The following is a 41738-nucleotide window of genomic DNA, read 5'->3' as shown; positions in this document are numbered from 1 at the left end:
GTCCCCGTTCGACGCCGACGGCGGGCGGGCTCCCCAACGACAGGAGTCCCCGGACACGCTGAAGTAACCCCCTCCAGCCCAGTCCCGCTCGATCGCCCCCCGCCGCCGCATCGGTCGCTGGCCATGCGCCCTTTCCCTGCAACGAGGTGAGTCAAGGATACAGGCGGTTTGGAGGATGAGGATAAACTCGGGTCGAGAAAGTTCAGGGCGTTGAAATCGCTGGGCTTCATCCGCTGAACGCCGAGCGTTGGCGCTTCTTGAACCCTCTCCCTCTGGGAGAGGGTTCGAAGACAGGCGCTCAGGCCTTCATCAACAACTCGGCGGGAGCCTCGTGGCGTCTCCCTTTGGGGCTGGGAGCATGCGACGCCGTGAGCGCTCTGAGGGATGAAACGGCCAGGCAAGGGCATGCCCGGCGCTCCCGCCACCTCCCCGGAGGGAGGATCTCGTGATCAGCCGCCGACCGCGCGCAGGGCCCTGGCCTGGTCGTCCGACAGCTTGGAGTGGACCTCGTCGCGGATATCCAGGCGGCAGGCCCTGGCCGAAAAGCGGTCGAGCCGCTCGGCGCGGGTGCGGGCCTTGCAGACCACCGCGGTGGCGGTGTCGATGCGGGCCTTCAGCAGGCGGGCGTCCTCGGGGCGGGACAGGTCCAGGTCGCCGACCGCGATCTTGGCCAGCACCACGGGTTTGCCAGACTTGAATTGGGCAGGCGCAGCCTGGGCGGCCTGGGCCAGGCCCAGCGCCGGCAGGGCCGCCAGGCCCAACACCGCGATCGTCGAAATCTTGGCGATGAGCCCGCTCATATCGATATCCCCTGTCCTGGTGACGCCGTCCGCGTCGCCTTCGAGGGGTAGAATGGCCAGACTTCTCTGCGAATACTCGTTACGTCTGCTTCATGACGCCGTATTCATAGAGTGAACGACTTGTAATATTTCGACGCCTAAATCAGCGTGCAGTAGAATTGAGCCGCGCTTCCTTGACCGGGGGCTTTTCAAGCGCCTGGTAGACGACCGTGCGGGTGGTGGCGTCCAGGCCCGAGCCCACGCCGCCCAGCCGCTGGATCATGCCGATGAAGAACAGGTCGTTGGCCGGGTCGATCCAGAACCAGGTGCCGGCGCTGCCGCCCCAGCTGATCGTCCCTGGACCCACCGGGGCCCCGGACAGGTGCGGGTCGACCGCCACGGCCACGTCCAGCCCGTAACCCATGCCCGCCCCGAACGGGAACGGCTTCTGGTCGGGCCGCAGCACGCCGGCCGTGCCGTTGGTGGTGACCTGGAAACTGGGCGGCAGGTGGTTCGAGCGCATCAGGGCCACGCTCTCGGGCGTCAGGACCCGCACCCCGTCCAGTTGGCCGCCGTTCAGGATCATCTGCGCGAAGCGTGCGAAGTCGCCGGCGGTGGACAGCAGCCCTCCCCCGCCCGACGGCGCGGCCGGCGGCTTGGACACGTCGCGCCACGGCCCCTCGACGGCCGGGATCAGCTTGCCGGTGGCCGGATCGCCGTCATAGAGGGCGGCCAGGCGCGGCAGCTTCTCGGGCGGCGCCCAGAAGGCGGTGTCGTTCATGCCCAGGGGCCGGAAGATCCGCTCTTCCATGAACACCGGCAGGGTCTTGCCCGAGAGGCGCTCGACGATCAGGCCCTGCAGGTCGGCGGCGACGCTGTAGCGCCACATCACGCCGGGCTGGGCGTACATCGGCAGCATGGCCACCTTGCGCACCAGATGGTCCAGGCTGTCGGACTGCAACACCCCGGCCCGGTAATAGGCCTGGTCGGCCAGGCTGGCCGGATCGTCGGCCAGGCCGTAGGCGAAGCCGGCCGTGTGGGTCATCAGCTCGCGCATGGTCGGCGGCCGGCTGAGCGGGGTCAGGATCGGCCGCCCTTCAGCGTCGACGCCAGAGGCCACCCGCAGATCGGCCAGTTCCGGCAGATATTCGGTGACCGGGTCGTCCAGCCGCCACCGGCCCTCCTGGTAGAGGATCAGCATCGCCACCCCGGTGACCGCCTTGGTCTCGGAGCGGATGCGGAAGATGGCGTCGGCGGGCATGGCCTCGCCGGTCTCCAGGCTGCGCTTGCCGAAGCTCTTCAGCGACACCACGCGGCCGTGGCGGCCCAGCAGGGTGACGCCGCCGGCGATCTGACCCTGGTCGACCAGGGTCTGCATCGTGTCGTCCAGCTTCTTGAGCCGCTCGACCGAAAAGCCAGTTGTCTCGGGTTTGGCCGCCGGCAACGGGGGCGCGGCCGCGACCGCGCCCGCCACCGTCAGGCCGAGCAGCGCCGCCAGGGCGCCCGCGGTCTTGCGCAGCAGGAGTCGGACCTGGATCACCCTATTTCGGCCGGAACCGCTTGGACGTCGGGAATCCCTTGGGCGACAGCTTGCCGGCCCCGGCCCGACGACCGATCCACTCCTTCCACTCGACCCAGTCGCGGCGACGGCCGGCCGTGTCGATCCAGAAGGCGCCGCCCTCGGTGTTGAACGAGATCGCGTCGCGCAGGCCGCCCTCGCGGTAGGCCTGCAGCTTGACGCCCTTGCCGCGCGGCATTTCCGGCAGCTCCTCCAGCGGGAAGATCAGGATCTTGCCGTTGTCGCCGATCACCGCGATCTGGTCGCCCGTCGCCTCCAGGCAGAAGGCCGCGCCGGCCGCGTCGACCGTCAGCACCTGCTTGCCCGCCTTGCGGTTGGCGATGGCCTCTTCTTCCGGCATCAGGAAGCCGTAGCCCTGTTTCGAGGCCAGGAAGCGTTTGCGACCGGCCTTGAACGGGAACATGTCGATGATCTTCACCTTGTCGTCGAGCTCGATCATCATCCGCACGGGCTCGCCATGACCACGCGCCGACGGCAGGTTGTTGCAGCTGATCGTGAAGAACCGGCCGTCGCTGGTGAACAGCAGCAGCTTGTCGGTGGTCTCGGCGGCGGCCAGGAAGCCCAGCTTGTCGCCTTCCTTGAACTTCAGCTCGGACGGGTCGTCGATCTTGCCCTTGGCGGCGCGGATCCAGCCGCGGTCCGACAGGATGACGGTGATCGGCTCGCGCACGATCATCGCCTCCAGGGCGGCCTCGGCGTCGACCACGGGGGCGTCCTCGAACACCGAGCGGCCGATCACGCCCGTCGGGCGCGGCTTGTCGTGCGGGTGCTTGATCTTGATCAGGGTGGCGCGCACCTGGCGCAGGCCCGTGCCGACCAGGTCCCACTGCTTCTTGTCGCTGGCCAGCATGGCCATGATGCCGTCGCGCTCTTCCACCAGTTCGGCGTGCTCGCGGCGGATCTCCATCTCCTCCAGCTTGGCCAGTTGGCGCAGGCGGGTGTTGAGGATGGCGTCGGCTTGGATGTCCGATAGCGCGAAGGCGGCCATCAGCTTCTGCTTGGGCTCGTCCTCATAACGGACGATGCGGATCACCTCGTCCAGATTGAGGTAGGCGATCAGCAGGCCGTCCAGGATGTGCAGGCGGGCTTCGATCTTGGCCAGGCGGTGGCGGGCCCGGCGGGTCAGCACGTCGCGGCGGTGGGCCAGGAAGGCGATCAGGCACTGCTTGATGCCCATCACGCCAGGCGTGCCGCGCGCGTCCAGCACGTTGATGTTGACCGGGAAGCGGCTTTCCAGCGCCGAGAGCTTGAACAGGCTCTCCATCAGCACTTCGGGCTCGACGTTCTTGGACTTGGGCTCGAGGACCAGACGGATGTCCTCGGCGCTCTCGTCGCGCACGTCGCCCAGCAGGGCGGCCTTCTTGCTGTCGATCAGGTCGGCCAGCTGCTCGACCAGATCGGACTTCTTCACCTGATACGGGATCTCGGTGACGACGATCTGGTAGGTGCCGCGACCGGTGTCTTCCTTCTCCCACTTGGCGCGGGTGCGCACGCCGCCGCGACCGGTCTCGTAGGTCTCCAGCAGGCTCTCGCGGGACTCGACGATCACGCCGCCGGTCGGGAAGTCCGGCCCCGGCACGCGCTCCAGGATCTCGGCCGTGGTCGCCTCGGGCTTGGACAGCAGCAGCAGGCAGGCGTCGATCAGTTCTGCCGGGTTGTGCGGCGGGATCGAGGTGGCCATGCCCACGGCGATGCCCGACGAGCCGTTGGCCAGCAGGTTCGGGAAGCCCGACGGCAGGACCACCGGCTCCTCGTCCTGGCCGTCGTAGGACGGCTTGAAGTCGACCGCGTCCTCGTCGATGCCGTCCAGCAGCAGCATGGCCGCGGCGGTCATCTTGCACTCGGTGTAGCGCATGGCGGCGGGGTTATCGCCGTCGATGTTGCCGAAGTTGCCCTGGCCGTCGACCAGCGGCACCCGCTGGGCGAAGTCCTGGGCCAGGCGGACCAGGGCGTCGTAGATCGACTGGTCGCCGTGCGGGTGGAAGTTACCCATCACCTCGCCGACCACCTTGGCGCACTTGCGCGCGGCGCCTTCGGGGTTGAGGCGCATGTTGTTCATCGCGTGCAGCACGCGACGGTGCACCGGCTTGAGGCCGTCGCGCACGTCGGGCAGCGCCCGCGAGCCGATCGTCGACAGCGCATAGGCCAGGTAACGCTTGGAAAGCGCCTCGCTCAGCGGCTCGTCGAGAATGCGATCGCCGTCGCCGGGACCGCCAGGGGGAAGGACTGGTTTGTTCATCTGGGAGATTCGTTACGCGTGAACGGCGACATTAGCCAATCCCGCGCGGCAAATCCTCCCTTCGATGCGACAAAAGGAGAACGCTGAGCGCGGCCGCAGTTTCGCATCTTTTAGAGGCCTCCCCCCTCACCGCCGCCTTCCCGGCGAAGGCCGGGACCCAGATTCAGCCTGAGCGGCTCGTGGGCTTCACCTGGACCCCGGCCTTCGCCGGGGAGAAGGAAGAGGTTCGCGTTCGATGACGCTCTACGCTTCCACCAACCTCGGATCGCCGGCTTCGATCGCCAGTTTCTTGCGCGTGGTCAGCACGCCGTCGCGGCGGGTGATGGCGTCCAGCACCTTGAACTCGGTGATCCAGCGCTTGTCGGTCACGTCGCAGATCGTGTAGCCGCGCTGGCTGTTGTTGAACTTCAGCTGCGGGTTGGCGGCCTGGATCGCGGCGAAGGCCGGGGTCTGGTCCACGCCGTCGCCGCCCGACGAGATCGAGGTGGTGACGAACTCGGTGGCGATCGGCCGAGCGTCCGGATGGGCGCCGTCCAGGAAGAGCTCGCCGGCGAAGTTCTGGTGCTCGTCGCCGGTCAGGACGACGGCGTTGGCGATCCTGCGGTCGCGGATCTGCCTGAGCAGGCGGTTGCGCGGCGTGCGATAGCCGGCCCAGCTGTCGGGATTGACCACCACGTCCGGACCGGGCGCGCGGTCCAGGTCCATCATCATCACCTGCTGGGCCAGGACGTTCCAGGTGGCCTTGGACGCGGTCAGGCCGTCGACCAGCCACTTCTCCTGGCGGAGCCCCATCACCTCGGCGTCGGGACGGTCGAGGGTGGAGCATACCACCTGCTTGTCGCCGCACGGCTGGTCGGTGCGGAACTGGCGGGTGTCCAGCAGGTTCAGCTCCAGCAGCCGGCCCCAGGCGGCGCGGCGATAGATCTGGATCGAGGTCCCGGCCGGGAACGACGAGGCCCGCAGCGGCATGTTCTCGTAATAGGCCTGGACCGCGGCTTCGCGGCGCAGGTTGAAGATCTTGGGATCGGTGCCGTCCTGGTCCAGGTCGCCGACCCAGTTGTTGTCGGTCTCGTGGTCGTCCCAGACCACGAACCACGGGGCGGCGGCGTGGGCGGCCTGCAGGTCGGTGTCCATCTTGTACTGGGCGTAGCGGCGGCGGTAGTCGTCCAGGGCGTAGATTTCGCCGCCGAAGTGCTGGCGGACGTTCTCGCGCGGGCCGTCGGGGCCGTTCGAGGTCCGATTGCCCCGCCCTTCGTAGATGTAGTCGCCGTAGTGGAAGACGAAGTCCGGCGCGTCCTGGGCCATCTTGCGATAGGCGGTGTAGTAGCCGGCCTCGTAGTGCTGGCAGCCGACGACGGCGAAGCGGGCGCGGTCCAGGGCGGCGCCGGTCGCCGGCGCCGTGCGGGCCCGGCCGGTCAGGCTGCGCTCCTTGCCGGCCATGAAGCGGTACCAATAGTCGCGGCCGGCCTCCAGGCCCGCGACCTCGACGTGGACGCTGTGGCCCAGCTCGGGCGTCGCCACGGCGGTCCCCTTGGCGACCACGGTCTTGAAGCCGCGATCGGCGGCCACTTCCCAGTCGACCGCGACCGGGGCAGTCGGCATGCCGTAGCCGATCTCGAACGGCTCGGGCGCCAGGCGGGTCCAGATCACGAAGCCGTCCGGCCACGGGTCGCCCGAAGCCACGCCCAGCTGGAACGGATACTGGGTGAACACCGCCTGGGCGAAGGCCTGGCCGGTGACCAACGGGATCGACAGGGCGGTGACGGCCGAAGCGCCGAAGGTCTTGAGCAGACGGCGGCGGTTCAGGGCGTAGCGATCGAGGACGACGGACATGGGCGGGACTCCAGACTTTGAGTCCCGATAGCCACGCTTTGTGACGGTTCGTCCGGCCTGCCCGCTAAAGCCGCCCCGCCTCGCCCAACCGGTCCAGCAGCCAGACACGGGCCGGCGGCAAGGGGCGGTTCAGCGGGCCGAACACGAACTGCTCGAGGAAGTGGCCGGTGATGTCCAGGCCTGCCCCCACGTCGCCCTCGGCCAGCCCGCCCTGGGCCGACAGCATGAAGGGCGGCAGGGGCAGCAGTTTGTCGTGATACGGCGCGCCCGCCTCGCGGCTGACCGCCCGACCGGTGCGGGGGCTGACATAGATCAGGTCGTCCAGCGAGCCGGTGGCGGCGCATTTCGACAGGTCAAGGCCGAAGCCCAGGTCCTGCAGCAGCCCGGCCTCGAACCGCACATAGACCGCCGGCCAGATCTCGGGGATGGCCAGGGCGGCGATCAGGGCTTCCAGGGCGTGGAAAGCGCCGGGATGGGCCTCGCGCTCCGGCAGGGCCCCGGCGGCGACGGCGGCGGCCGCCGACAGGCCCGAGAGCGCCAACGGCTCGTCGAACAGCGACGAAGGCCCCTCGCCCATCGGCTCCAGGGTCGCCGCGCCCAGTTGGTCGCTCATCCGGGCACGATAGCGGGCGATGACCTTGGCCCCGGCCTGCAGGAACGGCTTCATCCGCCGCGAGGCCGCGCCCGACACATGGGCGGCGAACTTGCCCCGGTCCTGGGTCAGCAGCTCGACGATCGCCCCGGTCTCGCCATGGACGCGCGCCGACAGCACGAAGGCCTCGTCTTCCCACTCCATCAGGCGGTCTTGGTCGCGGAACAAAACATGCACCTCCATACGACGTCGCGATCCCGGCGCCGAGCCGAAAGTCCGCGCCATCTCCGGATGCGCGAAGCCTGTTGCCTGCGCTGAGGTTGATCGCTAGCCAAGGACTCGCACAATCGGGGAGTGCATATCGTGAGCGAAGAGTCGCTGATCGCGTCGCGCGTCTACGGCCGCAAACTGGATAAGCCGCCGACCACCTGGCCGGCTCTCGTCGTGACCGTGCTGATCGGCATGGGCCTGGCCACCGCCTACAGCATCGGCCTGCAGGGCGTGGACGGCACGCGGTTCGACCTGTCGAACCTGATCAACACCCGCTTCCTGTTCAGCCTGGTGCCGTGCGGCCTGATCAGCCTGTTCCTGTGGACGCTGCTCTATTTCGGCTTCGTCCGCTGGCGCGACCCGACCATGGGCCCGATCTATTTCAACATCCTGGCGCCGTGCGTGTTCGCCGCCTCGCTGCTGTCGCCGGTCGTGCTGTACGGCGTGCACTCCGTCGAGCATCAGATCGACCTGCACAAGGCGCGCGAAGCCTGGGCCACCGTGCCGGGCCTGAAGACCGAGCTGGCGGCGATCGCGGCCAAGGACCGGGCCGGCGACGCCGCCGCCCTCGCCGTCCTGAACCCCCGGCTGAAAGACACCGACCGACACCTGGTGATCTCGCCGGTGACCGTCAGCTCGCCCGCCGACGTCCGCGCCCTGACCGCGCGCCTCAACGGGACCCTGGACGCGGTCGCCCAGTTCGAGACCGAGGACGCCGCCCGCTGGAAACAGACCCGAGCCGACATCGACGCGGCGTTGAAGCGTGCCAATCCGCCGCCCCTGGTCCGCGATTATGTCCTGGCCCAGCTGGACCAGGACACCAAGGTCGCCATCGCCCGCCACGGCGCCGAGGCCGACCTGCGGGACCGCACCTATGCCGAGACCCTGGCCGCCCTGGAGGTGTTCAGGAAGGCTGACGGCCTGTGGCGCTCGGACGGCGACAACCTGATGTTCGCCCGCCAGTCCGACGTCGACGCCATCCAGGAGCATCTGAACAACGCCGAGCGGCTGCGGCGGGGCCTGTTCGACTTCTCGCCGGAGCCCCTGCCCCGCCAGACCTGGTCGCGGCCGCCTCCCGGGGTCTAGGGCGCGGCCGCGCGCCCAGGCTCCACGAATTGGAATCCCTGAACCTTGACTTGAGCCTCGCTGCTGCGAGGGCGGCCGCGCGCCTGACCATCCAGAAATGCTGTGCGCGCCCCGGGGAAATTTGGAGTCCCGGCGGCCGGGCGGGCGGCTCGGCGCGCCCCTATGTCTGCGGCCCACAGTAGCTTTAGCCGCCCGAACGGGCGGCCGCCGGAGATCGCCATGGACGGCTCGACAATCGCCCGACCCGCGCAGGATGCTTCGAGCCCGATCGGCGAACCCGAGACACCGGCGGCCTGGACCGCGATCGGGGCCCTGGCCTTGGGCGTCTTCGCCCTGGTGACCTCCGAATTCCTGCCGGCCAGCGTGCTGACGCCCCTGGCGGCCGATCTCGGCGTCAGCGTCGGCGCGGCGGGGCAAGCGGTCACCGCCACGGCCGTGGTCGGAGCGATCGCCGCGCCGCTGACGCCGGTGCTGACCGGGCGCCTGGACCGGCGGCTGGTGATGCTGGGCCTGATGGCGCTGCTCTGCGCCTCGAACCTGCTGACGGTCTTCGCCGCCAATCTGCCGACCCTCCTGGTCGCCCGCATCCTGCTGGGCGCCAGCCTGGGGGGCTTCTGGTCGATGGCCGCGGCCCTGGCCATGCGCCTGGCGCCGGCCCGAGCACTCCCCAGGGCGATGTCGATCGTCTTCACGGGCGTGTCGGTGGCGACGGTCTCGGCCGCGCCGGTCGGCGCCTATGTCAGCGACACCCTGGGCTGGCGGGCGGCCTTCGTGATCGCCGGCGTGGTCGGGGGACTGGCGCTGCTGGCCCAGGCGCTGACCCTGCCGCGCCTGGCCCCGACCGCTCCGCCGCGCCTGCGCGGCCTGCTGGAGGTGGCGCGCCGGCCCAGCGTCGCGGTGGCGCTGATCGGCGTGCTGCTGGTGATTTCCGGCCACTTCGCGGGCTTCACCTATGTGCGGCCGGTGCTGGAGCAGGTCACGCACCTGGATGTCGGGGCGATCTCGCTGGTGCTGCTGGCCTTCGGCGTCGCCGGCTTCTTCGGCAACTTCGCCGGCGCCTTCCTGGCCGAGCGCGATCCTCGCCTGGCGGTGCTGGGCGGGGCCAGTCTGGTCGCCGTCTCGGCCCTCGCCGTCGTCACCCTGGGCGCCTGGCCGCTGGTCGTGGCGGCGGCCCTGACGGCCTGGGGCTTCGCCTTCGCCATGCTGCCCGTCGGCTTCCAGTCGTGGGCCACCTCGGAAGCCGCCGACCAGGCCGAGCTCGCGGGAGGCCTGCTGACCTCGACCTTCCAGGTGGCGATCGCCATGGGCGCGGTGTTCGGCGGCGTGTTGGTGGACGGACTGGGACCGGTCAGCGCCTCGGCCTATGCGGCCCTGACGGCCGCCTTGGGCGTGGGTCTGGTCCTGGCCGCGCGGCGCGAGCGCAAGGCTCCGATCGCCGCGCCGTGCGAGGCCTGTTCCTAGCCCGGCGTTCCCCAGGCCACGATCTTCTCGATCAGCGGCCGCCATTGCGGCTCGACCGGCAGACCGATCACGTCGCGCAGAGTGGTCTCCAGCTCGTCGGCCGACAGGTCGCGCTGCTCGACCAGGGCGCCGTCGGCGGCCCGATGGGTGAGGCGGTTGTTCTTCAGGGCGTAGCGGGCGTCGAGCGTCACGCGCCCCACCGTCAGGCTCCAGGTGAAGTGCGAGCTGGGGTGGGCGTAGGTGTAGAAGTTGGCCTGCTCGTAGTCCTGGTCGGCCCAGGCGCCCATCGCCACCTGATAGGTCGCCGCCCACTTGCCCGAGAGATTGGCCTGCACGCGGCGTTCGCCGCCCAGCTCGTCGATCGGCAGGATGCGGAAATCGCCGTTGGGTGTGGCCTGCGCCTCGTCGGAGAACAATCGCAGCGGCGCGGTCAGCACGCAGCCGCCGAAGCCGACGTCGGCCAGCCACACCGTGTCGTCGCCGGGGATGCGCACCCCCAGCACCATGTGCGACCGCGGACGCGGCGGCAGGTCGTCCGGGACCATCCACAGCACGCGCGCCATCAGGCCCGTGACCTCGAAGCCCAGCGCCGTCAGCACCCGCTTGAACAGGCCGTTCTGCTCGTAGCAATAGCCCCCTCGCCCGGCCGTGATCAGCTTGGCGTCGATGTCGGCCGGATCCAGGCTGATCGCCTTGCCCAGCAGCACGTCGACGTTTTCGAAGGCGATGGCGGCGGGGTGTTTCTGGTGGAGGGCCCGCAGCGCGTCGAGCGTCGGCTCGCGCGGGCCGTCATAGCCGATGCGGGCGAAATAGGCGTCAAGGTCGACCGAGGGGGAAGCCGCCTTTGCGGGCGCGATGTCGAGCTTGGTCATTCTCTACCTATCTTCCGTCTCCCCGGCGAAGACCGGGGCCCAGGTGAAGCCCACGAGCGGCTCCGGGTGAATCTGGGTCCCGGCCTTCGCCGGGAAAACGGGAGATAGGGATTGGCTTCCTTCGAAGCCAGTTCATTTCGTCCTAGACGTCGAAGTCCAGGCCCATGTCGTTGAACAGGCCGCGCTCCTCGGCCCAGTTCTCTTTCACCTTCACGTGCAGGAACAGGTGGATCTTGCGGTCCAGGATGTCTTCCAGCTCCTCGCGCGAGGACTTGCCGATCCACTTGATCACCTCGCCGCCCTTGCCCAGCACGATGGCGCGCTGGCCGTCGCGTTCGACATAGATGGTCTGCTCGATGCGGGCGCTGCCGTCCGGGCGTTCCTCGAAGGCGGTGGTCTCGACGGAGGCCGCGTAGGGCAGTTCCTCGTGGACGCGCAGGTAGATCTTCTCGCGGGTGATCTCGGCGGCCAGCAGGCGGGCCGGCAGGTCGGCGGTCTGGTCTTCCGGATACAGCCACGGGCCTTCCGGCATCAGCGAGGCCAGCTTGGCGGTCAGGTCGTCGACGCCCGCGCCGGTGCCGGCGCTGATCATGAAGACCTCGGAATAGACGCCGGTCTCAAACAGGTCGTGGGCGACGGCCAGCAGGGTCTCGCGCTTGACGCCGTCGATCTTGTTCAGCGCCAGGATCACCTGGCGATTGGCGGCCTTCAGGCCTTCGATGATGGTCTGGACGTCCTGCACCGAGCGGTGCTCGCCGGGCGAGGCGCGGCGCTCGCGCGAGGCCAGTTCGGCCTGGACGTCGACCAGGTGGACGACGACTTCACTGTCCTCGGCGCCGCTCCAGGCCGAGCGGACCATGGCGCGGTCCAGGCGACGGCGCGGGGTGAAGATGCCGGGGGTGTCGACGAGCACGATCTGGGTCTGGCCGATCATGGCCACGCCGCGCACGGGGAAGCGCGTCGTCTGGACCTTCTGGGTGACGATCGAGACCTTGGCCCCGACCATGCGGTTGACCAGGGTGGACTTGCCGGCGTTCGGGGCGCCGATGATGGCGGCGAAGCCGGCGCGGGTGTTTGGGGAGGTGTTTTCAGTCATTGCGGGTGCGTGTAGCACCGATGGGTCGAAAAAGCGTCCCCTTTGGGCAGCCCCAGAGTCGCTTGCTGATCGATCAAATCGACCTTTGTGCGGGGCGGCACAGATCTTCGTGCATTTTCAGGATCACGGTATGCCAGGCGCCGTCTGGGAAGCGCGCGTTTTGCTGCTTGAGCCGCACTTGCAGGGCGCTGTCGCCGCACATGTCGTAGTCTTCGTTCCATCGCATGGCCCGAAGGACCACCAAGGCGTCTCGATAGTCTAGCTCTCGCTCCGAACCCTCAACTTGGCTGACGACATAATCGGCCATGGGCTTGCCGCCACGGGCGAGAACCGCCGCCAGACCCGTTGTCGGCGGATGTATGCGCTGATTGCCGTACCGGAAGATTTCCCACTGCTGTGCCATGGGATATGTCGCCAGACGGTCGTTTCTGGTTGCGATCTCCCCACGGAAAAACAGCTCGCCTGGCCCTAACGTCGTGCATGCCGCTAGGCTTGCGAGGCTGAAAATCGCGGCCACACGCACCGCCAACGGTCGCCTCATCAACCCCCCGCCCCTTCCCGATCCAGCAGCGCCTTGGCCGCGGCCTTCTCGGCTTCCTGCCGCGAGCGGCCCTCGGCATACACCGGATCCAGGCCCACCACCGTCACCTGCACCGTGAACACCGGCGCGTGGTCGGGGCCCTTGCGGTCCTTGACGGCGTAGGTCGGAAGCGGCTTGCCCTTGCCTTGCGCCCATTCCTGCAGCGCGGTCTTGGGATCGCGCGGCTTGCCCTCGCCGGCCCGGTCGAACTCGTCGGCCCACAGGTCCAGGAACACCCGGCGCGCCGTTTCCAGCCCGCCGTCGCGGTAGAGGGCCGCCATCAGCGCCTCGGCGGCGCCGGCCAGGATCGAGTCGGTCTCGCGGCCGCCGATCTTGCTGGACGAGGCAGACAGGCGCAGGGCCGGGCCGACATTGGCGGCGCGGGAGACGCGGGCGCAGGTCTCGCGGCTGACCAGGGCGTTCAGGCGCGGGGCCAGCTCGCCTTCCTTGGCCTTGGGGAAGCGCTCGGCCAGGGCCTCGGCGGCCAGCAGGCCCAGCACGCGGTCGCCGATGAACTCCAGCACCTCGTTGTCGCCGGCCTTCTTGGCCCCGTCCCCGACGCTGGCGTGCGTCAGGGCCAGCTCCAGCAGCTGGCGATCCTGGAACGTGTGACCGATCCGGCGCTCCAGGTCGCCGACGGCGACGGCGCGCCTATCTGTAGTCATTTGGCCATTACTTGAGGACGCGGAAGAAGCGGCTGGGACGGGCGTCCAGGAACCAGGTCCACGGCTTGAACAGGTGGGCGTCTGCGTTCCAGGACAGCAGGATCAGCTGGGCGCGGCCCACCAGGTTCTCGGCCGGCACGAAGCCGACGCCTTCCTGCATGCCGATGTACTGGTCGTTGTTGTAGTCCCACTTGCACGAGCCCGAACCCGAGCCGGGCTTGAACGCCATGCCGGGGTCGAAGCGGCTGTCCAGCGAGTTGTCGCGGTTGTCGCCCATGAAGAAGTAGCAACCGGTCGGCACCACATAGACGCCGGTGTTGTCGGCCTCGCTGTCGGGGCCGTAGTCCTGGGTGGCGTACTTGCGGCCTTCGGGATTGGTCTCTTCGAAGCGGCCGGCGCGGATGGTGCCGTAGCCGGTGTCGACCAGGGCCGAGGGCATTTCCTGGCGGTCCAAGGCCTTGCCGTTGATGTAGACCACGCCGCCGCGCACCTGGACCTTGTCGCCGGGCAGGCCGATCAGGCGCTTGATGTAGTCGACGTTGGGGTCGCGCGGCAGCTTGAAGACGATGATGTCGCCGCGCTTGGGCGCGTGGCCCAGGATGCGGCCGTTGAACAGCGGCGGGCTGAACGGGATCGAGTGCTTGGACCAGCCGTAGCTGTACTTCGAAACGATGATGTAGTCGCCCTGGTAGAGATTGGGCTCCATCGAGGCCGACGGGATCGTGAACGGCTGGAACAGCAGCACCCGCAGCACCAGGGCGATGCCCAGGGCGTAGGCGACCGTCTTGACGATCTCGATGAACTCCTTGACCGCCCCGGCCTTGTCGTCGGGGGTTTCGGTGTCGGCGGCTTCGGTCATGCGCGGTTGGGCTCTCGACGGAATGGGCTGCGGGCGAACCCGACGCGCCTAGCTAGACGGGGTTTACGACGGGGGCAAGCGTGGCGCCCGTTAACTCGCCTTCATGGGGTGCGCCTGATCATGCCCACCCCCGCGCTAGCTTGACCGCGACATGCGGGCCTAAATTGTGGCGAAGATCACCAGCAACACCAGCGCGAAGAAGCTCCAGCCGACCAGCAGCCACGCGAACGGCTTCTGTTGCCAAGGCATCAGCTGACGCGCGCCCCGCGCCTTGGGCGCCGGTCTCGTCTCGATATCGCTCCAGATGGCCATGTTGTCCCCCGTCCCAGAACGGCGCCGTTCCGGGCGCTCTGGGATCAGAGGTGCAAGGCGGGGGCCGTGCTCTTAAGCCTTTCCCCTGTGGGGGAGGCGGCCGAAGGCCGGTGGGGGATATTGCTGACCGGGCGGATCACTCCCCCTCCGTCGGCTTCGCCGACACCTCCCCCACAGGGGGAGGATTAGACCGCCTCGATGATCACGAAGGCCTGGGCGTAGGGGTGGTCGTCGGTCAGGGACAGGTGGATGACCGGCGTCATGCCCTCGGGGACCATCCGGGCCAGGCGCTCAGCCGCGCCGCCGGTCAGGGCCATGGTCGGCTTGCCGGACGGCAGGTTCACGACCCCCATGCCAGAGAGATGCACGCCGCCCTTCAGCCCGGTGCCCAGGGCCTTGGAGCAGGCCTCCTTGGCGGCGAAGCGCTTGGCGTAGCTGGAGGCGCGGTCGGGCTTGCGCTCGGACCGCTTGCGCTCGATCTCGGTGAAGACCTTGTTGGTGAACCGCTCGCCGAAGCGCTCGAGGGACTTCTCGATCCGGCGGATGTCGCACAGGTCTGAGCCGATCCCGATGATCACGAGACTGTCTCCAGGCGCGCGGCGTCCATCAGGGCCCGCATGCGCTGCATGGCCTGAGGCAGGCCCACGAAGATCGCCTCGCCGATCAGGAAGTGGCCGATGTTGAGCTCGGCGACCTGCGGGATGGCGGCGATCGGCTTGACCGTGGCGTAGTCGATGCCGTGGCCGGCGTGGACCTCCAGGCCCAGGCCGGCGGCGAACGCCGCGCCGGTCTTCAGCCGCTCCAGGATGGCGGCGGCGCGGTCGGCGTGGCCCTCGCGGAAGGCGTCGCAATAGGCGCCGGTGTGCAGTTCCACCACCTGGGCGCCGGCGTCGACCGAAGCCTGGATCTGGGCGGGGTCGGCCTCGATGAACAACGAGACCCGCGCCCCGACCGTGCGCAGGCGGGCGACAGCCTCGGCGATACGGACCCTGCCGCGCACCACGTCCAGGCCGCCCTCGGTGGTGACCTCCTCGCGGCGCTCAGGCACCAGGCAGGCGGCGTGCGGCCGGGCCTGCAGGGCGATGCCGACCATCTCGTCGGTGACCGCCATCTCGAAGTTCAGCGGCTTGCCGCGCTTCAGGCACAGGTCGGTCAGCAGGGCGATGTCGGCGTCGCTGATGTGACGGCGGTCCTCGCGCAGGTGGGCGGTGATGCCGTCGGCGCCGGCCGCCAGGGCCAGCTCGGCGGCCCGCACCGGCTCCGGATAGCTGGACCCGCGCGCGTTGCGGATCGTGGCCACGTGGTCGATGTTGACGCCGAGCCGCAACATGCCGGTCAGCCCTTCAGACGCCGGCTGCCCGGATCCTCGATCGGGATCGCGGCCAGTTCGGGCGGCAGGGCGTCGGCTGGATAGGCCGGGACTTCCAGGCTGCACAGCGACACCAGCGGCACGCCGACATCGACCTTGCCGCCGGAGCGGTCGACGATGCAGGCCGCCGCGATCACGTCGCCGCCGGCCGCCTGGATCGCGGCGATGCATTCGCGCGACGACAGGCCGGTGGTGACGATGTCTTCCACCATCACGACCTTCTGGCCGGGCTCCAGGTGGAAGCCGCGACGGAACTTGAAGCCGCCGCCCTCGCGCTCGACATAGATCGAGGCGACGTTGAGGTGACGGGCGGTCTCGTAGCCCGGGATGATCCCGCCGACGGCGGGCGACACCGCCACGTCGGGCTGGCCGACGGTGGCGACGATCTTCTCGGCCAGGGCCTTGCAGAGTCGTTCGCAGCGCTCGGGCCGCATGAACACCAGGTTCTTCTGCAGGAAGACGGGGCTGTGCAGGCCGGAGGACAGCACGAAGTGGCCTTCGCGCAGGGCGCCGGCGGCGCGGAATTCGTCGAGGACGTCGTCGTTGGTCATGAGGGTTGGATATAGCGAACCCGCGCGAGTCTACAAACCGCCCAACAAACCGCGACGCGCCGGTTCACCCCAGAAGGGAACAACGGCGAAGCTCGCACGCTCTGACCTGGTCCCCGTGTGAGTGAGGCGGACACGAGCCGTCCCGGACCCAGGTCCGTGAGTCGCGGCGGCCACCGTCCAGAAAGGGCGCGTGCGCGAGCGCCGATGAAGAGCGGTCCGTATCCGGACACGACCCCAAGGGGCTCCCCATGACCCAGTACACCATCTCCACCTCGGCCAACCTCCTCCACAAGGCCGCCGAACTCGACCTGCTGGCCCTGGGCACGGACGATTCCGTCCACGCCGACGTCTATCAACGGGTCGCCGACATGAACCGCGTCGCGGCCGCCTTCGCCAAAATCACCGAGACCCTGGACTGGCGCGACGCGCAGGCCGGTGTAGGGAAGGGTCCATGGCCGATGAATCATCCCTTCCCCTCCGCCCCCGCATAGGCTGCGGCGCCGCCGTCCTCGACGATCAGGGCCGCATCCTGCTGGTCCAGCGCCGGCGCCAGCCCGAGGCCGGCTATTGGGGCCAGCCCGGCGGCAAGCTGGACTGGGGTGAGAGCGGCCGGACCTGCGCCGAGCGCGAGATTCTCGAGGAACTGGGCATCACCATCGTCGCCGGCCCGGTGCTGTGCGTCACCGACATGATCGCCGAAGACAGCCACTGGGTGGCGGTGACCTATCGCGCCGACGGCTGCGTGGGCGAACCGGCGATCCAGGAGCCGCAGGCCCTGGCCGACTGGGGGTGGTTCGCCCTGGACGCCCTGCCCTCGCCGCTGACCGCCGCCACCCTCGACGCGGTCGCCGCGCTTAGGGCATAAGCTCGCCACTGATTGCACCCGGCGCTCAACGCCGGCGACCGAGGAGCCCGCCGATGCCCGTCGTCACCCTGAAGCGCTGGAACCTGTCGATGGGCGCCGGCCAGCCGCTGGCCGTGATCGCCGGCCTGAACGTGCTGGAGAACCTCGACCTGGCCCTTGAGGTCGGGCGCGAGCTGAAGGCGATCACCGCCGAACTGGACCTGCCCTATGTGTTCAAGGCCAGCTTCGACAAGGCCAACCGCTCGTCGATCACCAGCTATCGCGGTCCGGGCCTGAAGGACGGCCTGGCCATGCTGGCCGAGATCAAGGCCAAGCTGGACGTGCCGATCGCCACCGACATCCACGAGGTCGACCAGGCCGAGCCGGTGGCCGCCGTCGCCGACCTGGTGCAGATCCCCGCCTTCCTGTGCCGCCAGACCGACCTGATCGTGGCGGCCTCGCGCGCCACGGTGGCCGCCGGCGGCTGGCTGCACGTCAAGAAGGCCCAGTTCATCGCCCCCTGGGACTGCAAGAACATCGTCCACAAGGCCCGCGAAGCCGCCCCCGACCTGCAGATCGTGCTGTGCGAGCGCGGGGCGTCGTTCGGCTACAACAACCTGGTGGTCGACATGCTGGGCATCCAGCAGATGCAGAGCCTGGGCGTGCCGGTGACCATCGACGCCACCCACGCCGTCCAGCTGCCGGGCGCCGACCCGCGCACGGCCGGCGGCTCGACCGGCGGTCGCCGCGAGGGCGTGCCGATCATCGCCAAGGCCGCCGTCGCCGCCGGCGCGGACGGGGTGTTCCTGGAGTTCCACCCCGAACCCGACAAGGCCCTGTGCGACGGCCCAAGCTGCCTGCCGCTCACCGACGCTGCGGGGCTGCTCAAGACCCTCAAGACCCTGCACGCGGCCGTGCGGGCCTAGGCCCGGGAGCCTTTTCAAAGAGGCTGCGTTCTAGCTGGGCTGTTCGTCTCGCCGCCGCTGGAAAATTCGTGAACGCCATGCCGCTCGACATGAGCCAGACGCTTGTCCAGGTCTTCCCGGGCGACAGCGATATGGCGCGCCGCATGCGGGAGACCGACTGGGCCGCGACGCCGCTGGGTCCGCCCGAGACCTGGCCGACCGGTCTGACGACGCCGCTGGCCATGATGCTGACCTCGCGCTTCGAGATGTGGCTCGGCTGGGGCCAGGATCTCCGCTTCTTCTACAACGACGCCTACGTTCCCACGCTGGGGATCAAGAACGCGACGGCCCTGGGCCGCCCGGTCCGCGAGGTCTGGCCCGAGATCTATGACGACGTCGAGCCGCTGTTCCGGTCGGTCATGCTGGAGGGGCCGTCCGACCTGGAACAAGGCCCTGCTGCTGCTGCTGGAACGCAACGGCTATCCCGAGGAGACCTACCACACCTTCTCCTATAGCCCGCTGCGCGATCAGGGCGATATCAAGGGCCTGATGTGCGTGGTCACCGAGGAGACCGAGCGGGTCATCAGCGAGCGGCGGCTGGAGACGGTGCGCCGGCTGGGCGAGTGCCTGATCGGCGCCGTGACCCAGGACGCCGTGCTGCAGGGCGTGTGCGACGCCCTGGCGGCCAACACCGAGGACTTCCCCTTCTCGCTGGCCTATGTCAGCGACCCCCTCGGCGGGCGGGTGGGCTGTTCGGCGACCGAGGAAGGCCGCGAGCTTCTGCAGCGGTCCTGGCCGCTGGACGCCGCGCACGCCGGGCTTCGCAAGCACGCCCTGCCGCGAGGAACCTATCCGACCGGGGCCTGGGCGATCCCGCCGACGGAGGGCCTGGTCATTCCCATTCCCGGGTTGCACGGCGATCCGGCGGCGATCCTGGTGCTGGGCCTCAATCCGCATCGACGCGACGACGAGGGATTGCTGGACCTGGCGACCCTGGTCGCCGACCGGGCGGCCGGCGCCTTCGCCCAGGCCCGCAGCGTGGAGGAGGAACGCCGCCGGTCGGACCGGATCTGGACCAACGCCCGCGACCTGATGGTGGTGGTCGACGCCGCCGGCGTCTTCCAGTCGGTGAGCCCGGCCTGGACCCGGATCCTTGGTCATCGTGTCGATGACGTGATCGGCCGCCGGATCGCGGATTTCGTCGTGCCCGAAGACGCGGCCGCCACCGACCGTGCGCTAGACGAGGTTTTCCCCGGCCCGCAGGTCACCGGCTTCGAGAACCGCTATCGGACGCTGGAGGGCGGCGCGCGCTGGATCTCGTGGAACACCGCCTTCGAGGACGGCCTGGTCTACGGCTACGGGCGCGACATCACCGAGGAAAAGCAGCAGGCGGAAGCCTTGAAACAGGCCGAGGAGGCTCTGCGCCAGGCCCAGAAGATGGAGGCCATCGGCCAGCTGACCGGCGGCGTGGCCCATGACTTCAACAACCTGCTGACGGTCATCCGCTCGTCGGCCGACCTGTTGCGCACCCGCGACCTGCCGGCCGACCGGCGGCGCCGCTATATCGACGCCATTTCCGACACGGCCGACCGCGCCGCCAAGCTGACCAGCCAGCTTCTGGCCTTCTCGCGCCGCCAGGCCCTGAAGCCCGAGCATTTCAACGTCGCCACCAAGGTCGAGACCCTGGGCGACATGCTGCGCTCGATCCTGGGCGCCCGCATCTGGCTGGACGTCTCGATCGCGTGCGAGGACTGCTTCGTCGAGTCCGACATCAACCAGTTCGAGACGGCCCTGATCAATCTGGCCGTCAACGCGCGCGACGCCATGGGCGGCGAAGGCGCGCTGACGGTCCGCATCGGCGCGGCCGACGCGATCCCGGCCATTCGCGGCCACGCCGCCAGCCAGGGCGACTTCGTCACCGTCGCCGTGGCCGACGACGGCGGCGGCATTTCGCAGGACGATCTGGCGCGGATCTTCGAGCCGTTCTTCACGACCAAGGAGGTCGGTCGCGGCACGGGTCTCGGTCTCAGCCAGGTCTACGGGTTCGCCAAGCAGTCCGGCGGCGACGTGGCGGTGGAAAGCCGGCTCGGCCACGGCTCGACCTTCACCCTCTACCTGCCCCGGACGCGGCGGATCGAGACCCAGGTCAAGCTTTCCCCCGCGCCCGCCCGCACCCGCCACGAAGGGCGCGTCCTGGTCGTCGAGGACAACGCGGCGATCGGCGAATTCGCCACCCAGCTGCTGCAGGACCTGGGTTACCGCACCGAGCTGGCGACCAACGCGGTCGAGGCCCTGGCGCGGCTCGAGACCACGACGCCGTTCGACATCGTGTTCAGCGACGTGGTCATGCCGGGGATCGGCGGCGTCGAGCTGGCCCGCATCATCAACGGGCGCTGGCCCGGCGTGCAGGTGGTGCTGACCAGCGGCTACAGCCACGTGCTGGCCACCGACGCCCACCACGGCTTCCCGCTGCTGCACAAGCCCTACTCGGTCGAGGAGCTGTCGCACATCCTGCGCCAGGCGGCGGTGGGCGAACCGGTTGAGGTCGGGGGACAGCTCTAAACCAGCACCCTCTCGATCCGCTCATCCCGGCGAAGGCCGGGACCCAGATGGAATGGCTTTGAGGCTGACGCCACGAGCGCTGAACGTTTCCAACCCACCACACCGCCATGGGATCTGGGTCCCGGCCTTCGCCGGGATGAGCGGAGTGGAAAGACCCCTAGCCCCGCGTCCGGTCCACGGTCTCGACGGTCGGGCAGGTGCGCAGCGCCGCCGAGATGTTGGTCAGGTGCTTGGCGTCGCGGACCTCCACGTCGATGTCGACGTCGAAGAAGTCGCTCTGCCGGTGGTGCATGCGCAGGTTGACGATGTTGCCGCCGGCCTCGCCGATGATCGTGCAGACCTGGCCCAGCACGCCCGGGGCGTTGCCGATGGTGGCGTGCAGGCGGGCCAGCGAGACGGTCTCGCGCTCGGCCTCGGGCGTCCAGTTCAGGTCGCGCCAGAGGTCTTCGCGATCCTCGTATTCGGCCAGCTTGGGGCAGTCGATGGTGTGGACGTCCAGGCCCCCATCTTCGTTTTTGGCCCCGTCCTCGCGCAGGATGCCGACGATGCGGTCGCCCGGCACCGGGCTGCAGCAGTGGGCGAAATGCAGCGACACGCCCGGGGTCAGGCCGCCGCCGCGCACATAGAGCCGCGCAGCCGTGCCGCCCTCGATCTTGCGTCGCGCCGKGGCCACGGCGACGTCGATGTCCTTCATGCCCGGAAAGGCCGTCTCCAGCACCTGGCTGGGCGAGACGCGGCCACGGCCGACGGCGTCGAACAGCGACTCCTCGGTCTCCAGGGCGTAGCGTTCCAAGATCGGCCGCAGCGAGACGTCCTTCAGCTTCTTGCCGGCCCGCTCGAACACCTGCTCCACCGAGGCCCGGCCCAGGCGCAGGAACTCTTCCTTCTCGGTCTGGCGGATGTGGCGGCGGATGGCCGAGCGCGCGCGGCCGGTCACCGTCAGCGAGCGCCAGTCCGGCGGCACCACGGGCTTGGAGCCCCGGACCACCTCGACCACGTCGCCGTTGTTGAGCAGGGTGCGCAGCGGCTTGAGCTCGCCGTTGATCTTCACGCCGATGCAGGTGTCGCCGACGCTGGTGTGGACCGCATAGGCGAAGTCCAGCGGCATCGCGCCCCGCGGCAGGCTGACCAGCTTGCCCTTGGGGGTGAACACGAACACCTGGTCCAGGAACATCTCGAGCTTGGCGTGCTCGACCAGTTCCTCGGCGTCGCCGCCGTGTTCCAGCACCTGGACCAGCTGGCGCAGGTTGGCCAGCGGATCGCGGCCGCCGGCCGCCTCCATGCCTTCCAGGTCCAGGCCGTACGAGGCGTCCTTGTAGCGGAAGTGGGCGGCCACGCCGTCCTCGTTGACCCGGTCCATGGCTTCGGTGCGGATCTGCATCTCGATGCGCATGCCGCGCGGCCCCACCACCGTGGTGTGCAGCGAGCGGTAGTTGTTGCGCTTGGGGGTCGAGATGAAGTCCTTGAAGCGGTCGGGCACGCTGGACCAGGCGCGATGCACGACGCCGAGGGCGCGGTAGCAGTCCTCCTCGCTGTCGACGATCACCCGGAAGGCATAGATGTCGGACATCTGCGAGAAGCCGATCGACTTGCGCTGCAGCTTGCGCCAGATCGAATAGGGCGACTTCTCGCGGCCGAAGACCCGGGCCGGCAGGCCGGAGTTCTCGAGGCGGGCCGAGATCTCCTGGCTGACCAGGGCCACCGCCCCGCCCTGCTCGGCGCGCAGGGTGTCGAGCCGGCGGATGATCGCGGTGCGGGCCACCGGATTGGTGTGCTCGAAGCTGAGCTCCTCCAGCTCCGTGCAGATGCGGTGGCAGCCGATGTTGCGGGCCAGGGGCGCGTAGATGTCGCGCGTCTCGCGGGCGATGCGCTCGCGCTTGGCCTGGCTCTTGATGAAATGCAGCGTCCGCATGTTGTGCAGACGGTCGGCCAGCTTGACCAGCAGGACGCGGACGTCCTTGGAGATGGCCAGGATGAACTTGCGCAGGTTCTCGGCCTGGCGGGCGTGCTCGGCCTGCAGCTCCAGCTTCGAGAGCTTTGTGACGCCCTCGACCAGCTCGGCGATCTCCTCGCCGAACAGCTTGGAGATCTCCTCCTTGGTGACCGGGGTGTCCTCGATCACGTCGTGCAGCAGCGCCGTGACGATGGTCGCGGTGTCCAGCCGGTATTCGGTCAGGATGCCAGCCACCTCGATCGGGTGGGCGTAGTAGGGGTCGCCGCTGGCCCGGGTCTGCGAGCCGTGCATGCGCATGGCGTAGACATAGGCCCGGTTCAGCAGGGCCTCGTCCGCCGTCGGATCGTAGGCGTGGACGCGCTCGATCAGCTCGTACTGGCGGAGGAACTTCTGGCGAGGTTTCGCGGCGGCGGCGGGGGCCGGAGCCGGCGCGGGATCGTTGGCCGGAGCCACAGACGAAGACGCGCCCGATTCTGCATCGGGCGCGCGTTCGGAAAGAGCGGCGGCGGGCGCCGCTTCGAGAATGAGAGGGTCTGCGCCGTCGGGGCTCAGTACCGCTCCTCCTGACCGCCGTCGCGGTCGCTCTGCAGGGCGCGAACCAGTTCGAGTTCGCTCATCTGCATGTGGGTGGGATCGGCCAGCAGGGCGAGGGTTTCGGCCTCTTCCTCGGCTTCGGTGTGCTCATCGACGCGTTGCAGCGTGGTGATCAGCTGTTCCTTAAGGCCCTCGTGATCGACCACGTCGTCGGCGATCTCGCGCAGGGCGACGACGGGGTTCTTGTCGTTGTCGCGATCGACGAGCAGCGAGGCGCCGGCCGAGATGCCGCGCGCCCGATGGGCGGACAGCAGGACCAGAGCGAAGCGGTTGGGAACCTTCTCGACGCAATCTTCGACGGTGACGCGGGCCATGAATTCCTCGGGCTAAGAGCCGTAGTTATCGCAAAATAGGGTCTTAGGCGGCGTTACACAACGCCGCATCGGTAGAGTCCCGGCTTTCGCGAGGGGGCGCTTATGCCGTGTCCGTTCGGAGAAGTCCAGCGGGACGGCGTCCAGACCGCCCTCTCCTACTTGTTCTTTTGCGGATGGACCGTCTCGCCGCGCTCCAGCATGGCCACGAAGGTCTCGATCTTCTTCTTCCGCCCGGCCTCGGTCTTCATGTTGTGGGTGCGGAAGGCCAGGGCGAAGCGGTTCTGGGCGGACAGCTTGGCCAGCATCGCCTTGGCCTTGGGGCTGGCGTCGATCGCCGCCTGCAGGTCGTCGGGGATCTTCATGCCCTTGCCGCTGCCATAGGCCTTGTCCCAGCGCCCGTCGGCCTTGGCCGCCTCGACCTCGCGCAGGCCGTGCTGGGTCATCCGCTTCTCGGCGATCAGGCGGGCGACGTTGTCGACGTTGATCTGGCTCCAGATGCTCTTCTTGCCGCGCGGCGTGTAGCGCTGCAGGAAGCTCTTGTCGTCGAAGCCCTTGCGCACCGCGTCGATCCAGCCCCAGCACAGCACCACATCGATCGCCTGCTTGGCGGTGATCGAGGGCAGGCCGGAGTCGACCTTGTGGATCTTGATCCAGACCTCGCTCTGCTTGTCGTGATGGCGCGACAGCCAGTCATGGAACGCGTCGGCGTCGACGAATTCGTGGACGTGGGCGGGATTGACCTCGATGGCGGCCATCAGCGGTTCTCGGGCAAGGGGTGTCCCGGGCGCGAGGCCCGGGACGAGGAAGACCTGCCTACCAGACCTTCACGCGCTTTTCTGGCGGCAGGTACAGCGCGTCGCCCGGCTTGATGCCGAACGCGTCGTACCAGGCGTCGAGGTTGCGCACGGTCAGGGCGCGGTAGCGGGCCGGGGCGTGGCCGTCGGTGATCAGCGCCTGGCGCAGCGAGGCGTCCCGCGCATAGCTCAGCCAGCTCTGGGCGTAGGCCAGGAAGAACCGCTGGTCGCCGGTCAGGCCGTCGATCACCGGGGCCGGCTTGCCGCCCAGCGAGGCGTGGTAGGCGTCCAGCGCCGCGGCCAGGCCGGCGACGTCGGCGATATTCTCGCTGAGGGTCTGCTTGCCGTTCACGCCCAGGTCGGGGAACGGCTTGTAGCCGTCGAACTGCAACGCCAGGGCCGAGCCCGCCTTCTGGAAGTGGTCGAAGTCGGTGGGGGTCCACCAGTTGCGCAGGCGCCCCTGGCTGTCGAACTGCGCGCCCTGGTCGTCGAAGCTGTGGCTGATCTCGTGGCCGATGGTGGCCCCGATCGCCCCGTAGTTGGCGGCGGCGTCATAGCTGGAGTCGAAGTTGGGGGCCTGGAGGATGGCGGCCGGGAAGTTCAGGCCATTCAGCATCGGCAGGTTCACGGCGTTGACGGTCTGGGGCGTCATCACCCACTCGCCGCGATCCACCGCCTTGCCCAGCTTGGCCTTGGCGGTCGCGTAGTCGAAGGCCTCGGAGCGCTGGAGATTGCCCAGGGCGTCGCCGCGCACGATCGTCAGGCCCGAATAGTCGCGCCAGGTGTCGGGATAGCCGACGCCGACCTTCAGCACCTCGACCTTGCGGTGGGCCTCGGCCTTGGTCGCCGGGGCCATCCAGTCGAGGCTGTCGATGCGCTTTTCGAAGGCGGCCTTCATGGTGTCGACCATGGCCGAGACCTCGGCCTTGGACTGGGCCGGGAAATACTTGTCGACATAGGCCTGGCCGACCGCCTCGCCGAGCACGGCGTTGGTCGAGTTGACGCCGCGCTTCCAGCGGACGGCCAGTTGCGGCGTGCCCTGCAGGCCCGCGCCGTAGAAGGCGAAGCGCTCGTCGACGAAGGCCTTGGGCAGCAGGTTCGAATAGTGATCCAGCAGGTGGAAGGTCAGGTAGTCCTTCCAGGTGTCCAGGCCCTCGTCGGCCGTCACCTGGCCCAGGCCCGTGACCATGGTCGGGTGCCAGACGATGAAGCGCGGCTGGTCGGCCAGGCCGGCGGCGGTGAAGAAGGTCTTCCAGTCCAGGCCCGGGGCCTTGGCCGCGAAGTCGGCCTGGGTCCAGCTGTTGTTGGCCTTCTGGACGTCGGCGCTGTCGGCGCGGCTGCCGGAGGCCTGGGCGAGCTTGGTCTCCAGGGCCATGATCCGGGCGGCCTTGGCGTCGGCGTCGGCGACGCCGCCCAGGGTCAGGATCTTGGCGATGTGGGCCACGTACTTGCCGCGCGCGTCCTTCATCGCGGCGCTGTCGCCGACATAATACTGGCGGTCGGGCATGCCCAGGCCGCCCTGCAGCAGGAACGGCGCGTACTTGCTGGTGTCGTCGAACGACGGCGAGACCCACAGGCCCAGCACGTTGTCGGTGTAGAAGTCGGTGGCGTTCAGGGCGTCGACGTCGGCGCGGACATTGCCGCCCAGCACCGCCGCCAGGGCCGTCTTGTCCTTGATCGCGGCGATGCGGGCCAGGTCGGCCTTCAGGGGCGTGATCCCCTTGGCCTCGATCGCCGCCTCGTCCATGTAGCTGGCGTAGTAGTCGCCGACCTTCTGGCCGTTGCCCGCGCCGCCCTGCTTGGCGGCTTCCTGGATCAGGTCGACGGTCCGCTTGGCGGCCTCCTCGACCATGATCGCGCTCTTGCCGTAGGTGCTGCGGTCGGCCGGGATCGGATGAGACTTGACCCACTCGCCGTTGGCGTAGGCCCAGAAGTCGCCGCCCGGGGTGACCGACTTGTCGAAGCTGGTCTGGTCTATCCCGCTCTTGTCACCGGCGAAGGCGCTGGAGGTGAAGACCGGCGCGGCGGACAGAAGCGCACAGGCGGCGGCGCAGGCGAGCAGCGAGCGAGTGAAGGTCATGCAGGAGGGTCCCCAAGAGGGCGCGAGCGCGACGGCGCTCAGCACGATTTGGCGCGGACTATCGAACCGGCTTGGCCAGGCGACGAATTAAAGTTTAGCAATGTGGGAGAGCGGCGTCGCGTCCGTCCCCACGCTCGCGCTCGCCGCCAGGTCCCGCGCCGTCCGTCCGCTCACCGGATGACGCCAGTCCGGCGCGATCCGCGCCAGCGGTCCCATCACGAACAGCCGCTCGTGGGCCCGGGGATGGGGCACGATCACCGCGCCGCCCAGCACGGCGCGGCCGTGGGCGATCAGGTCCAGGTCCAGGGTGCGCGGCGCGTTGGCCTCGGCCCTGACACGGCCGAAGCGAGCCTCGATGCGATGCAGGGCGGCCAGAACCTCGTCGGCCGACAGCCCCGTCTCGACCAGCGCGACGCCGTTGAGATAGGCTGGCGCGGCCGGGTCGGGCCAGGCGGCCGAGGTCCACCAGGAGGAACGCTCCGTCACCGCCAGACCTTCCGACGCCAGAGCCTCGAGCGCCGCGTCCAGCAACGCCTCGCGACTCGGGTATAATCCCGGCAGGCTGCAGCCCAAGGCGACCACCACCGCCTGATCCAGCCAATTTTGATCGTGCTGATTTTTCAAGGATTTCCGATCACGTGACCTTCTACCCGACCGAGCGCCTGGCGCTGTTCATCGACGGGGCCAATTTCTTTTCCGCGGCCAAGGCCCTGGGCTTCGACATCGACTATCGCAAGCTGCTGGACGAGTTCCGCAAGCGCGGCGTGCTGGTGCGCGCCTATTACTACACCGCCATCGCCGAGAACGAGGAGTATTCCCCGATCCGGCCGCTGGTCGACTGGCTCGACTACAACGGCTTCACCCTGGTGACCAAGCCGGCGCGCGAGTTCACCGACAGCCAGGGCCGCAAGCGGTGGCGCGGCGACATGGACATCGAGATCGCCGTCGACATGCTGGAGATGGCCGCCACGGTCGACCACCTGGTGCTGTTCTCGGGCGACGGCGACTTCCGCGCCCTGGTCGAGGCCGTGCAGCGCAAGGGCCGCCGGGTCACCGTGGTCTCGACGATGAAGAGCCAGCCTCCGATGACCAGCGACGACCTGCGCCGCCAGGCCGACAACTTCGTGGACCTGGCCGACCTGGGCAACATCATCGGCCGCCCGCAACGCGGCAATCCCCTGCCCCGCTTCGTCACCGATCCGGTGCGCGGCGCGGCCCCGGATGAGACCCGCGACGAGGACGACGAGGACTAGTCATGGGCCAGCATTCCAACATCCCCGGCGAGGTCGTGCCCTCGCCCGCCGAGCCGCCGCGCGACTGCCCGCTGTGCCCGCGCCTAGTGGCGTATCGCCGCGAGAACCAGGAGCTCTATCCGGACTGGTTCAACGGCCCGGCCCCGTCGTTCGGCGATCACCAGGCCCGCCTGCTGGTCGTGGGCCTGGCCCCGGGCCGCAAGGGCGCCAACCGCACCGGCCGGCCGTTCACCGGCGACTTTGCCGGGACCCTGCTCTACGACACCCTGATCAAGTACGGCTTCGCGACCGGCAAGTTCGAGGCCCGGCCCAACGACAGTCTGAAGCTGATCGGCGCCGCGGTGACCAACGCCGTGCGCTGCGCCCCGCCCGGCAACAAGCCCGAGACCTCTGAGGAGAACAACTGCCGGCCGTTCCTGACCGCGCGGCTGGAGATGTTCCCCAACCTCAAGGCCATCGTGACGCTGGGCGACGTCTCGCGCCGCAATCTGCTGAAGGCCCTGGGCCTGAAGGCCTCGGCGGGCCTGCCTGGCCACGGCACGGAGTTCCAGGCCGGGCCCTATCGGGTGTTCAACAGCTACCACTGCTCGCGGCTGAACACGAACACCGGGCGGCTGACGACGCCGATGTTCGAAGAGTTGTTCGCGCGGGTGAAGGCGTATCTGGACGTCAATCCGTAGCGCTGTGCGTCCTTCGAGGCCCGCTGCGCGGGCGCCTCAGGATGAGGAGCTTTGTTGCTCTGAATTCCTCATCCTGAGGTGCGAGCCGTAGGCGAGCCTCGAAGGACGCAAGGCATCACCACACCAACCCCGTCGTCTTCAGCCGCACCCGCGCCAGGGTGTGGTTCGAGGCCAGGAACAGGGTGCTCCCGTCCTCGCCGAACGCGCAGTTGGCGATGGCCGTGCCGGTCTCGATCACGCCGAGCAGTTCGGCGTCGGGCGTCAACACCAGCACCCCGCCTGGACCGGTGGCGTAGAGCCGCCCCTCGGTGTCCAGGCACATGCCGTCCGGCAGGCCCTGGCCGCCCGCCTGGCGTAGCGACATGGCGTCGAAGAACAGCGCCTTTGACGTCGGCAGGCCGTCCGGACCCAGGTCGTAGACCACCAGCTTGGGACCGTCAGGGTCCGAGACCGAGACGTAGAGCCGACGCTGGTCGGGCGACAGGGCGATCCCGTTCGGAAAGGTCAGGTCGGCGTCCAGCAGGTCCAGCGTCCCGTCCGGCCGCAGGCGGTAGACGCCGTTGAAGTCCAGCTCGCGCAACGGCGAGGCGTTGCGGCCCTTCAGGCCGTAGGTGGGGTCGGTGAAATAGATCGCGCCGGTCTTCGACACCGCCAGGTCGTTGGGGCTGTTGAACCGTTTGCCCTGATACCGGTCGAGGAAGAACGTCTTCTTGCGCGTCTTCAGGTCGATCCTGGCCAGGGCGCGGTTGCCGTGGTCGCAGGCCAGCAGGTCGCCGGCGGCGTCCAGCGCCATGCCGTTCTGGCCCGGCTCGGTGAAGGCGTCGGTCGGCGGGCCGGCATAGCCCGACGGATTCATGAACTCGCTGACCCCGTCCGCCTCGCTCCAGCGGTACATGACGTTGCCCGGCACGTCCGAGAACACCAGGTAGCCGCCGTCACGCACCCACACCGGCCCCTCGGCCCAGACGAAGCCCTCGGCCAGTTGCTGGATTCGGGCGTCGGGGGCGACGACGGCGTCGAGGGCGGGCGAATGGCGGTGGATCTGTCCGACGATGGGATAGGTCATGACGGACGCCTCGCTCACGAACGCACTCTCGGCAACGCATCCAGCCACCGCGCATAGGCCGCCTCGCGGGTCACCGTATCGAAGGTCGGCGTCAGCATCTCCGCCTCCGGCCGCGACTTCACCGCCTCTTCGACCGAGCCGTAGACCCCGGCCCCCACTCCGGCGAACAGGGCCGCGCCCAGGGCCGTGGTCTCCTGGTAGCTGGCGCGGTGCACGGGGATGCCGGTCAGGTCGGCCAGGCGCTGGCTGAACCAGGCGCTCTTGGCCATGCCGCCGTCGATGCGCAGGGCGGCGTCCTCGAAGGCCGAGGGGGCGTCGGCCCGCATGGCCTCGATCAGGTCGCGCCCCTGGAAGACGCAGGAGTCGAAGGTGGCCTGGGCGATCTCGGCCAGGCCGGCGTCGCGGGTCAGGCCGAAGATCCCGCCGCGCGCCTCGGCGTCCCACCAGGGCGCGCCCAGACCGGTGAAGGCCGGCACCACGACCACGCCGTGGCCGTCGCGCGCCGAGCGGGCCAGGGCCTCGGCCCCGCGCGGCCCGCCGGTCACGCCCATGCCCTCGTTCAGCCACTGGATCGCCGCCCCGGCCACGAAGATCGAGCCCTCCAGGGCGTAGGTCGTCCGACCGCCCACCCGCGCCGCCACCGTGGTCAGCAGGCGCGAGGCCGAATGCGGCCGGTCCTCGCCGGTGTTGACCAGCATGAAGCCGCCGGTGCCGTAGGTGACCTTCATCTCGCCGGGGTTGATGCAGCCCTGCCCCATCAGCGCCGCCTGCTGGTCGCCGGCCACGCCGCGGATCGGCAGCGGGCGGCCCAGGATGTCCGGCGTCACCTGCCCATAGTCGGCCGCGCAGTCCAGCACCGTCGGCAGCAGGGCGCGCGGCACGTCGAACAGGGCCAGCATTGGGTCCGACCAGGCCTGGGCCTGGATGTCGAACAGCAGGGTGCGCGAGGCGTTGGTGGCGTCGGTGACGTGGGCGCCCTTGCCGGTCAGCCGCCAGATGACCCAGGTGTCGATCGTGCCGCACAGCAGCTCACCCGCCTCGGCCCGCCGCCGGGCGCCGGGCACCTTGTCCAGGATCCAGGCGATCTTGGTGCCCGAGAAATAGGGGTCCAGCAGCAGGCCGGTGGCGGCGGTGACGGCCGGCTCGTGGCCCGCGTCGCGCAGTCGGTCGCAGACGTCGGCGGTGCGGCGATCCTGCCAGACGATGGCCGGATGGATCGGCCGGCCGGTGGCCTTGTCCCAGACCACCACCGTCTCGCGCTGGTTGGTGATCCCCAGGGCGACGATGTCGGCGCTGTCGCGATCGCATTTCTCGACCGTGTCGCGCAGCACGCCCACGCAGGCGGCGTAGATCTCGTCGGCGTCGTGCTCGACCCAGCCGTCGCGCGGATAGCTCTGGCGCAGCGGCCGGCCGGCGTCGCAGACCGGTTTGCCGTCGACCTGGAACAGGATCGCCCGGGTGCTGGTCGTGCCCTGATCGAGCGCGAGGATCAGAGGTTGGCCCATGCGTCTTGCGTCTCCCTGGCGACTTTTATGACGATCGTTTCCTGCGACATCGCGCCGCTTGTCTCATCGTTCCGTGGCTTGTCCTGTTTAAGCATGTTTTCATCTGACGCAGCCAAGGTCCGTCTTGGTTAAGCTTGGATTTCGAGGAGACCTGGTGAACCAGGCCGCCCAGACCGCGCAGCTGTTGTCCCTGGCCCGCAGCCGCGAGCCGGCCGATCGCGAACGCCTGCTCAACGGCATCGTCGAGATGTGCGACGCCAGCCAGGCCGCCGGCGGCCAGACCGCGCCCGAAGTCCAGATCCTGCTCGACTCGATCTTCATGACCCTGGTGGTCGAGGCCGAGCGCGACATCCGCGCCCGCCTGGCCCAGAGCCTGGCCGACGCAGCCTGGGCGCCGCCCGCCCTGGTCAACATCCTGGCCCTCGACGAGATCGAGATCGCCCGCCCGATCATCGCCCGCAGCCCGATCCTGCAGGACCACGACCTGATCCGCCTGCTGGTCCAGGCCACGCTGGAGCATCAGATCGAGATCGCCCGCCGGCCGCGACTGTCGCCCGCCGTGGTCGACGCCATCCTGGCCAAGGACGAGTCGGCGGTGCTGACCGCCCTGGCCTCCAACCCCACCGCCCAGATCTCGCCCGAGGGCCTGCGCCGGCTGGTCGAAAAGGCCCGTGACGTGGTCGCCCTGCGCTCGCCCCTGGCCCGACACCCCAACCTCTCCAGCGACCTGGCCAAGCAGCTGTACCTGTGGGTGGGCCGCGCCCTGCGCGATTCGCTGACCGGCCGCTTCCAGCTGGATCCCGACAAGATGGCCAAGGCCGTCGACGCCTCGCTGCGCGCCGCCCACGCCGGCGCGGCGATCGCCGACAAGCCCACCGTCGAACAGGCCGAGGATCGCGAGGAGATGGAAGCGGCCCTGGTCGAGAAGCTGGACGCCGCCGGCCAGCTGCGCCCCGGCTACCTGCTGCGGGTGCTGCGCGAGCGCCGCCTGCCGCTGTTCCTGTTCGCCCTGGCGCGCCTGGGCGGCTTCGACATCCGCCAGGTGCGGCGAGCGGTCGACAGCAACCGTCCTGAACTTCTGGCCCTGGCCTGCTCGGCCGTCGGCATCGACCGCAGCGTCTTCCCGACCATCCTGGCCCACGTGCGCGAGCTGAACGGCGGCCGCCCCGGCGGCGGCGCTGAAGCGGCCCGCAAGGCCAGCGGCGCCTTCGGCCCGTTCGCGCCCGACATCGCGGCCATGGCGTTCCGCCAGGCCGTCAGCGCGGCCTAGGCTCCGGCCTGTTCTTCGCGGCTGTGTCGACGATCGTCCGTGGCCGTCCATTTGTCAGGGTTATACCCCGCGAACCGAGCCGATCTTGCCGGCGACCTGGACGACCCGACCAACGCCTGAGCGCCGCGCGACCGGGCGTCGAGCGCCACATCGGTTTGACAACCCGACACCGATCCAGCCACTTGGCCGCATGTTCCAGCCCCTGCCCTTCGTGACCCGTCTGACCTTCAAGGCCAGTGACCGCCCCGAGGCCATCGAGGCCAGGGAACGGCTCATCGCCCGCTACGGCGACGTCGGCGACGAGAACGCCCAGGTGATCGTGGCGCTGGGCGGCGACGGCTTCATGCTGGAGACCCTGCACGACACGCTTCAGCGCCAGACGCCGATCTACGGGATGAACCGCGGCTCGGTCGGCTTCCTGATGAACGAGTACAGCGAGGACGACCTGCTGGCCCGGATCAACGCCGCCGAGCGGGCCGTGATCCACCCGCTGGCCATGGTCGCCATCGACGCCAACCGCAAGCAGCACCGGGCCTTGGCCATCAACGAGGTGTCGCTGCTGCGCCAGACCCGCCAGACCGCCAAGCTGCGCATCAGCATCGACGGCAAGGTGCGGATGGGCGAGCTGGTCTGCGACGGCGCCTTGCTGGCCACCCCGGCCGGCTCCACCGCCTACAACCTGTCCGCCCACGGTCCGATCATCCCGATCGGCGCCCAGGTGCTGGCCCTCACCCCGATCAGCGCCTTCCGTCCCCGGCGCTGGCGTGGCGCGCTTTTGCCGCAGACGGCCAGGGTGACGTTCGAGATCCTGGAATGCGATAAGAGGCCGGTAAGCGCCGTGGCCGACAACTTCGAGGTTCGCGACGTCGTCGAAGTCCATATCGCCGAGGACAGCAGCGCCAGCCTCTCCATGCTCTTCGACGCAGGTCGAAGCCTTGAGGAGCGGGTTCTGACAGAGCAGTTCTCGGCCTGACAACGTTGGACTTATTGGTCAGGGCGATCCTTGCCCATTGGTCAGGGTAGAAACGGGCGTCTCATCTAATGTTAACGCCTTGATCCTACATTCCAGACCAATGCCTAGGGGGAAGCGTCCGTGACCAACAAGTCCGCCGCGGAAGTGATTCAGGTGCCGAACATGCTCAAGCTCAAGGTAGGCGGTCGTGGCGGGATCGACATGGCGGCCATCGCCAAGGCCGAAGCCGCGCTGAAAAGCCTGTCGGGCAACTTCGCCCAATGGCTCAACGACGAGATCGTCAAGCTCGAGGCCGCCCGCCAGGACGTCCGCGCCCAGGGCCTGACCGCCGAGACGGTCGAGACCCTCTATCTGCGCGCCCACGACCTGAAGGGCCTGGGCGCCACCTACGAATTCCCGCTGATCACCCGCCTGGCCGCTTCGCTGTGCCGGCTGATCGACGAGCCGGCCACGCGCCTGTCGGCGCCGATGTTCCTGGTCGACGCCCACATCGACGCGATCAAGGCCTGCGTGCGCGACGACATCAAGGTTGACACCCACCCGGTCGGCAAGGTTCTGGCCGCCGAACTGGAAGGCCGCGTGGCCGAGTATCTGGCCGGCTGATCGGCTGGTGCACGGAGGCTGATCCGGCGCCACGTCCGGAACCTATGTCGTCAATGAGTGGTTTCCAGCAAGGCGGCGGCCATCCAAGGCCAAGCTCAATCTTGACGACACGAGTACTGCGCTCCTATATTCGAAGCCAACAGATGGAGATTTCCATGCGCGCTGAAGATATCCCGGGCGGTTAGCCGCGCTATCCCTCCGAAGACCAAACAGCCCCGTGAGGGGCTGTTTTGCTATATGGCGCACAGATTTGATCTCCCGATCCCCCGAAACCCGTCGCGCCATTCTCCGCGCAATCCACAACGGAGAAAATAGCGACGCGCTCGCGCGGTTCGAACTCTCGACGGTCGAGGAAGAACGATTTCGGCGTGCGGCAAGCGCGGCGGAAGGCAGGGCGGTTCGCCAGACAGCCAGTGTCTCAAGATACAGCAACCTGCGGATTTCGAGCCCCTTCACGCCCGTTCCGCTCCTGGTCATCGTCATCGCGCTGGGCTGCGCCACTGCCGTCGCCGCCTTGCTCGGCAAGGCGGATTTACAGGAGCCGAGCACCTATCCCCTATTCGCCGCCACGGCGACGATCGCGGCGATCGCCGTGGCGGCGATCGGATGGGGCGTCGCCGGCTGGGTGGCGCATCGCAACGCCCGGGTGCAACACACCATCAACATCGTGGCTACGAGGTTCGCCCAACCCGCCTTCGTCAACCACCTGAAGACTTTCAACATCCAGTTTGGCGACGGCCCCCACCCCCAAGTGACCAAGGCTGAAATCGACCGCCTGGTCAGATCGACCGATCCAAAGGACCACGATCCCGTCCAGGCTCTTCGCTACATCCTGAACTACTTCGAGTTCATATCGGCCGGCGTCGAACGCGGAGATCTGGACCTGGAGCTGATCGAGAAGAACCTGAAGGGAAACATGAGCTTCTATTACGACAAATGCTCACCCTACATTGCCTCTCTGAAACGGGATCGCCCGCTCGTGCTAGAGGCCTACACGCGCTTGCGCGACTACTTCCGCGACGTGTGAGCGACATCATCGACTTGGCCGAACCGCACGGATCAGGCGTCAAATCCCGAACAGGCCCTTCAGGTACGGGTTGAGCATCCGGCCGTCGGGATCCAGCGTCGCCCGCACCTTCAGGAAGTCGTTCCAGCGCGGATAGAGCCCGGCCAGCTGGTCGCCCGTCACGCTGTGCAGCTTGCCCCAGTGCGGCCGGCCGTCGTAGCGGCGGAAGATCGGCTCGATCAGGGTGTAGAGGAAGGCGAACTCGTCCTTGTAGTGGGCGTGCACCGCGATGGAGCCCCTGGGCTCGCCCTGAAAAGGCGACAACCAGGCGTCGTCAGGGGCGATGCGGCGACATTCGATCGGGAAGAACACGTCGGGACGCGCCTTCTCGATGGTCGCCACGACCTCGGCCAGGGCCTTCAGCTGCACGTTGACCGGCAGGTGGAACTCCATCTCGTTGAAGCGCACCGGGCGTTCGGTGGACAGCAGCTTCCAGCCTTCGTCGATCGCCTTCTCGGGCTTTGTCCCGCCCAGCAGGGCCTTGGCGGCGGCCTTGCGCAGCGGGGCCGAAAAGCCCAGCAGATTGCGCAGGCCCTTCAGGGCGTCGAGGAAGACGGTGTCCTGGTCGGGACCGCGCGGGATGGCCGGCGCGTCGGTCTCGTCGTGGCTGATGCAGGCGGCCAGGCCCGTGAACGGCACGGCGTAGAACTCGAAATTGCGGTGCCTGGCCCAGCGTTCCTCGGCCTTGGCCAGGGCGTCCTCGAACGGCTCCAGCCAGACGTTGCGTTCCAGCCGGCGGTTTGCCGTGGTCTTCAGCCGGACCTGGGTGATCACGCCCAGCGCGCCCAGCGAGACCTTGGCCGCCTGGAAGACGTCGGCGTTGCGGCGCTCGCCGCAGTCGATGACCTCGCCCTTGGGCGTGATCAGGCGCAGGGCCGTGACGTCGCCGTGCAGGGCCGTGATCGTCGCGCCCGTGCCGTGGGTGCCGGTGGCCAGGGCGCCGGCCAGGGCCTGCTTGTTGATGTCGGGCAGATTGGCCATGGCCCGGCCGTTGGCGGCCAGGGCCGGCCCCAGCGCGCCCAGCCGCGTGCCCGCCGCGACGATCGCCTCGTCGCCCTCCCAGGCGATGATCCCCGACAGCGAGTCCAGCGACACCAAGGTCCCGCCGGTCGGGACCAGGGCGGTGAACGAGTGGCCCGCGCCCACGGGCCGGATCGGCGCCAGGGCTGTCTTCAGAGCTTGGGCGACCTCATCCTCGGTCTTGGGCGCGACGCGGGCGGCGGGATAGGCGTGCTGCACGCCCGACCAGTTGCGCCACAGCAGATGGCCCTTCGCGTCGGTGGTCGGCGGGGACGGCGGTTCGGGCTTGTCGTGCGTGGCGACCGCATAGCCGCCGCCGACCGCCGCCGCGCCCAATCCGGCGCCCACGAGGAGCGCGCCTCGTCTCGATACCGTCATCCGTTCCGCCCCCGGCCTATGTCGCGGGATCTTCGCGCCCCGCCATGAAGCGTATCAGAGCGTTGAAATCGCTCGGGGTGCAAGCGGCGCATTGCCCGCCGGCCGGCATGGCCTGGAAGCCCTGGACGGCGTGGTCGAGCAGCACCGCCTCGCCCTGCTTCCAGCGCGGATCCCAGGCCTTGCGGTCGTGGACCAGCGGCGCGCCCGTGCCGGGGACGGCGTGGCAGGCCTTGCAGGACTCGCCGTACAGCGCGGCCAGATGGACATCGGCCGGAGCCAGCGCCAGAGCCTGCTCGGCCGTCGGGGCGGGCGGGACGGGCTTGGAACAGGCCGCCAGTGCCGCGAACGACACCAACGCGATTAGGCGTCTCTTCACTGACGACCGCCGGATTGGAGCGCCTTTATCTGGGCTTGCATCGCCGCGCGTTCAGCGGGCCAGGCGGCCTGGCGTTTCACCGCGCCCCCGCAGAACTCCTTCAGGTGCTCGGTCGGGTAATCGTAGACGGCGTTGTCCAAGGCTAGGGCCATGATCTCGTCGCTCTGCACGAAGACCTGGGCGGCGGTCAGGGCGTCCCCGGCCGACATGCGGATCGCGGCCATGGCCGACGAGGTCGGACCGTCGATTGGACCGGCACACCGCTGGTAGTCGTATTGCATCCTCACCTTGGCGAGACCGAAGAACTGCTTGGCCCGACCGGGATCGGTCGCGACTGTGCCGGATGCGGCGACATACAGGCAGACGGGCTGCAGCGCGGCCTTTTGCTTCCAGAGGTCGTCCCGCACCGCCTGGGATGCCCTGACCTCGTCGATCGACGGACATTGGGCAAGGCGCGCGGCCGGCTCGCCAGGTCGCGAAACCTGGGCCTCGGCCGCGCCGTCCTCCCCGCAACCGATCAGCAGAATGCAGCATAGCGCGCCCGCGAACATCGTCGCGGCGGCCCGGATTCTGGTCTTGAACATTGGCGTTCCCCCAAACGCTTGCACGACTTCTAGGCGATCCCGTTCAGGCGCTTGGCGGCGCTGACGGTGTTGGCCAGCAGCATGGCGATGGTCATTGGCCCCACCCCGCCCGGCACCGGGGTGATGGCCCCGGCGACTTCCTTGGCCTCGTCGAAGGCCACGTCGCCGACCAGCCGGGTCTTGCCGGCCGCCGCGGCGACCGGGTCGCGTGACGGGAAGCGGGTGATGCCGACGTCGATAACCGTGGCGCCCGGCTTGATCCAGTCGCCCCGGACCATCTCGGGCCGACCGACCGCCGCGACCAGGATGTCGGCCTCGCGGCAGATGCCCGGCAGGTCCTTGGAGCGCGAGTGGGCGATGGTCACCGTGCAGTCGGCGGCCAGCAGCAGCTGGGCCATCGGCTTGCCCATCAGGTTGGAGCGGCCGATCACCACCGCCCGCTTGCCGCTCAGGTCGCCGACCACGTCCTTGAGCAGCACCATGCAGCCGGCCGGGGTGCACGAGGTCAGGGCCGGCAGGCCGCTGGCCAGGCGCCCGGCGTTGGTCACGGTCAGGCCGTCGACATCCTTGTCGGGCGAGATCGCCGCGACGATGGCCGCCTGGCTCATGTGGTCGGGCACCGGGAACTGCACCAGGATGCCGTGGATGGCCGGATCGTCGTTCAGGCGCTCGACCAGCGACAGCAGCTCGGACTGAGACGTCTCCGCCGGCAGGCGGTGGGTCTCGGAATGCATGCCGGCGGCGGTGGTCTGCTCGCCCTTGCTGCGCACATAGACCTGGCTGGCGGGGTCCTCGCCGACCAGCACCACGGCCAGGCCCGGCGTCAGGCCGTGCTCGGCCTTCAGGACGGCGACCTCGGCGGCGACCTGTTCGCGAAGCTGGGCCGCGAAGGCCTTGCCGTCGATGATTCTGGCTTGCGACATCGCCGTCTCCTGTTTGCGCGTGCCTACCGTCTCCCCTGGTCGCGCGCAATATGCGCGGAGGCTCATCAGAAGTCGCTTGAGCGTCGCCCAATCATGCTAGAGCCGAAGCAATGGCATCCGCGTCCCCGACCCAGCGCGCCGACGTCGTCCTGGTGGGCGGCGGCCTGGCCAACGGCCTGATCGCCCTGCGGCTGAAGAGCCTGCGGCCCCGCCTGCGCGTGATCCTGCTGGAACAGGGCTCGACCATCGGCGGCGAACACACTTGGTGCCACTTCGCCACCGACGTCGACGCGGTCGAGGCCGGCTGGTTGCGGCCGCTGATCGTCCATCGCTGGTCGGGCTACGAGGTCCGCTTTCCGGGACACAGCCGCCAGCTGTCGACTGACTACCTGGCCATCACCTCCGAGCGCCTGCACAAGCTGCTGAGCGCCATCCTCGGCCAAGACGCCTGGCTGGGCGCCACGGTGTCCGACGTCAATCCGCACCAGGTGACCCTGGCCGACGGCCGGACCATCGCGGCGGGGGCGGTGATCGACGGTCGCGGCGCCCGCAAGAGCCGCAGCCTGGCCCTGGGCTACCAGAAGTTCGTCGGCCAAGGCGTGCGCCTGACCGCCCCCCACGGCCTGACCCGGCCGATCATCATGGACGCCACGGTCTCGCAGGAGGACGGCTACCGCTTCGTCTACGTCCTGCCGCTGGACGCCACGCGGCTGCTGATCGAGGACACCCGCTACAGCGACGGCCCGGCCCTGGACCGCCCCGCCCTGCGCGGCGCCATCGCCGCCTACGCCAAGGCCCAGGGCTGGACCATCGCCAAGGTCGAGCGCGAGGAGGAAGGCGTCCTGCCCATCGCCCTGGGCGGCGACATCGACGCCTACTGGCGCGAGGCGCGGCCGCACATCGCCGAGGTGGGCCTGCGCGCCGCCCTGTTCCAGCCGACCACCGGCTACTCCCTGCCCGACGCCGCGCGCCTGGCCGAGGCCGTGGCCGCCCTGCCCCGCATCACCAGCGCCAGCGTCCGCGCCTGCGTCGAGGCCCAGTCCAAGACCGTCTGGCGGAAGCGGCGCTTCCTGCGGCTGCTGAACCGCATGCTGTTCCGCGCCTGCGCGCCGGGGGATCGCTACAAGGTGCTGGAGCGCTTCTACCGGCTGTCGCCCGGCCTGATCCAACGCTTCTACGCCGCGCGCCTGACCAAGTGGGACAAGGCCCGGATCCTGATCGGCAAGCCGCCCGTGCCGATCTCGGCGGCCATCAAGTGCATCGGCGAAAGCTCGGTGTTCGGAGGACAAGACGCATGACGACTTCGAAGCCGCTGACCAAGCCCAAGGCCGCCGTGATCGGCGCGGGATTCGGGGGCCTGGCCCTGRCGATCCGCCTGCAGTCCTCGGGCTTCGACGTCACCGTCTTCGAGGGCCGCGAGAAGCCCGGCGGCCGGGCCTATGTCTGGCATGACGAGGGCTTCACCTTCGACGCCGGCCCGACGGTGATCACCGATCCCGACTGCCTGAAAGAGTTGTTCGAGCTCAGCGGCCGCAGGATCGAGGACTATGTCGAGCTGCTGCCGGTCGATCCGTTCTACCGGCTGGTCTGGGAGGACGGCGACGTCTTCGACTACGCCAACGACCAGGAAAAGCTCGACGCCCAGATCGCCGCCCGCAACCCGGCTGACGTCGAGGGCTATCGCCGCTTCCACGCCTATTCCGAAGAGCTGTACCAGAAGGGCTATGTCGAGCTGGGCGCGGTGCCGTTCCTCGACTTCGGCAGCATGATCGCCAGCGCCCCGGCCCTGATGAAGTTGCAGGCCTGGCGCAGCGTCTATGACAAGGTCGCCGGCTTCGTGAAGGACGAGCACGTACGCCAGGCGCTGTCGTTCCACAGCCTGCTGGTCGGCGGCAGCCCGTTCGCCACCTCGTCGATCTACGCCCTGATCCACGCGCTGGAGCGGCGCGGCGGCGTCTGGTTCCCGCGCGGCGGCACCCACGCCCTGATCCGGGCGCTGGTGAAGCTGTTCGAGGACCTGGGCGGGACGATCCACCTGGGCGCGCCGATCCGGAAGATCACCACCAAGGCCGGCCGCGTCACCGGCGTGATGCGCGCCGACGGCCAGTTCGAGGCCTTCGACACCGTCGCCTCCAACGCCGACGTCATGCACACCTATCGCCATCTGTTGGCGGACGACCCCAGGGGCAAGAAGGTCGGCAAGGCCCTGGAGGCCAAGCGCTGGAGCCCGTCGCTGTTCGTGGTCTATTTCGGGCTGAAGACCACCCACCCCGAGATCCGCCACCACACCATCTGCTTCGGCAACCGCTATCGCGAGCTGATCGGCGAGATCTACGGCAAGGACGGCCTGGCCGACGACTTCTCGCTGTATCTGCACCATCCCACCGCCAGCGACCCGGCCATGGCGCCGGAGGGCTGCTCGGCCTTCTACGCCCTGTCGCCGGTGCCCAACCTGAAGACGGCCAACATCGACTGGTCGGTCGAGGGGCCGAAGTATCGCGACAAGATCCTGGCCTATCTGGAAAAGCACTACATTCCGGGCCTGACCGCCGATCTGGTCACCAGCCGCTTCATCACCCCAGACGACTTCGTCAGCGACCTCAACGCCTGGAAGGGCGCGGCCTTCTCGCTGGAGCCGATCCTGACCCAGAGCGCCTTCTTCCGCACGCACAACCGCGACGACGTCATCCCCAACCTCTATTTCGTCGGGGCCGGGACGCATCCGGGCGCGGGCATTCCGGGCGTGGTCGGCTCGGCCAAGGCGACGGCCGGGCTGATGATCGACGACTGCGTTCCGGCGGACGCATGAGCGACCTGGAGGCGCAGAGCCGCGAGGCGATCCAGAAGGGCAGCAAGAGCTTCGCCGCCGCCGCCGCCCTGTTCGACGCCCAGACCCGGGCCGACGCCGAGATGCTGTACGCCTGGTGCCGCCACTGCGACGACGTGATCGACGGCCAGACCCTGGGCCACGGCATGAGCCCGGTCGCCGACGCGCCAGCCCGGCTCGAGGCCCTCTACGCCCAGACCCGCGCCGCCATGGCCGGCGAGACCCCGACCGACCCGGTGTTCGCCGCCTTCCAGACCGTGGCCCTGCGCCGGGGCATCCCCGAACGCTACGCCCTGGACATGATCGACGGCTTCGCCATGGACGTGGCCGGCCGGCGCTACAGGACGCTCGACGAATTGCTGGAGTACTGCTGGGGCGTGGCGGGCGTCGTGGGCACGATGATGGCCCTGGTCATGGGCGTGAAGCCGGACGCCCTGCCCACCCTGCGCCGCGCCCAGGACCTGGGCCTGGCCTTCCAACTGACCAACATCGCCCGCGACATCGTCGAGGACGCCAGGAACGACCGGGTCTACGTCCCCGGCGACTGGTTGGCCGAGCTGGGCGTGCCGCAGGACGCGGTCGCCGATCCGGCCCATCGCGCCGCCGTGGCGGTCCTGGCCAAGCGTCTAGTCGACGCCGCCGAGCCCTATTACGCCTCGGCCCGCTGGGGTCTGCGCGACCTGCCGCTGCGCTGCGCCTGGGCGATCGGCGCCGCGCGCGGGGTCTATCGCCAGATCGGGCTGGACGTTGTCAAGGCGGGCGACCAAGCCTGGGATGAACGGGTGGTCGTCAGTGGACGGATGAAGGTCTGGCGAGCGCTGGAAGGCGGCGTGTTGGCGCTGAGGTCAGCGACGCTGGATCGGCTGGGCGCGGCGCCGGAGCGGCCGGCGATGTGGTCGAGGATTTAGAGCCCCTCCCCCTATGGGGGAGGCGATCGCGAAGCGATCGGTGGGGGGAGTTTGCTGAGCGGGCCGATCACTCCCCCTCCGTCGGCTACGCCGACACCTCCCCCACAGGGGGAGGA

The 41738-nt window shown here is 69.0% G+C and carries 41 protein-coding genes and 1 pseudogene; 16 read left to right on the top strand and 26 right to left on the bottom strand.

The features are described 5' to 3' along the window. Positions 1-449 precede the first annotated feature (449 nt). The 5 genes from AC1DYP_RS18885 to recO all read right to left on the bottom strand — a co-directional run bounded on the left by AC1DYP_RS18885 (position 450) and on the right by recO (position 7226). On the bottom strand, positions 450-800 hold the full coding sequence (locus AC1DYP_RS18885) for a UrcA family protein (RefSeq protein WP_477047629.1): 351 nt from the start codon (positions 798-800) through the stop codon (positions 450-452). A 142-nt stretch (positions 801-942) separates the two neighbouring features. Next, positions 943-2319: a serine hydrolase domain-containing protein gene (locus tag AC1DYP_RS18880; RefSeq protein WP_477047628.1), complete on the bottom strand. Its 1377-nt coding sequence runs from the start codon at positions 2317-2319 to the stop codon at positions 943-945. Position 2320: 1 nt separating this feature from the next. After that, entirely contained in the window at positions 2321-4597 is a 2277-nt protein-coding gene (gene parC, locus AC1DYP_RS18875) for a DNA topoisomerase IV subunit A (RefSeq protein ID WP_477047627.1), read from the bottom strand. A 243-nt stretch (positions 4598-4840) separates the two neighbouring features. After that, a complete protein-coding gene (locus tag AC1DYP_RS18870) occupies positions 4841-6430 on the bottom strand; it encodes an alkaline phosphatase D family protein (protein WP_477047626.1) in 1590 nt (529 codons plus the stop codon). Between the two features lie 64 nt (positions 6431-6494). Continuing rightward, positions 6495-7226, bottom strand: coding sequence for a DNA repair protein RecO (gene recO, locus AC1DYP_RS18865; protein ID WP_477047632.1), 732 nt, complete (start codon positions 7224-7226; stop codon positions 6495-6497). A 159-nt stretch (positions 7227-7385) separates the two neighbouring features. On the opposite strand from recO, the gene AC1DYP_RS18860 reads away from it, so the two are divergent. Further along, positions 7386-8378, top strand: coding sequence for a hypothetical protein (locus AC1DYP_RS18860; protein ID WP_477047625.1), 993 nt, complete (start codon positions 7386-7388; stop codon positions 8376-8378). Positions 8379-8597: 219 nt separating this feature from the next. Beyond that, positions 8598-9839 (top strand): MFS transporter, encoded by a 1242-nt coding sequence (locus AC1DYP_RS18855; protein WP_477047624.1) that lies wholly within the window; start codon positions 8598-8600, stop codon positions 9837-9839. Here the strand turns inward: AC1DYP_RS18855 and AC1DYP_RS18850 are convergent. The 9 genes from AC1DYP_RS18850 to pyrE form a co-directional block, all read right to left on the bottom strand. Next, the gene (locus tag AC1DYP_RS18850) at positions 9836-10711 is read right to left on the bottom strand and encodes an arylamine N-acetyltransferase family protein (RefSeq protein ID WP_477047623.1); all 876 of its coding nucleotides are present in this window, start codon (positions 10709-10711) and stop codon (positions 9836-9838) included. The two genes, AC1DYP_RS18855 and AC1DYP_RS18850, sit on opposite strands and share 4 nt — an antisense overlap. Positions 10712-10853: 142 nt before the next feature. Further along, positions 10854-11807: a GTPase Era gene (gene era, locus AC1DYP_RS18845; protein ID WP_477047622.1), complete on the bottom strand. Its 954-nt coding sequence runs from the start codon at positions 11805-11807 to the stop codon at positions 10854-10856. Positions 11808-11880: 73 nt separating this feature from the next. Next, positions 11881-12324: a hypothetical protein gene (locus AC1DYP_RS18840; RefSeq protein ID WP_477047621.1), complete on the bottom strand. Its 444-nt coding sequence runs from the start codon at positions 12322-12324 to the stop codon at positions 11881-11883. Between the two features lie 23 nt (positions 12325-12347). After that, complete coding sequence (rnc, locus tag AC1DYP_RS18835; RefSeq protein ID WP_477047620.1) at positions 12348-13052, bottom strand: ribonuclease III; 705 nt, start codon at positions 13050-13052, stop codon at positions 12348-12350. A gap of 7 nt (positions 13053-13059) precedes the next feature. Continuing rightward, a complete protein-coding gene (lepB, locus tag AC1DYP_RS18830; RefSeq protein ID WP_477047619.1) occupies positions 13060-13911 on the bottom strand; it encodes a signal peptidase I in 852 nt (283 codons plus the stop codon). A gap of 159 nt (positions 13912-14070) precedes the next feature. Further along, positions 14071-14223 carry a hypothetical protein gene (locus tag AC1DYP_RS18825; protein ID WP_477047618.1) on the bottom strand — a complete coding sequence of 51 codons (153 nt, stop codon included), beginning with the start codon at positions 14221-14223 and terminating at the stop codon, positions 14071-14073. A 185-nt stretch (positions 14224-14408) separates the two neighbouring features. Continuing rightward, positions 14409-14801: a holo-ACP synthase gene (acpS, locus tag AC1DYP_RS18820; RefSeq protein ID WP_477047617.1), complete on the bottom strand. Its 393-nt coding sequence runs from the start codon at positions 14799-14801 to the stop codon at positions 14409-14411. Then, positions 14798-15553, bottom strand: a complete 756-nt coding sequence (locus AC1DYP_RS18815) for a pyridoxine 5'-phosphate synthase (RefSeq protein WP_477047616.1) — start codon at positions 15551-15553, stop codon at positions 14798-14800. Before AC1DYP_RS18815 ends, acpS begins: the two co-directional genes overlap by 4 nt. A 5-nt stretch (positions 15554-15558) precedes the next feature. Next, positions 15559-16143 carry an orotate phosphoribosyltransferase gene (gene pyrE / locus AC1DYP_RS18810; protein WP_477047615.1) on the bottom strand — a complete coding sequence of 195 codons (585 nt, stop codon included), beginning with the start codon at positions 16141-16143 and terminating at the stop codon, positions 15559-15561. A 248-nt stretch (positions 16144-16391) separates the two neighbouring features. On the opposite strand from pyrE, the gene AC1DYP_RS18805 reads away from it, so the two are divergent. The 5 genes from AC1DYP_RS18805 (at position 16392) to AC1DYP_RS18785 (ending at position 20454) form a co-directional block, all read left to right on the top strand. Then, a complete protein-coding gene (locus AC1DYP_RS18805) occupies positions 16392-16634 on the top strand; it encodes a hypothetical protein (RefSeq protein WP_477047614.1) in 243 nt (80 codons plus the stop codon). After that, the gene (locus tag AC1DYP_RS18800) at positions 16595-17008 is read left to right on the top strand and encodes an NUDIX domain-containing protein (RefSeq protein WP_477047613.1); all 414 of its coding nucleotides are present in this window, start codon (positions 16595-16597) and stop codon (positions 17006-17008) included. The genes AC1DYP_RS18805 and AC1DYP_RS18800 overlap by 40 nt, the downstream gene beginning before the upstream one ends. A 53-nt stretch (positions 17009-17061) precedes the next feature. Next, a complete protein-coding gene (kdsA, locus tag AC1DYP_RS18795) occupies positions 17062-17913 on the top strand; it encodes a 3-deoxy-8-phosphooctulonate synthase (RefSeq protein WP_477047612.1) in 852 nt (283 codons plus the stop codon). 68 nt (positions 17914-17981) lie between these two features. After that, on the top strand, positions 17982-18407 hold the full coding sequence (locus AC1DYP_RS18790; RefSeq protein WP_477047611.1) for a hypothetical protein: 426 nt from the start codon (positions 17982-17984) through the stop codon (positions 18405-18407). Between the two features lie 34 nt (positions 18408-18441). Then, the gene (locus tag AC1DYP_RS18785) at positions 18442-20454 is read left to right on the top strand and encodes an ATP-binding protein (protein ID WP_477047631.1); all 2013 of its coding nucleotides are present in this window, start codon (positions 18442-18444) and stop codon (positions 20452-20454) included. Between the two features lie 157 nt (positions 20455-20611). Here AC1DYP_RS18785 and AC1DYP_RS18780 read toward each other — a convergent pair whose 3' ends face one another. From AC1DYP_RS18780 to folK, 5 genes are all read right to left on the bottom strand, one after another. Beyond that, on the bottom strand, positions 20612-22861 hold the full coding sequence (locus tag AC1DYP_RS18780) for a RelA/SpoT family protein (protein ID WP_477047610.1): 2250 nt from the start codon (positions 22859-22861) through the stop codon (positions 20612-20614). A gap of 95 nt (positions 22862-22956) precedes the next feature. After that, positions 22957-23316 carry a DNA-directed RNA polymerase subunit omega gene (gene rpoZ / locus AC1DYP_RS18775; protein ID WP_007671240.1) on the bottom strand — a complete coding sequence of 120 codons (360 nt, stop codon included), beginning with the start codon at positions 23314-23316 and terminating at the stop codon, positions 22957-22959. Between the two features lie 155 nt (positions 23317-23471). Then, complete coding sequence (locus tag AC1DYP_RS18770; protein WP_477047609.1) at positions 23472-24071, bottom strand: YdeI/OmpD-associated family protein; 600 nt, start codon at positions 24069-24071, stop codon at positions 23472-23474. Positions 24072-24129: 58 nt separating this feature from the next. Continuing rightward, positions 24130-26190: a M13 family metallopeptidase gene (locus AC1DYP_RS18765; protein ID WP_477047608.1), complete on the bottom strand. Its 2061-nt coding sequence runs from the start codon at positions 26188-26190 to the stop codon at positions 24130-24132. A gap of 87 nt (positions 26191-26277) precedes the next feature. Then, on the bottom strand, positions 26278-26814 hold the full coding sequence (gene folK, locus AC1DYP_RS18760; protein WP_477047607.1) for a 2-amino-4-hydroxy-6-hydroxymethyldihydropteridine diphosphokinase: 537 nt from the start codon (positions 26812-26814) through the stop codon (positions 26278-26280). A 14-nt stretch (positions 26815-26828) separates the two neighbouring features. Between folK and AC1DYP_RS18755 the strand changes: the two genes are divergently transcribed. Beyond that, positions 26829-27443, top strand: a complete 615-nt coding sequence (locus AC1DYP_RS18755; RefSeq protein WP_477035471.1) for a LabA-like NYN domain-containing protein — start codon at positions 26829-26831, stop codon at positions 27441-27443. A gap of 2 nt (positions 27444-27445) precedes the next feature. Then, complete coding sequence (locus AC1DYP_RS18750; RefSeq protein WP_477047606.1) at positions 27446-28123, top strand: uracil-DNA glycosylase; 678 nt, start codon at positions 27446-27448, stop codon at positions 28121-28123. Here the strand turns inward: AC1DYP_RS18750 and AC1DYP_RS18745 are convergent. The 3 genes and pseudogenes from AC1DYP_RS18745 to glpK all read right to left on the bottom strand — a co-directional run. Continuing rightward, positions 28123-28232, bottom strand: a pseudogene (locus AC1DYP_RS18745) (hypothetical protein); the annotation flags it as partial. The gene AC1DYP_RS18750 and the pseudogene AC1DYP_RS18745 overlap by 1 nt on opposite strands. Positions 28233-28238: 6 nt before the next feature. After that, entirely contained in the window at positions 28239-29189 is a 951-nt protein-coding gene (locus tag AC1DYP_RS18740) for an SMP-30/gluconolactonase/LRE family protein (protein ID WP_477047605.1), read from the bottom strand. A gap of 14 nt (positions 29190-29203) precedes the next feature. After that, positions 29204-30694, bottom strand: coding sequence for a glycerol kinase GlpK (glpK, locus tag AC1DYP_RS18735; protein WP_477047604.1), 1491 nt, complete (start codon positions 30692-30694; stop codon positions 29204-29206). Between the two features lie 184 nt (positions 30695-30878). Here glpK and AC1DYP_RS18730 point away from each other — a divergent pair, with 184 nt between their 5' ends. The 4 genes from AC1DYP_RS18730 to AC1DYP_RS18715 all read left to right on the top strand — a co-directional run bounded on the left by AC1DYP_RS18730 (position 30879) and on the right by AC1DYP_RS18715 (position 34567). Next, entirely contained in the window at positions 30879-31964 is a 1086-nt protein-coding gene (locus tag AC1DYP_RS18730) for a DUF2336 domain-containing protein (RefSeq protein WP_477047630.1), read from the top strand. A 190-nt stretch (positions 31965-32154) separates the two neighbouring features. Next, on the top strand, positions 32155-32937 hold the full coding sequence (locus tag AC1DYP_RS18725; RefSeq protein WP_477035475.1) for an NAD kinase: 783 nt from the start codon (positions 32155-32157) through the stop codon (positions 32935-32937). Positions 32938-33057: 120 nt separating this feature from the next. Continuing rightward, positions 33058-33540 (top strand): Hpt domain-containing protein, encoded by a 483-nt coding sequence (locus AC1DYP_RS18720; RefSeq protein WP_477035476.1) that lies wholly within the window; start codon positions 33058-33060, stop codon positions 33538-33540. A gap of 250 nt (positions 33541-33790) precedes the next feature. Next, a complete protein-coding gene (locus tag AC1DYP_RS18715) occupies positions 33791-34567 on the top strand; it encodes a DUF4760 domain-containing protein (protein ID WP_477047603.1) in 777 nt (258 codons plus the stop codon). A 39-nt stretch (positions 34568-34606) separates the two neighbouring features. Here AC1DYP_RS18715 and AC1DYP_RS18710 read toward each other — a convergent pair whose 3' ends face one another. From AC1DYP_RS18710 to folD, 4 genes are read right to left on the bottom strand one after another with little or no spacing between them, the layout of a single operon-like run. Then, positions 34607-35974 carry a D-arabinono-1,4-lactone oxidase gene (locus AC1DYP_RS18710; protein ID WP_477047602.1) on the bottom strand — a complete coding sequence of 456 codons (1368 nt, stop codon included), beginning with the start codon at positions 35972-35974 and terminating at the stop codon, positions 34607-34609. A 46-nt stretch (positions 35975-36020) separates the two neighbouring features. Beyond that, positions 36021-36380 (bottom strand): c-type cytochrome, encoded by a 360-nt coding sequence (locus AC1DYP_RS18705; protein WP_477047601.1) that lies wholly within the window; start codon positions 36378-36380, stop codon positions 36021-36023. Further along, a complete protein-coding gene (locus AC1DYP_RS18700; protein WP_477047600.1) occupies positions 36377-36964 on the bottom strand; it encodes a hypothetical protein in 588 nt (195 codons plus the stop codon). The genes AC1DYP_RS18705 and AC1DYP_RS18700 overlap by 4 nt, the downstream gene beginning before the upstream one ends. A gap of 29 nt (positions 36965-36993) precedes the next feature. Continuing rightward, on the bottom strand, positions 36994-37887 hold the full coding sequence (folD, locus tag AC1DYP_RS18695) for a bifunctional methylenetetrahydrofolate dehydrogenase/methenyltetrahydrofolate cyclohydrolase FolD (RefSeq protein WP_477047599.1): 894 nt from the start codon (positions 37885-37887) through the stop codon (positions 36994-36996). A 110-nt stretch (positions 37888-37997) separates the two neighbouring features. Between folD and crtY the strand changes: the two genes are divergently transcribed. The 3 genes from crtY to AC1DYP_RS18680 are packed head-to-tail and all read left to right on the top strand — an operon-like array spanning position 37998 to position 41622. Continuing rightward, positions 37998-39185, top strand: a complete 1188-nt coding sequence (gene crtY, locus AC1DYP_RS18690) for a lycopene beta-cyclase CrtY (RefSeq protein WP_477047598.1) — start codon at positions 37998-38000, stop codon at positions 39183-39185. Further along, positions 39182-40696, top strand: coding sequence for a phytoene desaturase (locus tag AC1DYP_RS18685; RefSeq protein ID WP_477047597.1), 1515 nt, complete (start codon positions 39182-39184; stop codon positions 40694-40696). The genes crtY and AC1DYP_RS18685 overlap by 4 nt, the downstream gene beginning before the upstream one ends. Next, positions 40693-41622: a phytoene/squalene synthase family protein gene (locus AC1DYP_RS18680; RefSeq protein WP_477047596.1), complete on the top strand. Its 930-nt coding sequence runs from the start codon at positions 40693-40695 to the stop codon at positions 41620-41622. The genes AC1DYP_RS18685 and AC1DYP_RS18680 overlap by 4 nt, the downstream gene beginning before the upstream one ends. The last annotated feature ends 116 nt before the right edge of the window (positions 41623-41738 follow it).

It is taken from the genome of Caulobacter sp. P1_D6, from assembly GCF_056406095.1.
This window is presented reverse-complemented; position numbering and strand designations above follow the sequence as displayed.

Bases quoted from the DNA above. Each gene is read 5' to 3' on its own strand.
- AC1DYP_RS18885 (WP_477047629.1), bottom strand. From the start codon at position 800: ATGAGCGGGCTCATCGCCAAGATTTCGACGATCGCGGTGTTGGGCCTG.
- parC (WP_477047627.1), bottom strand. From the start codon at position 4,597: ATGAACAAACCAGTCCTTCCCCCTGGCGGTCCCGGCGACGGCGATCGC.
- AC1DYP_RS18870 (WP_477047626.1), bottom strand. From the start codon at position 6,430: ATGTCCGTCGTCCTCGATCGCTACGCCCTGAACCGCCGCCGTCTGCTC.
- recO (WP_477047632.1), bottom strand. From the start codon at position 7,226: ATGGAGTGGGAAGACGAGGCCTTCGTGCTGTCGGCGCGCGTCCATGGC.
- AC1DYP_RS18855 (WP_477047624.1), top strand. From the start codon at position 8,598: ATGGACGGCTCGACAATCGCCCGACCCGCGCAGGATGCTTCGAGCCCG.
- AC1DYP_RS18850 (WP_477047623.1), bottom strand. From the start codon at position 10,711: ATGACCAAGCTCGACATCGCGCCCGCAAAGGCGGCTTCCCCCTCGGTC.
- era (WP_477047622.1), bottom strand. From the start codon at position 11,807: ATGACTGAAAACACCTCCCCAAACACCCGCGCCGGCTTCGCCGCCATC.
- rnc (WP_477047620.1), bottom strand. From the start codon at position 13,052: ATGACTACAGATAGGCGCGCCGTCGCCGTCGGCGACCTGGAGCGCCGG.
- lepB (WP_477047619.1), bottom strand. From the start codon at position 13,911: ATGACCGAAGCCGCCGACACCGAAACCCCCGACGACAAGGCCGGGGCG.
- AC1DYP_RS18825 (WP_477047618.1), bottom strand. From the start codon at position 14,223: ATGGCCATCTGGAGCGATATCGAGACGAGACCGGCGCCCAAGGCGCGG.
- AC1DYP_RS18815 (WP_477047616.1), bottom strand. From the start codon at position 15,553: ATGTTGCGGCTCGGCGTCAACATCGACCACGTGGCCACGATCCGCAAC.
- pyrE (WP_477047615.1), bottom strand. From the start codon at position 16,143: ATGACCAACGACGACGTCCTCGACGAATTCCGCGCCGCCGGCGCCCTG.
- AC1DYP_RS18805 (WP_477047614.1), top strand. From the start codon at position 16,392: ATGACCCAGTACACCATCTCCACCTCGGCCAACCTCCTCCACAAGGCC.
- AC1DYP_RS18800 (WP_477047613.1), top strand. From the start codon at position 16,595: ATGGCCGATGAATCATCCCTTCCCCTCCGCCCCCGCATAGGCTGCGGC.
- kdsA (WP_477047612.1), top strand. From the start codon at position 17,062: ATGCCCGTCGTCACCCTGAAGCGCTGGAACCTGTCGATGGGCGCCGGC.
- AC1DYP_RS18785 (WP_477047631.1), top strand. From the start codon at position 18,442: ATGTGCGTGGTCACCGAGGAGACCGAGCGGGTCATCAGCGAGCGGCGG.
- rpoZ (WP_007671240.1), bottom strand. From the start codon at position 23,316: ATGGCCCGCGTCACCGTCGAAGATTGCGTCGAGAAGGTTCCCAACCGC.
- AC1DYP_RS18770 (WP_477047609.1), bottom strand. From the start codon at position 24,071: ATGGCCGCCATCGAGGTCAATCCCGCCCACGTCCACGAATTCGTCGAC.
- AC1DYP_RS18765 (WP_477047608.1), bottom strand. From the start codon at position 26,190: ATGACCTTCACTCGCTCGCTGCTCGCCTGCGCCGCCGCCTGTGCGCTT.
- AC1DYP_RS18750 (WP_477047606.1), top strand. From the start codon at position 27,446: ATGGGCCAGCATTCCAACATCCCCGGCGAGGTCGTGCCCTCGCCCGCC.
- AC1DYP_RS18740 (WP_477047605.1), bottom strand. From the start codon at position 29,189: ATGACCTATCCCATCGTCGGACAGATCCACCGCCATTCGCCCGCCCTC.
- glpK (WP_477047604.1), bottom strand. From the start codon at position 30,694: ATGGGCCAACCTCTGATCCTCGCGCTCGATCAGGGCACGACCAGCACC.
- AC1DYP_RS18725 (WP_477035475.1), top strand. From the start codon at position 32,155: ATGTTCCAGCCCCTGCCCTTCGTGACCCGTCTGACCTTCAAGGCCAGT.
- AC1DYP_RS18700 (WP_477047600.1), bottom strand. From the start codon at position 36,964: ATGTTCAAGACCAGAATCCGGGCCGCCGCGACGATGTTCGCGGGCGCG.
- folD (WP_477047599.1), bottom strand. From the start codon at position 37,887: ATGTCGCAAGCCAGAATCATCGACGGCAAGGCCTTCGCGGCCCAGCTT.
- crtY (WP_477047598.1), top strand. From the start codon at position 37,998: ATGGCATCCGCGTCCCCGACCCAGCGCGCCGACGTCGTCCTGGTGGGC.
- AC1DYP_RS18680 (WP_477047596.1), top strand. From the start codon at position 40,693: ATGAGCGACCTGGAGGCGCAGAGCCGCGAGGCGATCCAGAAGGGCAGC.